The sequence below is a fragment of the Streptomyces sp. NPDC005492 genome (assembly GCF_040605995.1).
Taxonomy (GTDB): Bacteria; Actinomycetota; Actinomycetes; order Streptomycetales; family Streptomycetaceae; genus Streptomyces.
Map to the genome: position 1 here is coordinate 169,460 of NZ_JBEXDX010000006.1, position 56,740 is coordinate 226,199.

Genomic DNA, 56,740 nt, shown 5'->3' on the forward strand with positions numbered 1-56,740 from the left:
ATCGAATCCCAGACATCGCATCCCAGACATCGCATCCGGGTCGCCGCATGCGGGTCACCGAATCTCCCCGAGGGATCTTTCCTCCGAAACGGGCCGGACTATCCCACCGCAGGGGGCAGTTCCGGCCGATCTTCGGCGGGTCGAGCGCGCAGCAGAGCCCGTACGGCGGCGAAGGCCGCGTCGACCGTCGCCGGGTCGGCGCCCGGGCGGGCGAGGGCGCTCATGGGGATCGGGGTGACCGCGGGCAGGCCGTCGTACGGGGTCAGACCGTCGGGGGCGGTGCCGACGGCGGCGAGCAGGGCGACGCCCTGTCCGGTACGGGCGATGTCGAGGACACCGGCGAGATAGCCGGCGTCGCCGACGACCGCGGCGGGTACGCCGTGCGCGGCGAGGGTGGAGATGGCGCGGCGGCGGATCGCGCATGGGTCCTCGATGGCGACGAGCGGCACGGGCGCGGGCGCGGCCGGCGGCTGCCAGCCGGGCGTGGCGTGCCAGGTGAGCGGGAGGCCCCCGACCGGTGTGCCCTCGGTGGCGGCGGCCTCGGTGACGTACACCGCGATGTCGACGCTGCCGCGTTCCACGGCGTCGACGAGCCGGGCCGAGCGGTCGATGCGGAAGCGGACCCGGCAGCCGGGCCGCACCTCCTGGACGGCCGCGGTGAGCCGTGGCAGGAACTGGTCGGCCGCGTGTTCGGTGGAGCCGATGGTGATCGTGTCGCCATCCACGTCCAGCAGTGTGCGTACGGCTTCGTCGTGCACGGCGAGGATGCGGCGGGCCTGTTCGAGGAGCAGCCGCCCCTGAGGCGTGAAGCGGGTGCCGCGTCCCTCCCGCTCGACGATCGGCAGGCCCAGCGTCTTCTCCAGTCTGCGCACATGCTGGCTGACTGCGGACTGGCTCAGGGCGAGGGCCCGCGCGGCGCGATGGAAACCGCCGCAGTCCGCAATCGCGGTCAGGCTGCGCAGGGCCACGATGTCGAGGACAGGTTGGGGCATGCCGGTGACCGTAACTCGTTTCGGGTATCGATCGCGATCCCTGATCGGTTTCGATGCGGAATCATCGTTGGACGCGATCGGTCGCGCCCGGTCATGATGGCCGCATGCTGCACACGACCGCTTTCGCTGCCCTTCTGACGCAGCGCCGAGTCATCGACTTCGGCGTGGCGTGCAGCGCGCGCTGTCGTTGACCTGCCGCCGTTCTCCGGCACCCTTCCCCGGTTCTCGCTGATCACGTCCGCTCCGCGCACTGACACGTGACGGCGGCTCCGGCCTGCCTTCCTCCCCTCATTTCCTTTCCCTTCTACGGGAGTTGTCGCCCCATGCCCTCTTCCTCCGTCTCCTCCCGGGACGTCTCCTCCTGGGACGAACCCGAAGACCTCGCCGCGCGCGGCACGTTGATCGTGCTGTCCGGGCGGGGCGAACACGGCGGTGTCTACGAGCGGTTCGGCCGCCGCCTCGCCTACGACGCCTACCGCGTCCGCGCCCTCGGCGACCCGACCACCGACCCCGCCGTCCTGGAGCAGGCCGCCAAGCTCCTCGCCGACGAGTCGCTGCCCGGCCCGAAGGTGCTGGTCGGTTCCGACACGGGCGCGCTCCACGCCCTTCAGCTCGCGGCCGAGCAGACAGCGGGCGTCGACGCTCTGATCCTTGCCGGGCTGCCCACCGGTGCCTGGAGGGCGGGCAGTTGGGAGGAGGAGACCGCGGCGCGTACCGCCTGCCCCACCCATCAGGGCCGTCTCACCCTCGACCCCGCCTTCCGGCGCGGCGCGCTCGACGAGACCCCGGAGTCGCTGCCCACGCCGCGCCTGGACCTGGTGCGCGTCCCCGTCCTCGCCCTGCACGGCAAGGACGACCCGGTGAGCCCGCTCAACCGGGCGCTGGACGCCTACGACGGTCACCCTGGCGTGCACACCGTGGCCTTCCACGGCGGCCGGCACGACGTCCTCAACGACGCCCTCCACCGCACCGTCGCCGCCACGGTCGTCCTGTTCCTCGAACGACTCCGGCTCTCGACCGAAGCTCCCGAACTGCCCCTGATTGCCGAGGAGTTGGCATGAGCGGCCGCGTCACCACCACGGTTGCCGAGCTGACCGAGCTCCTCGCCTCCGAACGGCCGCCCGCGGTGCTCGACGTCCGCTGGGCCCTGGGTGACCCGCACGGTCGCGACCACTACGCGGACGGCCACATCCCGGGCGCGGTGTACGTCGACCTGGACACCGAACTGGCCGCACCGCCGAGCCCGGAGGGCGGCCGGCATCCGCTGCCGGACCTTGCGGACCTGCAGAAGTCCGTGCGCCGGTGGGGTGTCCGCGACGGTCAACCGGTCGTCGTCTACGACGACTTGGGCAACACGGCGGCAGCGCGCGCCTGGTGGCTGCTGCGGTACGCGGGGATCACCGAGGTCACCCTGCTGGACGGGGCGTTGGGCGCCTGGCGGACTGCGGGGCTGCCCCTGGAGTCCGGGATCCCCGCCGATCCGGCACCCGGTGACGTCGTACTCCGCGCGGGTGCGCTGCCGGTCCTCGACACCGACGGAGCCGCCGAACTCCCCGTGTCCGGGCTGCTCTTGGACGCCCGCGCCGGTGAGCGGTACCGGGGTGAAGTCGAGCCGGTGGACCCGCGTGCGGGGCACATTCCGGGGGCCGTGTCCGCACCGACCGGGGAGAACCTGGCGGCGGACGGGACCTTCCTGCCGCCCGAGGTACTGCGCAAGCGGTTCGAGGAGCTGGGAGCCGGGGCGGCGGCGCGCGTCGGCGTGTACTGCGGGTCCGGCGTCACCGCAGCCCATCAGATCGCGGCCCTGGAGATCGCCGGGTTCGAGGCGGCGCTCTTCCCCGGTTCCTGGTCCGCCTGGTCCGCCGATCCCGCTCGTCCGGCCGCGCAGGGAGGCCGGCCATGACGACGAAACCGCTGAACACGGCGGTGCTGCCCGCCCAGTCGGCACCCGCGGACCAAGCCCCACCGGCCGCCCGCGTCACCATCCGGGGCACGGCGAGGACTACTCGCCGCTTCACCGTCCCCCGCTCCGTGCGGCGGGCCGCCGGACCCGTCGGCCTCGTGCTGCTCTGGTTCCTGACCTCCGCCACCGGTGTGCTGCCCGAGTCCGTGCTGGCCTCCCCCGTCGACGTGCTGCGCCAGGCGGTGGACCTGACGAAGAACGGTGAACTCCCCAGCGCCATCGCCGCGTCGGGCCGCCGCGCCGCCATCGGGTTCCTCATCGGCGCGACCGTCGCCCTCACGCTGTCGCTGCTGGCCGGGCTGTTCCGGCTCGGCGAGGATGTGATCGACTCCTCGATGGGCATGTTCCGGACGATCCCGTGGGTGGGTCTGATCCCGCTGTTCATCGTCTGGTTCGGCATCGAGGAGACCCCGAAGATCGCCCTGGTGGCACTCGGTGTGACATATCCACTGTACTTCAACATCTACGGCGGCATCCGCTCGACCGACGCCCAACTCGTCGAGGCCGCACGGATGATGGGGCTCGGGCGGCTCGGTCTGATCAAGTACGTCATCCTGCCGAGCGCGCTGCCCGGGGCACTCGTGGGACTCCGGTACGCGCTGTCCACCGCGTGGCTGGCGCTGGTGTTCGCCGAGCAGATCAACGCGGACGCGGGCCTCGGCTATCTGATGAGCAACGCCCAGCAGTACTTCCGCACCGACGTCATCGTGCTCTGCCTCGTCGTGTACGCGCTGCTCGGCCTGGTCTGCGACTTCGCCGTACGGATCCTGTCGCGCCGGCTGCTGACCTGGCGGGCCAACTTCGAGGGTGAGGCGTAGACATGGCCAACTCCGTGGAGATACGGGGGCTTTCGCGGGCCTTCGACGGCAACACCGTGCTGCACGATCTCGATCTCGACATCCGTGAGGGCGAGTTCGTGGCCCTGCTCGGGCACAGCGGCTGCGGCAAGTCGACGCTGCTGCGGATCCTCGCGGGGCTCGACGACGAGATCGGCGGCGAGGTGACCGTGCCCGCGCGGCGCAGCGCGGCCTTCCAGTCGCCGCGCCTGCTGCCCTGGTTGAAGGTGTGGCGCAACGTGGTCCTCGGTCTGCCCGGGCGGCCCGACCGGGCGCTCGCTCTCAAGGCGCTCGACGAGGTCGGCATCGCCGAGCGCGCGACCGTATGGCCCAAGACGCTGTCCGGTGGTCAGGCCCAGCGGGTCTCGCTCGCCCGCGCCCTGGTCCGTGAGCCCGAACTCCTGCTGCTGGACGAGCCGTTCGGCGCCCTGGACGCGCTGACCCGGGGCAGGGTGCAGGCGCTCGTCGCCGAGCTGTGGCGGCTGCACGGATGCGCGATCCTCCTGGTCACCCATGACGTGGAGGAGGCGCTGCTGCTCGCCGACCGGGTCCTGGTGATGGACGAGGGCCGTATCGCCCACGAGTTGACCGTCGATCTGCCCCGCCCCCGTGATCTGACCGCCCCCGAGTTCGTCACCCTGCGCGCCCGCCTCCTGAACTGGCTCGGCGTGACCCGCACCCTGGAAGGAACCCCCTCGTGATCCGCAGAATCGCCGCCGCCGCCCTGAGCACGACCGCCCTGCTGGCGCTGACCGCCTGCGGCGCCGACTCCTCGGCGGACACCTCCGCAGGCGGTCAGGTCACCCTCACCATCGGCGACCAGGCCAAGACACTCCAGACGATCGTCGCCGCCTCGGACGCGCTCAAGGGCGCCAAGTACAAGGTGAAATGGGCCGAGTTCGAGGGTGCGGCTCCGCTGTACCAAGCCGTGCAGGCGAACGCCGCCGACACCGGGTTCTCCGCCGACCTGCCCGCGCTCCAGGCGCTCAGCGGTGGTGTGAAGGTCAAGAACGTGGCCGCCCTCAAGAACGACGGCACGCATGTCGGGATCGTCGTCCGCAAGGACTCCGGCATCGACAGCGTGAAGGATCTCAAGGGCCAGAAGGTCGTGGTGTCGTCCGCGAAGGGCAGCGTCTCCGAGTATCTGCTGGCCAACGTCCTCAAGCAGAACGGGCTCAGCTACAAGGACGTCAAGGTGCAGTACCTGCTGCCGACCGACGCGCAGGCCGCGTTCGCCTCCGGGAAGATCAAGATCTGGGCGACCTTCGGCGTCTACCAGGCCGTCGGTCTGGAGCAGGGCGGCAGGCTGCTCGTCGACGGCGCGGACGGCCGGGTCAGCGGCATCGGCTTCGTCAACGCCTCGGAGAAGGCGCTCTCGAACTCCGCGAAGAAGACGGCCCTGAGCGACTTCCTGCGGCGCCTCGGTACGGCGTTGAAGTGGACCAGCACCCATCAGGACGCGTACGCGAAGGCCATCGAGGAACGCAACGGCGCCGACGCCACCGTGGCGAAGACGCTTGCGTCGGCCGCCTACAGCCAGGTGCTGCCCGTCACCTCGGACGTGAACACGACCGTCCAGCAGGTCGCCGACCTCATGAACAGCATCGGGGTCCTCGACCCGAACGTGGACGTGACCAAGTCCACCGACACCTCTCTGCTCAAGTGACCTTCACGTTCTAGGAGTTCGCTCATGCCTGTCGAGTTCATCAGCGCCGTCCACACCGACTCCGGGGCCTCGGGTCCCGCCGCCGCGAGCCGTACCGGTTTCGACGTCGACCATCTGCGCAAATACGCCCGGGCGTTGGACGACGGCGGCTTCGACCACACCCTGGTCGCCTACCACTCGGCGTCGCCCGACGCCTTCCAGGTCGCCCAGTTCGTCGCCACCCACACCGAACGCGTCCGCCCGATCCTCGCCCACCGGCCCGGCGTCATCTTCCCCACCCACGCGGCCCGCGCCCTGGCCACCCTGGACCGGATCAGTGACGGCCGACTGACGCTGCACATCATCTCCGGTGGCAGCGACGAGGAGCAGCGCCGGGAGGGCGACTATCTCAACAAGGCGGAGCGGTACGAGCGTTCGGACGAATACATCCAGATCCTGCGGAAGGTGTGGCAGGCGGAGGGGCCTCTCTCGCACGAGGGGAAGTACTTCCGGTTCGAGGGCTACTACTCCGATGTGAAGCCGGTGCACGGGCTGGTCCCGATCTCGGTCGGCGGTTCCTCCGAGGACGCGTACCGGGTGGGCGGTCAGCAGGGCGACATCTTCGGGCTGTGGGGCGAGCCGTTGAAGGAGACGGCCGAACAGATCGCCGCCGTCAACGCGGTCGCGGACGCGGCGGGGCGCCCGCATCCCCGGATCTGGGTGTCGTTCCGCCCGATCATCGCGCCCACCGAGGAACTGGCCTGGGAGAAGGCTCATCGCACCCTCGGTGTTCTCAAGGACCAGGCGAAGAACACCGAGTTGCTCCGCCACTACCGCACCACCGGCCGGCCGGCGAACGTCGGCTCGCAGCGCCTCCTCGACATCGCCGAGCGAGGCGAGGTCCAGGACCGCTGCCTGTGGACCGCGCCCGCCGTCGCCACCAACGCGGCGGGCGCGTCGACGGCCCTGGTCGGCACACCCGAGACGGTCGCCCGGGCGCTGCTCGACTACGTCGACATCGGCTGCGACCTGCTCTCGATCCGGGGTTACGACCCGCTCAACGACGCGATCGACTACGCACGGCACGTCCTGCCCCTGGTCCGCCAGGAACTCGCCCACCGGGCGACGACCTCACAGGCCGCCTGAACCACCTCCCCTTCCTGATTGCGAACTCCCCTATGGAGACTCCGTGTTGTTCCGCCGTTCCCTGCGCGCGTCCGCCGCCGCCCTCGCCCTGCTGCTCCCCTTCGCCGCCGCCTGCGGAGGCAGCGCGAAGGCCGAGACCTCGTCCGACGTCTCCTCCGTGACCCTGCGGGTCGGCGACACCGGCTGGAAGGTCGGCGAGGCCGTCCTCAAGTACGCCCATCTCGACGACACCCCCTACAAGGTGAAGTGGAATCTCTTCCAGGGCGGCGACCTGCAACTCCAGGCCATGCGCGCCGGAGCGCTGGACCTGGCCTCCTCCAGCGAGATCCCGCCCATCTTCTCGGCCGCCGACGGCAAGCCCAACTTCAAGGTCGTCGCCGTCCAGCGCGGCACCACCCTCAACCAGGAAGTCGTCGTCCCCAAGGGCTCCAAGGTGACCGACATCGCCGGCCTCAAGGGCAAGAAGGTCGGCTACGTCCAGAACACCACCGCCCACTACTTCCTCTACGAGCTGCTGAAGCGGGCCGGCCTCACGTGGTCGGACATCGACGCCAAGCCGCTGCTCCCCAACGACGGCCTCGCGGCCCTGAACGGCGGCTCCATCGACGCCTTCGCCTCCTACGGCACGTCGGTCATCACCGCCCACCAGCAGGGCGCCCGCACGGTCGGCTCCGGCGCGGACATCCTGTCCGGCAACTTCCTCTGGTCCGCGCGCGACAGCGTCCTCAAGAGCCCTGCCCAGCGGGCCGCCGCCGCGGACCTGATCGCCCGGATCACCAAGGCGTACGCCTACGTCCGTAACGGTCACGAGGACGGCTTCGCGAAGGTCACCGCCGACGCCACCCACCAACCGGTGGCGCAGGCCAAGTCGGATCTGGTAGCCGCGCAGAAGCAGCGTCCGACCCAGGCCAGGACAGTCGGCGACGACACGATCGCCTCCCAGCAGAAGGTGGCCGACGCCTTCACCGAACTCGGCGCGCTCAAGAAGCACTTGGACGTGAAGTCGTTCTGGACCACCGCACTCAACTCCGACCTGAAGAAGGCCCTGTGACCGCGCGCATCGCCGAACTGGCCGCCGACTACGACCGGTCGGGCGCCTTCCCCGCCGACTCCCTGCGGATCGCGCACGAGGCAGGGCTGCTCACCGCGACCATCGGGGAGCAGTACGGCGGCCGGGGCGCCCGGGTCGAGGAGAGCGCGCGCATCCTCCACCGGATCGGGCAGGGCGACCCGTCCGTCGCCCTGATTGCGGCGATGACCCTCAACACGCACGCCCGCCAGGCCGTACAGCCGCATTGGCCGGGCGAGTTGTACGCGCGTGTCGTCAAGGAGTCCTTCGAACGGCCGGTGCTCGTCAACCACGCGCGCGTGGAACCGGAGTTGGGCTCCCCCGCACGCGGCGGGCTCCCCTCGACACTCGCCCGGCGAACCCCGGAGGGCTGGTCGCTGAGCGGCACCAAACGCTTCGTGACCGGCGCGGAGGGCCTGGACTGGTTCCTGGTGTGGGCCACCACCGACGAGCCGGAGCCGCGCGTCGGCACTTTCCTGGTGCCGGGCGGCTCCCCCGGTATCGAGATCGCCGGCCGCTGGGACCAGTTGGGGCTGCGGGCCAGCGGCAGCCACGACGTGACGTTCCAGGACGTGGAGATTCCTTACGAGCACGTCATCGGCATCGGCCCGTACGGCGCGTCGGCCGAGCAGGACAACCGGGCGGGCGCCGCGCTCCATCTCCCGCTCGCAGCTCTCTACTTGGGGGTGGCGCGGGCCGCGCAGTCCTTCTTCCACACGTTCGCCCACTCCCGGGTGCCCGCCAACCTCGGCCATCCGGTGGCCCGTACGGAGCGGTTCCGCAGGACCGCCGGGGAGATCGAGGTGCTGCTCGCCGCCGCCGAGCAGCTCGTGTTCGACGGGGCCGCCCGCGTCGATGCCGGCGACTCCTCGTACACCCCCGAACAGGCCCTGGGCGCACGGGTGTTGGCCGACCGGCACGGTGTGCGGGCGGTGGAGTTGGCGGTACGGCTGCTCGGCAATCCCGGGCTCGCCCGGGGCAACCCGTTGGAGCGGCACTTCCGGGACATCCAATGCGCGCCCGTGCACGCGCCCCAGGAGGACATCGCCCTGCTCGCGATCGGCACGAAGGCGTTGAACCCATGACGGCATGCTCAGTGAAGGTACAAAACCTGTGACCACAGCTCCCCCGACCACAACCGCCGCCCGGCTCCTCGGTCTGCTCGCCCGGGATCTGCCGACCGATCAACTGGCCACGGATCCACGTACGTTGGCTGCGCATGCCACAGACCGTTCGGGCACCCGGCCGGACGGTGTCCCGCTGGCCGTGGTCCGCGCCCGGCGCACGGAGGACGTGACCGTCACGCTCCGGCATGCGAACGCGCTGCGGGTGCCGGTAGTGCCGCGCGGTGCGGGCACCGGTCTGTCGGGCGGGGCGTCGGCCGGTGAGGGCATGCTCGTGCTCGACCTGTCCGGCATGAACCGCATCCTCGAACTGTCGGCCGACGACCAGCTCGCCGTGGTCGAACCGGGCGTGATCACCGCCGAGTTGGACCGGGCGGCGGCCGGGCACGGGCTGCGGTACGCGCCCGATCCGGCGAGTGCGGCGATCTCGACGATCGGCGGGAACATCGCGACCAACGCGGGCGGGCTGCGGTGCGCGAAGTACGGGGTGACGCGGGACAGCGTGCTCGGTCTTGAGGCCGTCCTCGCCGACGGGACGGTGGTCACGACCGGCCGCCGTACCGTCAAGGGCGTCACCGGCTACGACCTCACCGCGCTGCTCACCGGCTCCGAGGGCACCCTCGCCGTCATCACGTCGGCGACCCTGCGGCTGCGCCCGGTACCGGTGGCGACCGCCACCATCGCGGCCTGGTTCGACTCGTTCGAGGCGGCGGCCGAGGCGTCGTACGCGATCGGGCGTGCCGGGGTCGTACCGGCACTCGCGGAGTTGCTCGACGGGCCGGTGCTGCACGCCGTCGATCCGGCGCTGGCCGAGCGCGGGGCCGCCCTGCTTCTGGTGCAGTGCGACGGGGCGGGGGCGGTGGCCGAGGCGGAGCAGGTCTCGCGGGTGCTGGCGGCGACGGCCACGACCGTGGAGACCACGGCGGACCCGGTGGAGGCGGAGTCCCTGCTGGCGGCCCGCCGGCTCGCACTGCCCGCGTTGGAGCGGCTGGGCCGGCCGTTGATCGAGGACATCGCCGTGCCCCGCTCGCGGCTCGCGGAGGCGGTCCGCGAGATCCGCGCCGTCTCCGCCCGGCACGACGTGCCCATCTACACGCTTGCGCACGCCGCGGACGGCAACCTCCATCCGATCATCGTGGTCGATCCCGCCCTGGACCGGCTGCCGGACGCGGCCTGGGAGGCGGCCGGCGAGATCTTCGCGCTGGCGCTGCGGCTCGGCGGGACACTGACCGGTGAGCACGGTGTGGGCGTGCTCAAGCGGCAGTGGGTGGCGGACGAACTCGGGCCCACCGCCCACGCGTTGCAGCGGCGGCTGAAGGACGCGTTCGATCCCCACGGCATCCTCAATCCCGGCAAGACGCTGTGAGCGGCGCCGGATCGGATCCCCCGATCGGGGGGTGCCGGGTCAACTGGGGGGTCGTGCGGACTACAGCGCCCCAGGCGGCCCCCGCTGAGCGGGAACAGCAGCGCATCGGTACCGCCCCGGCACGCACCCTGGCGACCCTGCACAACTCCTAGTTGAGGAACGCGTCAAGTCGTGCCGCCTCCGGTGCGGTCGCCGGGCCCGGTGTGGTGACGGCCAGGGCGGCGCCCGCGTTGGCCCGGCGGGCGGCGGTCACCGGGGCCAGTCCCCGGGCCAGGGCGGCCATGAACACACCGGTGTGGGCGTCGCCCGCGCCGTTGAGGTCGACGGCCCGTACCTCGAAACCGGGGACCGCGACCAGGCGTTCGCCGTCGTGCACGAGGCAGCCGTCGGCGCCGGTGCGGACAAGCGGCGAGCCACGCTCCAGGCGGGAAGCGAGGGCTCGGGCGGCTTCGGACGGGTCGTCGATGCCGGTGAGCAGCGTGGCCTCGCGGGCGTTGCAGCTCCACCAGTCGGAGCGCGCGAGCAGCAACTCCAGTGCGGGCTCAGGGATTTCGGCCGCGAGCGGGCCCGGGTCGGTGACCAGCGTGACGGTCGGGTCCAGTCGGGGCAGAAGGTCGAGCAGGGCCGCCCGGTTGCTGTCGTACAGCAGGCCGTATCCGGTGATGTACACCAAGTCGTCTGTCTCGGGCCGGAGTTCGAGCAGGTCGGCGGCGGTCAGGGTGGCCTCGGCTCCGGGGCTGGTGACGAAGGTGCGCTCGCCTTCCGTGTCGATCAGGCAGACCACGAAGCCGGTGTCCGGTTGCGGGCGCGGGGCGAGCAGGACGTCGATGCCCTCGGCGTGCAGCGCGGCGCGGGCCCGGTCGCCGAAGGGGCCGGTGCCGTGGGCTCCGGCGTAGGTCACCGGGAGCCCCTGGCGGGCGGCGGCGGCCATGACGTTGAAGCCGCCGCCGGGGGTGTGTTCGGTGCGGGTGGCGAGGACATCGCCGCCCCGCTCCGGGAGGGCGGGGATCTCAAGGACCAGGTCGACGACGACGTTGCCGAGGTGCCAGAGCCTGCCGCTCATGACCGGTCCCGCAGGCCGAGCAGGGCGGCGGCCGTCGTGTCCAGGGCGAGCTTCGGGTTGACGCGTACGAGCCTCTCGCGCGCGTCGGCCGGGAAGGCGTCCACTCCGTGGCAGGCGCCGCCGACGGCCCCGGCGATCGCGGCGATGGTGTCGCAGTCGCCGCCGAGGGACGCGGTGAGCAGTGCGGCCCGCCAAGGGTCCTCGGGGCAGGCGGCCAGGACGGCGAAGGCGGCGGGCACGGACTCCTGCGTGGCGAGGCTCGTTCCGACCAACGCGTAGACCCGCTCGCAGACTTGGGCCTCCGTGAGGCCCCGCACCAACCCCGTCGCCCAGACGATCCGCTCGGCGACATCGGCGGCGGCCACCCAGTGTCCGCGCCCCGACGTCAACCGGGCCGCCGACACGGCCACTTCGACCGCCTCGGGAACCGACGCCCCGTCAAGTCCCGCGCTCACGGCGGCGGCCACGGCGGCGGCACCGGCCAGCGCGACCCCGGTGTTGTGGGTCAGGCGGCTCGCCTCCACCACCCGGTCCACCAGCACGACCGGGTCCGCGGCGGACACCGCGATGCCCACAGGGGCGATGCGCATCGCCGCGCCATTGGTGGTGCCGTAGCGCCCCACCTCGTCGACGGAGGTGCCCGCGAGGACCTGCTCCACCGCGCGCTTGGTGGACGGGCCGAGCAGGTCGAGCGAGCCGCGGGCCCGCATGTCGTCCTCCCAGGCGACCAGACGGCGGGCCAGTTCCGCCGGGTCGACGCGGCCTTTGCCGTCGAGCAGCAACTCAGCGAGGAGCAGGGCCTGTTCGGTGTCGTCGGTGACCACTCCGGCCGGCATTCCGGCGGCGAGCGGATGGTCGGCGTCGGCCGGATGGAAGCCGGTCAGGACCGGGCCGTAGCGTGCGGTGATCCGTGGGCGGGACAGCATCTGGGTGGGCATGCCGAGGGCGTCCCCGAGGGCGAGTCCGTAGAGGGCTCCGGTGGCACGGCTCTGGAGGGTCATGGGTGCTTTCCGGGGTGGTTCAGCCGAAGGCGAGGGTCAGTTGGAAGTGGTCGGGGTCCAGGAGACTCACCACATGTTCGACAAGGGAGCCGTCGGCCGCCCGGCTGGTCCGCCGTGTGTCGAGGAACCAGTCGCCCGGTTCGCGGCGCAGCAGCTCCGCCTCCCGCCGGTCGATCCGCCGCCCGCTCACCCGCTGTTCGCCGTGGTCGGGTCGCAGTCCGGCCCGCAGCATCACATCGGTGAGCGACTCCTGGTCCAGGCCGCGCGTCGGCAGCTCCCGCACTCCGGGCACGGGCGGCAGGAAGCTGCGTTCGTACGACACCACAACCGCGTCCGCGACCAGTTCCCGTATCCGCTCCACGCACACGAACTCGGCTGTGTTCAGGGTGAGTTGACGGGCGAGGTGTTCGTCGCGCCGGGTGTCGACCGTGAGGGTCCGGACCCGGGTGTCGATGCCCTGGGTGGCCAGCGCGTGGGCCCAGCCGAGGTGGTCGTCCAGGGGGCGGCCGTCGAAGAGGACGTAGGAGCCCTTGCCGGTGCGGGTGGCGATCAGTCCGGCCTCGCAGAGTTCGGCGAGGGCCGCGCGGACCGTCGTACGGCTGACGCCGAAGCGTTGGGCCAGGGTGTGTTCGCCGGGGAGCTGCTCACCGGCGGGTCGGTCTCCGCTGCGGATCTCCTTGGCGAGGACCTCGCTGATGCGCTCGTGTTTCAGCCGGACGCCGGTCACGAGGCCTCCCCGACCGCCTCGGCGACGGTGACCACCCGGATCAGGGGGCGGTAGAGGTCCATGATGTGCAGCGCCTTGGCGTGGGAGTCGTCGTCGACACCGGCGCACGCGTCGGCGACGACCAGGACCTCGGCTCCGGCGTCGGCGGCGGCAAGTGCCGTGGACAGGACGCAGCAGTCGGTGCTGACGCCGGCGAGCACGAGCCGGCCGGTGGGGGCGACGCGTTGGGCGAGTTCCGGGGTCCACTTGCCGAAGGTGGGCGCGTCCACCAAGTGCCGTGCCCGCACGGCGAATTCGTCGGTCAGCCGCCAGAGGGGGGCGTCTGGTGGCTGGAGGGCGAAGGGCCACTGGTCGTAGTAGGCCTGCCAGGTGCCCTCGGGTTTGTCGGGGGCCAGGAAGCGGGTGAAGGTGACGCGTTCCCCGAAGGCCGGCAGCAGCAGTCGTACGCCTGCCGCCGCCCGCTCGAAGCGGGGGGTGGCCCAGGGGCTGTCGGGTTCGGCGAAGACCCGCTGCATGTCGATGACGGCGAGGTGGCCGAACGCGGTGGTCATACGGCGGCCACCGCCTCCGGGCTCGCGGCCTGTTCCTCCTGGCGCCGGACGCGGGCACGGCCGAGGGCCAGGGTGCCGAGGAAGCCGAGGGCGAGGGCTGCCAGGACGCCGAGGTTGGCGTAGGCCCAGGCGCCGGACTTGCCGCCGAGGCCGAGCGGGTCGAGCAGATAGCCCTGCCAAGTCAGCCAGCTCGCGGCCGTGTTGGTGACCAGGCCCCAGCCGATCGCGGTGGCGGCGAGGGTGAGCAGGAGGGGTGTGGGCTGGATGTCGCCGTAGCGGCCGGCCGGGCGGAAGAGGTCGCCCTCGTCGTAGTCGCGGCGGCGCAGGGCGAGGTCGGCGAGCATGATGCCGCACCAGGCGGCGATGGGGACGCCGAGGGTGGTGAGGAAGCCCATGAACTGGCCGAGGAAGTTGTCGGCGAAGAACACGATGTAGACGGAGCCCGCGATCATCAGGACGCCGTCGACGAGCGCGGCGAGATAGCGCGGCACCCGCAGGCCGGCCGACAGAAGCGCCAGTCCCGAGGAGTAGATGTCGAGGACCGCGCCGCCGACCAGGCCGAGTACCGCGACGACGGCGAACGGCACCAGGAACCACGTGGGCAGGATCGTCGTCAGCGCGCCGATCGGGTCGGCGGCGACCGCCTTGTTGAGCGTGCTGGAGGAACCGGCGAGGAGCAGGCCGAAGACGAGCAGCAGCAGCGGGGCGACGGAGGCGCCGAAGGTGGTCCAGCCGATCACGCCTCTGCTCGACGAACTCCTGGGCAGGTAACGGGAGTAGTCGGCGGCCGCGTTGACCCAGCCGAGGCCGAAGCCGGTCATCATGAACACCAGCGCGCCGATGAACTCCTGGCCGGAGCCCGCCGGTACGGCGCTGACCGTGCTCCAGTGGATGTGGTCGGCGACGAGCACGATGTAGACGACGGTGAGCACGCCGGTGACCACGGTGATCACCGTCTGGAGCCGCATGATCAGGTCGAAGCCCATGACTCCGCCGATGACGGTCAGCGCGCCGACCAGGATCAGCGCGACCACCTTGGTGTCGGTGCCGCCGCCCCAACTGAGCCGGTCGAAGACGGTCGCGGTCGCCATGGTGGCCAGCGCGGTCAGGACGGTCTCCCAGCCGACGGTGAGGACCCAGGAGATCACCGACGGCAGGCGGTTGCCGCGCACGCCGTAGGCGGCGCGGCTGAGCACCATCGTCGGCGCGGAGCCGCGCTTGCCTGCGACCGCGATGAACCCGCAGAGCAGGAACGAGAAGACGATCCCGATCACGCCCGCGACCAGCGCCTGCCAGAAGGAGATCCCGAAGCCGAGCGCGAAGGCACCGTAACTCAGGCCCAGGATCGAGACGTTGGCTCCGAACCAGGGCCAGAACAGGGTGCGTGGGGTGCCTTTGCGCTCGGCGTCGCCGATCACGTCGAGGCCGTGTGTCTCGACCTGAAGCTGCCGGGACTGGGAAGTCTTGGGGTCCGCCATCGTCGACCTACCTGTCTAGACGTGTTCAGCCGAGGCTAGGTGGGGTGGTGACGGGCGTCAAGGGCGGAGAAAGGTGTCCGTCAGTGGCAGTCACCGTGCCGGCCCAGGGTCTCCACGGGGGTCGCGCCGGGGCGGGTCCACTGCGGGACGGGTCGGCTGGTCGGGCCCCAGGTGGCGACGCCGTCGGCGTCCGAGCGCCAGTACCAGCAGGCCGGGCGCTCCTCGGGCGGGTAGCTCTCGGGCTTGTCCTCCCACGCCTCGCCGCGGCCGTAGGGCGTCATGTCGAGCAGCGCGAGGGAGCCGTTGACCGGCTCGTTGCCGCGGCCCGTCGTGGAGTAGGTGAGGAACACACGGTCGCCGTCGCGCAGGAAGGAGACGATGTGCCCCATTTGGCCGCCGATCGGCGCCGCCACGCCCCGTACCGAGTACCAGGGCTCGGTGTAACCCATGAACTCGACATAGGGAGCCACCTCGTCCCACGCACCCGTGGTCACGACGGCGTAGGAGACGCCCCGGGCGTTGAGGTAGACGGCGTCCTTCATGTGCCAGGCCGTGGTGGTGCAGCCCTCGCACTGGCCCTGGTGGGGCGATCCGTCGTGCCACATGTGCTGGTACACCACTAGTTCGTCGCGCCCCTGGAACAGGTCGAGGAACGGGACCGGTCCGTCGGCGCCGGTGACCTCTACGGTCCCGTCGAGTTCGACCATCGGCAGCCGCCTCCGGGCCGCGGCGATCGCGTCGCCCTCATGGGTGTGCGCCTTCTCGCGGAGCAGCAGCTTCTCGCGCTCCGCCTCCCAGGTGGCCAGATCTACGATCGGCGGCTTGCTCGCGTCATGAGGGGTGGTCGTCATGGGGGCCTCCGTGGCCTCTCGTTGTCTCGCGTGGTCTCTCGTGGCGGGCAGCGTCGTACGACGTCCTATCGCGGTCCTACGACGGTCTCCGGGTACTGACTCGCGAGCCGCCCGAAACTCATCGCGGCGCCCGCGCCCTGTTCCGCTCAGCGGCACAGCGGGCGACAGATGGTCGTGCCGTCCGGAGGCTGTTCCCATCGGGCGGGGCGTCACGCGTACCGCGCCAGGTGTACCGCTGCCGCTGGTTCGGAGGAGGCACCATGGAGTCGTCCGTGACACGTGAGGGGAACGGCGTACCAGCCCGCGCTCCCCGCGGAATCCTCTCCCGCGTCCGCAACCCGTTGGCCCTGCTGAGCGCGGAGTTCGACGGTGTGCACGACGTGTGGCGCTCGGCCGCCGGCCTGGTCTGTGTGGCCGGCCCCGAGTCCGCCCGGGCCGTGCTCGGCAACCGGGATTCGGTGGTCGTCGAGGCGTCCGACTTCTACCGGACCCGGCACGGCGACCTCGGACCGCGTGCGACGCAGATCCGCATCGGGCGCGCGGCCCGGGCCCTGATCCGCCGTCATCTGGACCTACGACGACCGGAGTTGCCCGGCCTGGTCACCGAACTCCTCTCCCCCAGCAGTGTCTGGCCGGACGCCGGGAACCTGCTCGTGTTCCGGCATCTGCGGGACGTCCTGCTGCACCCGGACGCGCCGCCCCAACTGCACTCCGCCGTCGAGCAGATCGTCCATCGCGCGGTCCTGGCGGGCGCGCGACGCCGTCACTCGCCGGCGTCCCGGCTGCTCTTCCGGCGTCGAGCACTGAGCGTGCTGCACACCGAAATACGTTCCAGGCAGCGGCAGTTCGGCACCGCACGCGAGCCGCGCGACCTCCTCGACGTCGTCGTGGACGAGAGTGGGCCGGGTTCGGACCCGAAGGATCTCGCCGAGGTGTTTCTCTCCTTCCTGTTCGCCACCGTCGGCTCGGTCGGATTCGCGCTCGGCTGGTCGGTGTATCTGCTCGGCACACATCCCGACAGCCTTGCCGCGGAGCCGAGTTGGACGGTGCGTGAGGCGCTGCGGCTGTGGCCGGTGGCGTGGTTGTTCGCGCGGACCCCGAGCCAGGCGCAGGAACTCGGCGGGACAGAGGTGGCCCCGCGCGATCAACTCGCCGTCTGCACCTATCTCGTGCACCGGCATCCCGGGCACTGGGAGCGGCCGGACGAGTTCGTGCCGGAGCGCTGGGCGTCGGCCGTGCCGGACGGCGCGTATCTCCCGTTCGGGCACGGGCCCCACACCTGTGCCGGGGTGACCGTCACCATGCGGCTGCTCGAAGACCTCGTCGAACTCATCAGCCGTGACCGGCGGTTGTCGGTCACCCCCCATGACGGCGTCGGTCCTCAGGTAGGCCCGGCGCTCGCTCCACCGCGTTTCACCGCGGTGCTGAGCGACCCCACCGACTGTCCCGGAAGGAGGTGAACGCGCATGCACGCCCTGTATCTCAAGGCGAAGTCCGTCCTCAACATCCGAGGCTCGTACGGACAGTTCTGGTACCTGTACCACCACATCTGACCGGCCCGGCGCGGGGAACCACCGAGCGGCCGGCTCCCCGCGCCCCACGAGGGGAACGTTCACCATGACCACCCCGCAGCACCCCGAGGACTTCCTGCACTCCATACGGAGGCGCAGCGCGGCCGAGGACGGGATCTTCTGGGTCGACGACACCCGGCTCGGCGTGTTCGAGCCGGAGGCGGCGCGGCGGGTCAGCGCCACCAACTGGCACCGGTTCGTGATGCACGACCGGCTGATCGACATGGTGCGGCGGCGGCGCAGTCCCGAGGTGCCGTGGAGCCAGGTCCGTTCGGCCTGGCTGACCCAGTTGCACACGCTGGCCACGGCGGAGCAGCACGGCGCCCTGATCGACCGTATGGAGCGGATCATCGACGAACGGCTCGGTGACGACGTCGATCTGGTGATGCTCACCCAGGACGTGGCGTTGCGGTCCATGCTGCCCGTGGCGCTGTCGGGCCTCACCTCGGGCGAGGCGGATCTGGTCCGCCGGGACCTGGAGCTGAAGCTGCTGCGGCTCATCTCGCCCACTCCTGCCGGACTTTGGCACCATCTGCGGTTCGTCGCCGTGCAGGTGCGGTCCGGGCTCGTCGTGCGCAGGGTGCTGCGACAGCGCGCGAACGGCAGGCGGCAGCGGGAGCGCGATCTCGCCGACCCGTTCGTCGACCTGCTGCCCCGACTCGGCATGGACCGCGCGCTGGACGTGGTGACCACCGTCCTCACCGCCATCGGCGGACCGCCGGGCGCCGCCGCGGCGAGTCTGCTCTACGAGTTCGTCCGGCACCCCGAGTGGCAACAGCGGCTCACCGAGGAACTGGGCGCGGTCGATCCGGTGGAGTTCCGTACAGCGCCGACGCATGCCGCTCCCGTGACGCACCGCTTCGTGAAGGAGGTGCTGCGGCTGTGGAGCCCGCCGCTGCTGCTGGTCCGGCGCAGCAAGTTCCCCTTCGACTTCGGCAAGACCCGGCTGGAGCCCGGCGATTGGTATCTGCTGAGCCCGCATCTGATCCACCGTGACGAGCGGGTGTGGAAGCGGCCGGACGTCTTCGACCCGGACCGTTTCCTGCCGGGCGCGCCGCACGGGCCGACGGACCGTACCTGTTATGTGCCGTTCGGCTGGGCGCCCAAGAAGTGCGTCGGCGCGAACATCGGGACCGTCCAACTGATGGGCCTGTGCCACTTGTTGTGCACCCGCTACCGCCTGACCGTCGACCGTCCCGAGGAGCTCACGATGGCGTTGCGCTTCGCTCCGATCCCGGAGAACTTCCGCGGCCGGCTCGCGCTGCGCCGACCAACGTCAACTTCCGTCCCGGAACTCCCGCGAAATTGTCCGTGATCCGTAACAGAGGGATCCGTCCGCTCGTTTATCCCGTCCTGACGAATGCAAGCGACCGGACAACAGCACAGGGAACAGGGCGGACATGGCGCGGCATGGCGGGCGGGGATGGTACGGGCGGGTACTCGCGGCGGCGGTCGGAGTGACGGCGGTGGCGGCGGCCACCTCTGTGTGGACCGCGCAGGCCGGAATCGTCGACGGGCAGCGCAATGCCCGTGCCGGCGCCTCCAGTTCGGCCCCGGCGCGGATCGCGACCGTGTCGGAGGAGATCGTGCACGCCTCCGACAAGGGGGCGCGGGGCGTCAACATCACCATCGACGACGGCCCTGACCCGACCTGGACGCCCGAGGTGCTCCAAGTGCTGCGGGAGAACGGCGTGAAGGCCACCTTCTGCATGGTGGGCACCCAGGCCGAGGCCCACCCGGACCTGGTCAAGGCGGTCGTCGCGGCCGGGCACCGGCTGTGCGACCACACGGTCTCGCACGACACCACCATGGACAAGAAGTCCGAGTCCTACCAGTCGCAGGAGATCCTGAACGCCGCGACCATGATCACCAAGGCGTCCGGGGGTGTCCGCCCGCAGTACTACCGGGCGCCGGGCGGCGCCTTCACGCCGTACAGCCGCCACCTCGCCGCCTCGCAGGGGATGCGCCCGCTGGGCTGGAACGTCGACTCCAAGGACTTCGAACTCCCCGGTACCGACGCCATCATCGCCACCGTCAAGTCCGAACTGTCCAACGGGCCGACCCTCCTGTTCCACGACGCCGGCGGCGACCGCTCCCAGACCGTGGCCGCCCTGCGCGAGATCCTGCCGTGGCTGAAGCAGCAGGGTTATTCGTTCGGGTTCCCGGTGCGTTGAAAAGGGCGGTCACTGCTTTCGGGGTGACGAATATGTGTGAGAAATGTGGCAACGACCTGTGAGGTCGCGGCATTTAACCGTGTCAGTGCCCATTCGCGTTGCTGTCGGTTCGCCATGAAGGCTTGCGGCGATATCACCCGTGCAGTAACTACGTGAAGCATGAATCTGTTCACCCGTGCTGCGCCCCTCCGCCGCTCGGCACCCCCCGCAGCTCCGCAACGCCCCGCCGCCCCACCGGCGTCCTCCCCCTCCGGCCGGCCCGATCCCGCCCTGGCCGCGCTGACCGGAGAGTGGATGATCGACCCCGCGCACAGCCGGATCGGCTTCTCCGTCCGGCACGCCATGGTGACGACCGTGCGCGGGTCTTTCACCGAATACAAAAGCCGGCTCTACTTCGACGGCCGCGACCCGGCCCGTTCGCGGGCCGAGATAGTGGTGTCGACCGGCAGCGTCGACACCGGTGTGGAACAACGCGACGGACACTTGGTCGGCCGTGACTTCCTGGACTCCGCCAACTTCCCGCGTATGCGGTTCGCGAGCACCGCGGTGCAAATGGCGGGAAACGATGTCTACCGCATGCTCGGCGACCTCACCATCAAGGAGACGACCCGTCCCGTCGTCCTGGAACTCACCTACATCGGCCATGTCACCGATCCGTTCGGCGTCGAGCGCGTGGGCTTCGACGGGACCACCACCATCGACCGCTCCGACTGGGGGCTGACCTACAACTCCCGGCTGGCCGAAGGCGGTGCGATGGTGAGCGAGAAGGTGCGTCTCCAGTTTGACATCGCCGCGATCAGGACGCTGCCGACCGGCTGACGGAACGCTTTCCCCTACGGAGTGACGAGGCGGCCGCCGACGATCGTGCGGGTGGGATTCAGATCGCGCAGTTCGTCGTCGGAACAACGCGCGGGGTCCTGGTCCCACACGGTGAGGTCGGCGAGCCGGCCCGGTGCGAGGGTCCCGCGCAGCTCCTGATCACCGCTCAGGCGGGCGGCGTTGGCGGTGTGCAGGGTGACGGCCTCGTCGTAGGTGATGGCGTGCTCGGGGCCCTTGACGCCGATGACGGTCTGGCGGGTGGTCATGCCCCACACCGAGCGCATGGCGCCGAACTGGCCGACGGGGAAGTCCGATCCGGCGCTGACCTCGGCGCCCAGGTCGATCCAGCCTCGGGCGGGGAAGAGCCGGGCGACGCGCTCCGGACCCCAGAAGCCCTCCTCGACCTCGGCGGTGTCGTGCAGCAGGGGCTGCTGGATGGTGACGGGAATGCCCAACTCGACGGCGCGGGTGCGCTGTTCGGGGCCGGCTAGGCCGCCGTGCTCCATCACCAGCGAGCCGGCGGGCAGTCCGGGGTTGCGGGCGAGGACGCGCTCGTAGACGTCCAGGAGGGTGCGGACCGCACGGTCGCCGTAGGCGTGGGTGCCGACCCGCCAGCCGCGGCGGACCACGGCCTCGACGGCCTCCACCAGCGCGTCGGACTCCCAGATCAGAGTGCCTGAGAAGGCGTGGTCACAGGCGTACGGCTCCTCGGTGGCACCGGCCTCCAGACCGCCGTCGAGCCCGAATTTCACGCCCCACACCCGCAGCATGGGGTCGGAGTCGTATCGCCACTCCTCCATGACGTCGAGGAGGTCCTCCACCTGGGCGACGCCGGTCATGCCGAGCGCCGAGATCAGGGCCCGCACACGGACGCTGAGGGCACCCTCCTCGCGGGCGGCCCGGAGGAGGTCGTAGTCGGCCGGTGAGACCATGCAATCGCGCACGGTGCCGATGCCGGTGGCGGCGTACCGCGCACTGGCCAGCCGCAGTCCGTCGATGCGCCGTGCCCGGTCCTGGCTCGGGACCAGGCGCTCCACAAAGCCCATGGCGTTGTCGATCAGCCGCCCGTCGAGCCTGCCGTCGGCGTCGCGGCCGATGACACCGCCCGCCGGTACGGGGGTGTCCTCGGTGATGCCCGCCAGGCGCAGCGCGTAGCTGTTGACGACGTCGTTGTGGCCGCCGCGCTTGACGAGGACCGGGTGCCGGTCGGTGGCCCGGTCGAGTTCGGCCGCGGTGGGCATGCGGCGCTCGGCCAGGTTGAGTTCCTGCCAGTTGGTGGCGGTGCGGATCCACTCGCCCTCGGGGGTCACCTTCGCGCGTTCGCGGATCAGTTCCAGGAACTCGGGGATGTCGTGGGCCTGGTGGACGGGAACGTCGTGCGCGCCGTGCGCGGCGAGGATCAGGTGGGTGTGGGTGTCGTCGAAGGCCGGCAGCACCGTGGCGCCGGGCAGGTCGTGCACCGTGGTGTGCGCGCCCACCCAGTGGTCGAGACCGTAGGGGTCGGGTGAGAGGGCCACGATGCGGTCGCCCCGTACGGCGATCGCCCGCTGGGGTGCCTGGTCGGGCACCAGCGTGTGGATCGCTTCGGCCCGGATCACCAGATCGGCTGCATGATCAGTCATCGTTCTCTCCCACTTCCGCACGGCTTCCGCTGACAAGGCTTTTGTACGGCCCACCTGCTGATTCACGCGTTTACGGCGGCCCGTAGAGCAGGAAGTGCGTCACCGATGGCGGCCCAGATACAGATCATGCGCCAATCGTTGGATACGGCGGGTTGGGTCCGCAGATCACGGCCGCGGCCCTCCTCTCCCCCGCGCGCCTCCCGGCGATCCTCATTGACAAGGCGATTCCGCAACGGTTGTCATGAACACATGCCGAGATGCCTGGTGACACTGGACGCGCCGTGGAAGTACGGCCGTTGACCGGGCGTCGCGAGCTGCTCGACACCGCCCGCGCCGAGTTGACGGTCCGTCATGGAGTGCTTCTGTACGGCCCCGTGGGGATCGGCAAGTCCGTGGTCGTGGCCGACCTCGTCGCATCCTCCGGGGCTCAAGTCCAGCCGTCCGGAACGGTGTTGCGGTGCTCGCCCGCCGAGGAGGACGCCCGACTCCCGTACGCGGGCCTCGTCGATCTGTTCGCGCGGGTGCCGGACAGCTTGCTGGAGGCCCTGGCGCCCGAACCCCGGGCCGCGCTGCGGGCCGCCCTGGTGCGCGGCGAACAGCCGGACGGTGACCGGAGTCGGCTCTCGGTCCGCGTCGCCGTCCTCGATGTGCTGCGCGCCCTCGCCGCCACCGGTCCCGTGCTCCTTGTCCTGGACGGCCTCCAGTGGCTCGACGGGCCGACCGCCGAGGTGCTCGCCTTCGCCGTACGCCGGATCGAGGGCCTCGACGTACGAGTGGTGGCCGCCGAGCGGGTGGCCGAGGGAGAGCAGCCCGAGCGGGCGCGCTGCTGCCCGCCCGGCACCGCCGAAGTGCCCGTGCCGCCCCTGACGGACGACGAGGTGGCACACCTCCTGCACGCCTCCCTCGGCGCCGAGCTGCCGCCGGCGGTCCTGCGGGCCGTCCAGCACATCGCCGCCGGAAACCCTTGGTACGCACTGGAGTTGGGGCGGGCGGCCCCGCGTGACGGAGCGCCGATCGGCTTCGGCCGGACGCTGCCCGTACCCCCAAGACTGTGCACCCCGCTGCTGGACGAGGTGCGGAGGCTGCCGGAGTCCGCGCGCCGTGCCCTCCTCGTCGCGAGCGTCGCCGCCCGCCCCAGTCTCACCGTGCTGCGCGCCGCCGGGTTCCACGACGCCGCCTCGGACCTCGCGGCGGCCGAACGGCTCGGGGTCGCGGCGGCCGACGCCGACGGGACCGTACGTTTCCGGCATCCGCTGATCCGGGCCGCCGTTCACGCCGACGCTCCGGAGTACCGCCGCCGCCAGGCGCACGCCCTGCTCGCCCGTGCGGTCACCGAGCCGGTGGAGCGGGCGCGGCACCTGGCTCTCGCCCGCCCGTACGAGGACGAGACCACGGCCCGCACCTTGATGTCCGCGGCCGAGTCCGCCCGGCGCGACGGCTCGCCCGACGCCGCCTTCGAACTGGCCGGACTCGCGGCCCGGCACACTCCCGGCGACCATCGCGCCGAACATGCCGACCGGCTGCTCGCGGCGGCCGAATACGCCTGTGACGCAGGCCAGTTGGAGGAGGCCGGGCAGGCGGCCGAGACAGTGCTCGCCGGGGCGGGCTCCGCCCGGCAGCGGGTGCGGGCCCGGTTGGTCCTGCTGCGCAACGCCGGGCAGGCGTTGCAGGGAGCGCAGGCCCTGATCGACGAAGGGCTGCGGGACGCGGCCGGAGACCCGGAGGCCGAGGCCTGGCTGCATCACTGGGCGGCTGTACGCGGCCTGCTGTGCGGGGAGTTGGCGGAGGCGGCCCGGCATGCCCGGCGCGCCGCCCGGCAGGCGGCCGTGGCCGGTGACACCGACACCCGTGTCGGGGCGCTCGCCACCCTCGCCCGGGTGCGCTCGCTGGGCGGCGAACCGGTCGCCGCCGACGTCGCGTTGGAGGAGGCCCTCGCTCTGGCCGGTGGCGCGGGCGCCGGGCCGGAGAGCTGGGGACTGATCCGGATGCGGGCCATCCTCGCCCTGGACTCCGACAAGGTCACCGAGGCGCGGGAGCGCGTATCCGAACTCCTCACGGAGATAGGGGAGTTCGCCGGGGTCGAGGAGGTGATGGCGACCCTGGTCGCGCTGACCCGTATCCAGGTGCGCGCCGGGCACTGCCAGGAGGCGCTGCGCACCGCCGCCCGCTGCTCGCGTGCCGTGGCCGAGACCGGCGTACAGGCCGCTCCGGCGCTGTACGCGGCGGCGCTCGCCGCGACCGTCGGCGGCACCGCCGACGAGGCCCGGCGGCTTGCCGGGCAGGCGGTGCGGGCCTCGGAGGCGGACGGCGACCGGCTGTTCCTGCTGCGCGCGCTGGCGGTGCTGGGCCAGGCCGAGTTGCTGGTCGGTGACCCGCGTGGGGCCGCGGCGGCGGCCGAGGCGCTGCTCCGCGTGAAGGAACTCGGCGCGGCCATGTCCGCCGCCGACCCTCCCCTGCTGCACTGGTACAGCGATCTGGCCGAGGCCCTGGTCGTGCTGGGCGAGACGGACGCGGCCGGGGCGGTGATCGACGAGGCCCGCGCCCTGCTGTCCGACGAGGCGCCCGGCAGCGTGCTGGCCGCTCTGGAACGGGCGGAGGGGCTGCGCGAGGCGGGTCTCGGCCGGGCAAAGGAGGGAGCGCTACGGCTACGGGTCGCCGTGGACCGGCTGCGTCAACTCCCTTTGCCCGTCGACCTGGTGCGCACCCTGATCGCCCTCGGCGCGGTCGAACGCCGGGCCCGGCACCGCAACGCGGCACGGACCGCTCTCGGCGAGGCGCTGGAGACGGCGACGCGCATCGGCGCCCTGCCACTGGCGGCGCGGGCCGGCGACGAGCTGGCCCGGCTGGAGGCAGGCGACCGGGACGGCGAGGGACGGCCCGAACTCACCCCCACCGAGGCGCGGATCGCCGAGCTGGTCGGCGGCGGCGCCACCAACAGGGAAGTCGCGGCAGAGCTGTTCATCAGCGTCAAGACGGTCGAGGGCACCCTCTCACGGGTCTACCGCAAGGTCGGCGTCCGCTCGCGCACCGCGCTCGCCCACGCGATGGCGGTCGCCGTCATCGCGTCCGGCACGGCGTCCGTGAGCCCCACCGACGACGACCAACAGCGGCCTGCGGCGCAGACGGTGACGGTCGGTCAGCCCGGCCGACGCTTCACCTGACACGTCCCGTTAACACGTGATGCAAGGGTTCCCCCGCTTACGGGGGTGGGGCTGATGTTCCTACGGTGAAGCAGTTCCACTTCCGGGACAGCAACCCCCCACTCCTCGGAGGACCCCAGTGACGTCACGCCTGAAACTGGTCGGCCTGGTCGCCGTACCGGCCCTGCTCGCCGCCGCCGTCCCCAGCGCCTACGCCGCCGCCCAGCCGCACACAACTCGCGCCGCCATCACGGGAGATGTCCTCAAGGGCCTGACCCACGACGCCGCCCGCACCGGCGCGGTCTCCGCGAGCAAGCGGATATCGGTGGCCATCAGCCTGACACCCAGAGACGACAAGGCGCTCGACACCTTCGTGGCCAACGTCAGTAACCCGCGGTCGAGTTCGTACGGCCACTATCTGACGAAGGCACAGTTCGCGGCCCGGTTCGGCCGGACCGACGCGGAGGTCAAGCAGGTCAAGGAGTACCTGCGCGCCCAGGGGCTCACCGTCGGCACCGTCCACTCCGGGAACCTGCTGGTCGACGCCAGCGGCACCGCCGCCCAGTTGGAGAAGGCCTTCGGCACCAAGCTGTCGACCTGGAAGGACGCCAAGTCGGGCCGGGCGTTCTACGCCAACGAGACCGCGCCGACCCTGCCGACCGGCATCGCCGGCCTCGTCAGCGACGTCACCGGCCTCAACAACCGCGCCCAGCTGCACCATCAGGGGTCCGCCAAGGTCAACCCGCACAACGGGCCCGGCGGCGGCTACACCCCGGCCCAGATCAAGGGCGGCTACAACGTGTCCGGGACGTACACCGGCAGCGGGCAGAAGATCGCGCTGCTGGAGTTCGACGGCTTCCAGCAGTCCAACATCACGAAGTACGACACCAATTACAGCCTGGGTTCGCCCACTCCGACCGTGTCGAAGGTGGACGGCGGTTCCGGCGCGCTCGGTGACGGTCAGGTCGAGGTGGAGCTGGACATCGAGGTCCTGCACGCGATCGCCCCCAAGGCGAACGTCACCGTCTTCGAGGGTCCCAACTCCGACGCGGGTGAGGTCGACACCTACCAGGCCATCGTCGACAGCGGCATCCCGACCACCTCGATCAGCTGGGGTGCCTCCGAGAGCCAGCGCACCACCTCCAACATCAACGCCGTGGACGCCGTGTTCAAGGCGGGCGCGGCCGAGGGCCTCGGCTTCTACGCGGCCTCCGGCGACGACGGCTCGGACGACGCGGCCGACGGCACCACCACCGTCGACTACCCGGCCGCCGACCCGTACGTCACCGGCGTCGGCGGCACCACGCTGACCGTGACCTCCGCCAACGCGTGGAGCAAGGAGACGGCCTGGTCGGGCGGTGGCGGCGGCAAGTCCTCCGTCTTCAAGATCCCGAGCTGGCAGACCGCGGTGCAGAAGAGCGCGGGCGGCGGCTACCGGCAGGTCCCGGACGTGTCGGCGCTCGCGAACCCGAGCCCCGGCGTCTCGATCTACTCGCAGGGTTCCTGGGGGACGGTCGGCGGCACCAGCGCCGCCGCGCCCGAGTGGGCGGCCTTCGGCGCGCTCTACAACCAGCAGGCCGCGGCGGCCGGCAAGGCCAACCTCGGCTTCGCCAACCCCGCGCTCTACACGGCGAAGGGCACCGGCTTCCACGACATCACCAGCGGCAGCAACGGCGCCTACTCCGCCGCCAGCGGCTGGGACTTCACCACCGGCTGGGGCTCGTACAACGCGGCGACCCTGGCGACCAAGCTGCTCGGCTGACCGCCGACAGCTGACGAATGGAGCGCGGGCCGGGAGTGTTCCCGGCCCGCGCTCCGCGTCACACGAACTTGGCCTTGCCGGGGCCCTCTTCGACGAAGCTCCGCATCCCGCGCTCCCGGTCCTCGGTCGCGAACAGCCCCGCGAACCACGTCCGTTCGACCGCCAACCCGGTCTCGATGTCCGTCTCCAGCCCCGTGTCGATCGCCTCCTTCGCGGCACGCAACGCGATCGCCGGACCCTTCGCCAGCCGCGCCGCCCACGCATGCGCCTCCGCGTACACCGCACCGGCCGGCACCAACCGGTCCACCAGACCCAGCGCCAACGCCTCCTCCGCCTTCACCATCCGACCCGTGAAGATCAGATCCTTCGCCTTGGACGGACCGATCAGCCGCGCCAGCCGCTGCGTACCACCCGCACCCGGAATCAGCCCCAGCAGAATCTCCGGCTGCCCGAGCTTCGCGTCGTCCGCCGCGATCCGGAAGTCCGCGCACAACGCCAACTCACAACCCCCGCCCAGCGCATAGCCCGTCACCGCCACCACCACCGGCTTCGGAATCCGGGCCACCGCCGTGAACGACTCCTGCAACGCACGCGACCGCACGACCATCGCCGCATGATCCATACCCTGCATCTCCTTGATGTCCGCCCCCGCCGCGAACACCTTCTCCCCGCCATAGACGACAACCGCCCGCACATCCTCGCGCCGCGTCACCTCCTCGGCCAGCACCTTCAACCGGTCCTGGACAGCGGTGTCCAACGCGTTCATCGGCGGGCGGTCCAGACGGATGGTGCCCACGCCCTCGGCGACTTCGAGACTCACGGTCATGGCCGGCCTCAACTGTCGTAGTCGACGGCGAGTGTGTCGGACACGGGGAAGGTCTGGCAGGTGAGGACGTATCCGGCGTCGACCTCGGCGGGTTCGAGGGCGTAGTTGCGCCGCATGTCCGCCGTGCCGTCGGTGACCAGCGCGCGGCAGGTGCCGCAGACGCCGCCCTTGCAGGCGAAGGGTAGGTCGGGCCGGGTCTTCTGGGCGCCGTCGAGGATCGAACTGTCCTTGGGCAGCGCGGAGTTGGTGGTGCGGCCGTCGAGGGTAACGCTGACCTGGCTGACGGGGCCGGCGTAGACGGTGTCGATGTGTTTGTTGGTGCGTACGGGCTCGTCGTCGGCGTAGAACAGCTCCTGATGGACGCGGTCGGAGGGGACGCCGAGTCCGGTGAGGATCTGTTGGGCGTCGCGGACCATGCCGTGCGGGCCGCACAGCCACCAGTGGTCGGCGGTGTCCACGTCGACCAGGGCGTCGACGAGCGCGGCGAGCCGGTCGGCGTCGAGGCGGCCGGAGAGGATCTCCGCCTCGCGCGGTTCGCGGGAGAGGACGTGCGCGAGCTGGAACCGGCCGGGGTGGAGGTCCTTCAGGTCGGCGAGGTCGTCGGCGAACATCACGGTGTCGGTGCGCCGGTTGCCGTAGAAGAGCGTGACGCGGGAGCGGGTGTCGGCGGCGAGGACGGATTCCGCGATGGACAGCATCGGGGTGATTCCGGAGCCGGCGGCGATCAGGACGTGGTGGCCGGGGCGGGTCAGGTCGGGGGTGAAGGCGCCGGTGGGGGCCATCACCTCGACGGTGTCTCCGGGGCGTACGTCGTTGACCAGCCAGGAGGAGAACAGGCCGCCGGGGACGACGCGTACGCCGATCCTGGGGCGCGCTCCGGCCGGGGAGCAGATGGAGTACGAGCGGCGTTCGTCGCGTCCCTCGACCTCGCGGCGGAGGGTGAGCGACTGGCCGGGCCGGTACGCGAACTCCTCGGCGAGGTGGTCGGGGATGTCGAAGCTGATGGCGGCGGCGTCCTCGCACAGCGGTTCCACGGCACCGACCCGCAGGGCGTGGAAGGCCGGACGGCGGCGCGCCGGGCGGGCGGGGGTGGTCGGGGCCGGGGCGGTCACTGGTCCACCGTCCTTTCCGGGAGCGGGAGTTGGGGGCTCGCCACGGCTGGGAGCCGGGGACTGGCCACGGCTGGGAGCTGGGGGCTCGCCATCAGATCTCCTTGACGTACTCGAACGGCTCGCGGCAGGCGCGGCACCGCCACAGGGCTTTGCAGGAGGTCGCGGCGAAGCGCGAGGTCTCCTCGGTGTCCGCCGATCCGCAGCGGGGGCAGGCCACCGTACGGCGGGTCGGCGAGAGGCTGAGCGTGACCGGGCCGCGGGGGGCGGCACCGGGGGGCGCGATGCCGTGTTCGGCGAGCTTGGCGCGGCCGGCCGGGGTGATCCAGTCGCTGCTCCACGACGGGCTCAGGACCGTGCGGATCTCCACGCGCGCGTACCCGGCGTCCCGCAGCCGCGCGGCCACCTCGGCGCGCATCTCGGCCATCGCCGGGCAGCCCGAGTACGTCGGCGTGAGGCTCGCGACGACCGTGCCGTCCTCGCTCACCTCGATGTCGCGCAGCACGCCGAGGTCGGCCAGCGTGAGCATGGGCATCTCGGGGTCGGGCACCTGCGCGGCGATGTGCCGGGCGCGCCGCGCGTCGAGCAGGGTGGTCACCATGTCGCCTCCGGGTGGGCTCGGGCCACGCTCTGGAGTTCGGTCAGGAGGGGGGCGAGGTGTTCGGTGTGGTCGCCGTCGCGGCCATGGCCGGGGACCGGTGCCGCCTCGGGCAGGACGAGCCCGGCGGCGTCGGTGACCTGCCGGAGCACGGCCAGCACCTCCTCCTTCAACTCCCCTTCTCCTGCGAAGAGTTCGTCCACGTACGGGGTGATGCCCGCCAGCGCGTCGCGCATCCGCCGCTGCGACTCCTCGGTGCCGTCGCCGAGTCTGACGACCCACTCGGCGGCGTACTGGCGGTGGTACGCCAGTTCCTTGACGCCCTTGGCGGCGATGGCGGCCAGCACCGGGTCCGGCGTGCTGACGGCGAGCCGCTCGAAGATCGCAAGCCGCCAGGAAGACAGCACCAGCAGCCGGGTGATGGAGAACGCGAAGTCGCCGTTGGGCAGTTCGGCCAGTCGTACGTTGCGGAAGGCGTCGGCGTCGCGGAAGTAGGCGTACGCGTCCTCGCCGCGTCCGGTGCCGTCCACCTGGCCGGCGCGCGCGTACAGCAGGCGGGTCTGGCCGAGCAGATCGAGGCCGATGTTGGCGAGTGCGACCTCCTCCTCCAACTCGGGGGCGGCAGTGCACCATTGGGCCAGTCGTTGGGCGCTGATCAACGTGTCGTCGCCAAGTGCCAGGCAATCCGCGGCCAGTTGGGCGGTGTCCGTCCCCTCGGGCACGGTCTGGTCCACGCCGTGCAGCGGGTCCTCGAAGCCGGTGCCGAAGGCCCAGCGGGCGTCGCTGTCGTCGTGCCCCTCGGCCAGGGACAGATAGACGTGGTCGTCACTCATTCCCTGCTCCTAGATGTGGGGGACGTCGTCGGGGATGTCGTAGAACGTGGGGTGGCGGTAGACCTTGTCGGCGCTCGGCGCGAAGAACGGGTCCTTCTCGTCGCGGGTCGAGGCCGCGATGTGTTCCGAGCGCACGACCCAGATGGACACGCCCTCGTTGCGCCGCGTGTAGAGGTCGCGGGCGTGGGTGAGCGCCATGGCGTCGTCGGCGGCGTGCAGCGAGCCGACGTGGACGTGGTTCAGTCCGCGCTTGCCGCGTACGAACACCTCGTACAGGGGCCAGTCCTGCTTCATGCCGCCGCTCCTTCGTTCCGCTGCGTACGGGCGGCCTGCTTGGCCGCGTGGGCGGTGGCCGCCTCCCGGACCCAGGCGCCCTCCTCGTGGGCGGCCCGGCGTCGCGAGATCCGCTCGGCGTTCCGCGGTCCGTCGCCACGGATCACGCGCTGCAACTCGGACCAGTCGGGGGTGCCGAAGTCGTGGTGGCCGCGCTCCTCGTTCCACCCCAACTCCGGGTCGGGCAGGGCGACTCCGAGCTTCTCCGCCTGCGGGACCGTCATGTCCACGAAGCGCTGACGCAGTTCGTCGTTGCTGTGCCGCTTGATCTTCCAGGCCATGGAGCGGGCCGAGTTGGGCGAGTCGTCGTCGGGCGGACCGAACATCATCAGCGACGGCCACCACCAGCGGTCCACGGCGTCCTGGACCATGGCCCGCTGGGCGTCCGTGCCGCGCATCATCGTGAGCAGCAGCTCGAAGCCCTGGCGCTGGTGGAAGGACTCCTCCTTGCACACCCGCACCATGGCCCGCGCATACGGCCCGTACGAGCAGCGGCACAGCGGCACCTGGTTGCAGATCGCGGCGCCGTCCACGAACCAGCCGATCACGCCGACGTCGGCGAAGGTCGGCGTCGGGTAGTTGAAGATCGACGAGTACTTCTGCCGGCCCTCGATCAGCGCCTCGGTCAGCTCGGCGCGGTCCGCGCCCAGGGTCTCGGCGGCCGAGTACAGATACAGTCCGTGGCCCGCCTCGTCCTGCACCTTCGCGAAGAGGATCGCCTTGCGGCGCAGGGAGGGCGCGCGGGTGATCCAGTCGCCCTCCGGCTGCATCCCGATGATCTCCGAGTGGGCGTGCTGCGCGATCTGCCGGATCAAAGTCCTGCGATAGCCGTCGGGCATCCAGTCGCGGGGCTCGATCCGCTGATCCTTGGCGATCGTGGCGTCGAACTCCGCCTCGAACCGCGCACCGTCCCAGTCGGCGCCCGCCGCCTCCGTGCCTGTACCGCTCATCGACACACCAACTTCCCTACCGACCATTCGTTCGGTACCTAGTCTGATGGGTTTCTTCCGGAGAGGCAAGACCCGCCGGGTGAGTGGCTGGTCAGCGGTCCTGGAACGAGGGCTCCGTGCGGGCTGGGGATGCCTCCGCGGCGGCACGGCGGTGCCGTCTCGCGCCGACCGGCTCCTGCGCCGCGGCCCGCGCTCCAGCACGGTGGCGAGGCTCGCGCCGGGCACGGTCCCCGCAGCAGCGCCCTGACCTCCGCGTAGGCCGCAGTGGGCCCGGCGGCGAGCCGCCGGGCCAAGTCACGTCCGCCCTCCGGTACGACCCCAGTCCCCACCGCAGCGCGCCCTCGGCATCGGGACAATCGCCGAGCAGCATCGGGGCGGCGGCCCGCGACGGACGGACCGCCTGCTCTGGCGTACCGCTAGGCCCGATCCCGGTGGACGCGGTCGCGAACCGGGCACCCTCGGCCGCGACCCGCACGACCAACGGCTGGGGCAGCGCGTGCGCCACCTCCACCAGGGGGTTGCACTCGTTCCACAGACCGGCGATGGCCTGCAATGGTCCCGGGTTCCAGCACGGGGACGCTCCTTGAGGTCCTGTCCCACGCAGCCAGCGCCTGCCCCGCACGCCAGCACGGCGCAGACCTGTCCCCCGTCGGCCGGCAACCCGCCGCGCAGCGAGCCGTCGAGCGCAGCCCCGGCAGCTCGATGGCGGCGACCCCGCTGTCGAGGCCATAGCCGACGCCGTCCGCCCGCCCGCTCACCGGTCACTTCACTCCCACGTGTAGAACCCCCGCCCCGCCTTACGCCCCAACTCCCCCCGCGCAACCTTCTCCCGCAGCAGCCTCGGCGGAGCGAACCGCTCGCCCAGGGTGCTGTGCAGGTATTCGGCGATGGCCAGGCGTACGTCGAGGCCGACCAGGTCGGTGAGGCGCAGTGGCCCCATGGGGTGTTTGTAGCCCAGGCTCATGGCGTCGTCGATCGCCTCCGGCTCGGCGACGCCCTCCTCGACCATGCGGATCGCCTCCAGGCCGAGCGCGAGCCCGAGGCGGCTGCTGGCGAAGCCCGGCGAGTCCTTGACGGTGACATCCTTCTTGCCGAGGGCGTGCGTCCAGTCCAGGGCGGCACTGACCACGGCCGCCTCGGTGTGCGGCGCGACGACGATCTCGACCAGTGCCGAGGCGGGCACGGGATTGAAGAAGTGCATGCCCAGGAAGCGGCCGGGGCGGGTGAGCACGGAGGCGAGTTCGGTGACGGACAGGGAGCTGGTGTTGGTGGCCAGCACGGTCGTCGTGGACACCGCCCGCTCGGCCGCCGCGAGCACGCGGGCCTTGAGCCCGGGGTCCTCGGGGACGGCCTCGACGACCAGATCGGCGTCGGCGGGCAGGTCGTCGACGGAGTCGACCAAGGTGACGCGGGCGAGGACCCGCTCGGTGGGTTCGCCGAGCAGGCCGCGCTCGGCGGCCCGCTTCAGACCCGTGGCGACCCGGTCCTGCGCGGCGGCCGAGGCCTGCTCGCCGCTCTCCACGACGGTCACGGCCGATCCGGCGGCGGCGAAGGACTGAGCGATACCGGCGCCCATCCGGCCGCCGCCGATCACACCGACAACTGCCGGGCGGAAAGGGGGTGTTGGGCTCATGCTCGACTCCTCTTCTCCTGGCCGCTCCGGCCCAGGAAGCGCGTCATCCGGTCCTTCTTGTCCTGGCCCTCGAAGAGCACGGCCTGTGCGAGGTCGTCGGCGACCGGGTGGGCGCCGGGCGAGTCGACCACCAACTTGGTGAGCCGCAGCGCGATGGCCGAGGACCGGGCCATGCGGTCCAGCAGCGCGTGCGCCTCGTCCAGCAGCTTCTCCGCCGATACGACGTCGATGACCAGCCCGGCGGCCAGGGCCGCCGCTGCGTCGAGGTTCCGTCCGGCGAGCAGCACCTGCTTGGCGAGGGACTCGCCGATCAGCTCGGGCAGCCGTCGGCAGGCACCGGCCGCCGCGAGGATGCCGAGCCCGGGCTCCGGGTTGCCGAAGACGGCGTCCGGACCGGCGATCCGTAGGTCGCAGGCGTAGGAGAGTTCCGCACCGCCGCCCAGCGCCCAGCCGTCCACTGCCGCGAGGGTCGGCATCGGCAGCCGTCGCACCCGCTCGAAGAGCCGGCTGTTGATGCCCTGGAGCGCCTCGTCCCGCCCGCGTGCCAGCAGCTCCGCGATGTCGGCGCCGCCCGCGAAGACCCCGCCGTGACCGGTGAGCAGCAGGAACTTCGGGTCCTGCTCCAACTGCTCGCAGACGGCGTGCAGTTCGCGGATCATCAGCCCGCTGATGGCGTTGCGGGCGTCGGGCCGGTTCAGGGTGACGACCACCCGGTCCGCGCGCTCCTCGACAAGGAGGGTCTCGTACGGCCCGGTGCCGGTGCGGGCGCTCATATCCGCTCCACGAGCATCGCGACACCCTGGCCCACTCCGACGCACAGCGTGGCCAGACCCCGTCGGGCCTCCTCGCGCTCCAGTCGGCCGAGCAGCGTGAGCAGGATGCGGGCGCCGGAGCACCCGAGGGGGTGGCCCAGCGCGATGGCTCCGCCGTCGGCGTTGACCTTCTCCTCGTCGAACTTGAGGCGACGGGAGACGGCGAGCGCCTGCGCGGCGAAGGCCTCGTTCAGTTCTACGGCGCCCAGGTCACCGGCCTGCCATCCGGCGCGGGCGAGGGCCTTCTCGGTGGCGGGGACCGGGCCGAGGCCCATGAGGTGGGGCCGTACTCCGGCCGAGGCGGAGGTGACGATCCGGGCCCTCGGGGTGAGTCCGTGGCGCCGAACGGCCGCCCCGCTCGCGACGACGAGCGCGGCGGCGCCGTCGGACAGCGGCGAGGCGGAGCCGCCGTCGGCGCGGAAGATGGTCCGCAGCGAGCCCAGCTTCTCCAGCGTGGTGCCCGGGCGCGGACCCTCGTCGCGGGTCACCTCGCCGTCCTTCACCGGGACCTGCACGATCTCCTGGTCGAAGTGTCCCGCCTCCTGCGCGGCGACGGCCCGCCGATGGCTGCGCAGCGCGAACGCATCGGACTCGGCCCGGGTGATGCCGTCGAGCGCGGCGACCTCCTCGGCCGTCTCCCCCATCGACAGGGTGTCCTGCGCGGCGAAGCGCGGGTTCGTGAAGCGCCAGCCGAGCGAGGTGTCGTGCACCTCCCCCGGCTTGGCCCACGGCGTGCCGGGTTTGGCCATCACCCAGGGCGCGCGGGTCATCGACTCCACGCCGCCCGCGACGACCAGGTCCGCCTCGCCGGCGCGGATCGCCTGGGCGGCCGAGGCCACGGCGGTGAGTCCCGAGGCGCACAGCCGGTTGACGGTGTAGCCGGGCACGGTGTGCGGGAGCCCGGCGAGCAGTACGGCCATGCGGGCCACGTCCCGGTTGTCCTCGCCGGCCTGGTTGGCGGCGCCGAGGATCACCTCGTCCACCTCCTCGGCCGGGATCCCGGCGCGGCGGACGGCCTCGCCGACGACCAGTGCCGCGAGGTCGTCGGGACGTACTGAGGCCAGGGCGCCGCCGTAGCGGCCCTGCGGGGTGCGGGCCCCGTCGATCAGATAGACCTCGTCGGACGGCAACTCAGACATGGGTGGGCTCCTCGGCGGGGGCGGGCCGGCGTGACGGCGGGGTCGCGAAGCGGCCGGTGGCGAACGCGGGCTCGGGCAGCTCGGAGCTGGTCCGGGGCATGCGTTCCACCTCTTGACAGGCAGTGGCGTTGCTGGATTACATGGCCGTGCCGCACGCTAACCGAATGTTCGGTCGGTCCACAAGATGGTGAAAAAGACGGTGGAAAAGGTGGTGGAGGATGACGCGGGCCCCTGACACGGCTTCGAGCCCGACGGAGCGGATGTTCGCCGCGGACGAGGCGTCCCGGGCTCTCGGCATCGAGTTGGTCGAACACGGCACGGGGACCGCGGTGCTGCGGATGACCGTGACCCCGGCCATGGTCAACGGACACGGGATCGCCCACGGCGGCTATGTGTTCCTGCTCGCCGACTCCGCCTTCGCCTGTGCCTGCAACAGCCACGGCCCGGTGACCGTGGCCGCGGCGGCCGACATCGACTTCGTCGCCCCGGCGCACCAGGGCGACGTCCTGGTGGCGAACGCCACGGAGCGCACCCGGTTCGGCCGCAGCGGTATCTACGACGTGAGGGTGGAGCGCGGCGACCAGGTGATCGCGGAGTTCCGCGGCCGCAGCCGCAGTATCAGCAGCGCGAGGACGAAGGAGTCTCCATGAGCAGCGACCCGACACCCCCGGCGGCCCCACCGGCTTCGGCGCCCGTGAGCCCGCGTCGGGGGGAGCCGCTCCCCGACGGGTTGCTGGACGCCGCCGAGCGCCTCACCCGCGAGGAGCTGCGCGAGCACCAACTCGGCCTGCTCCAGGCCACGTTGCGACACGCCTACGACAACGTGGAGCTGTATCACCGCAAGTTCGACGAGGCCGGGGTCAAGCCCGGCGACTGTCACACCCTGGAGGACCTGGCCCGGTTCCCCTTCACCACCAAGGCCGACCTGCGGGACACCTACCCCTTCGGCATGTTCGCCGTCCCCATGGACCAGGTCCGCCGTATCCACGCCTCAAGCGGCACCACCGGCCGCCCCACAGTCGTCGGATACACAGAAAACGACCTTTCCATGTGGGCCGACGTGGTGGCCCGTTCGATTCGCGCGGCCGGCGGCCGGCCCGGCCACAAGATCCATGTGTCGTACGGCTACGGGTTGTTCACCGGTGGTCTGGGCGCCCACTATGGTGCCGAGCGCGCGGGCTGCACCGTGATCCCCGCCTCCGGCGGCATGACCGCCCGCCAGGTGCAGATCATCCAGGACTTCAAGCCCGAGATCATCATGGTCACCCCGTCCTACATGCTCACCCTCCTCGACGAGTTCGAGCGCCAGGGCATCGACCCGCGCACCAGCTCCCTCAAGGTGGGCATCTTCGGCGCCGAGCCGTGGACGGAGGAGATGCGCCGCGAGATCGAGGAGCGCATGGACATCCACGCGGTCGACATCTACGGCCTGTCGGAGGTGATCGGCCCCGGTGTGGCACAGGAGTGCGTGGAGACCAAGGACGGCCTCCATGTGTGGGAGGACCACTTCTACCCGGAGGTCGTCGACCCGTTCACCGACGAGGTGCTCCCCGACGGCGACAGCGGCGAACTGGTCTTCACCTCCCTCACCAAGGAGGCCCTGCCGATCATCCGCTACCGCACCCGCGATCTGACCCGGCTGCTGCCCGGCACCGCCCGCCCGGCCTTCCGGCGCATCGAGAAGATCACCGGCCGCTGCGACGACATGATCATCCTGCGCGGGGTGAACGTCTTCCCCAGCCAGATCGAGGAGATCATCCTGCGCGCCCCCGCCGTCGCCCCGCACTTCACGATCGAGCTCAGCCGACGCGGCCGGATGGATCACATGACGGTCCGTGCCGAGGCCCGCCCCGGCACCGGCCCCGAGCAGCGCGCGACCGCCGCCGCGGCGATCGGCAAGGGCATCAAGGACGGCGTGGGGGTCACGGTGGACGTGGAGATCGTCGACCCCGAGACCCTGGAGCGCTCGGTGGGGAAGATCCGCCGGGTCAAGGATCTGCGGGAGCAGTGAGATCCGTGGGCGCGGTAGCCGTCATAGCCCTGGTCGCCGGCCTTGTCACAATGACCGGGTGACCAGGACACCTGTGCAGAGCCCGGCCGGCCGCCAAGGCCGGACCGCCTACGACCGTGACTCGCTGCTGGAGATCGCGGTCGTGGTCTTCAACGAACGCGGCTACGACGGCACCGGCATGGAGGAGCTGGCCAGGCGCCTGGGCCTGAGCAAGTCGAGCATCTACCACCATGTCTCCGGCAAGGAGGAACTCCTCGAACTCGCGGTCAACCGCGCTCTGGACGCGCTGTTCGCCGTACTCGACGAGGACTGCGCCGCGCACGGGGACCTCACGGCCACCGCCCGGATGAAGCGCGTCGTCCACCGCAGCGTCGAGGTGCTCGCCGCCGAACTCCCGTACGTCACGCTGCTGTTGCGGCTGCACGGCAACAGCGAGGTCGAGCAGCGGGCGCTCGCCAGACGCCGTGAATTCGACCACCGGGTCGCCGAGTTGATGACCCGGGCAGCGGCCGAGGGAGGCATACGCGCGGACCTCGACCCGCACCTCGCCAGCCGGCTGCTGTTCGGCACCGTCAACTCCCTTGCGGAGTGGTACCGCCCCGACCGCGGCCTCACCGTGCAGACACTGGCCGACGCCCTGACGACCATTCTCTTCGAGGGCCTGCGCGGGCCCAACTCCCCTGCCCCGCACGCCTCGTGACCGACACCCGAGTACGATGATCGAGAGCTCGGCCCGATCCCCGTTCACCCGGCGCGATGGAGTTGCCATGTCGACCGACCCCCAGCCGTCACCGCAGATCGACACCGGCAAGGCCCATCCCGCGCGGGTCTACGACTGGCTGCTGGGCGGCAAGGACAACTACCCGGTCGACGAGGCCGTGGGAGAGAAACTGCCGCCCGAGGCCAAGGACGCGGCCCGGCAGAACCGCGAGTTCATGCACCGGGCGGCGACCTGGCTCGCCGGCCAGGGCATCGACCAGTTCCTGGACATCGGCACCGGCATCCCCACCGCGCCCAACCTGCACCAGATCGTCCAGCAGTCGGTGCCGACGGCGAAGGTCGTCTACACCGACTACGACCCGATCGTGCTGCGTCACGCCGAGGCGCTGCTGGTCAGCCACCCCGACGGGGTCACCGACTACATCCAGGCCGACGTACGGCAGCCCGAGGCCATCGTCGAACACGCCCGCCACGTCCTGGACTTCACGCGCCCGATCGCCCTCTCGCTGATCGCGCTGATGCACTTCATTCCCGACGAGCAGGACGCCCACGGCATCGTCCGCAATCTCGTCGCCACCCTGCCGCCCGGCAGCTATCTGGTGCTGTCGCACGCCTCGTCCGACCTCTACCCCGAACTCACCGAGCGGGTCATCGCCGAATACGCCAAGGGCGGCATCGAACTCGGCCTCCGCACCCGCCCGGAGGTCGAGCGCTTCTTCGACGGACTCGATCTGGTACCGCCCGGCGTGGTGACCACGACTGAGTGGAACCCCCCGGCGTCGGACGGGACCCCGGAAGGCAGCGGGATCTACTCGGCGGTCGCACGGGTCCGCTGAGGCGGCCCGGAGGACGGCCCCGACCCGCGTCCCCGGGGCATTGTCAGTGGTGGCAGGCAGGATGAGAGTCATGACAACTCCTGCTGCTGTGATCGTGGACGCCGCCGCCTACGCGCAGGCGGTCGAGGACGCGGTGAAGGCGTCGGCCGCCTACTACGCCGCCGGCACCTCCGCCCTGGACGACGACTCCTACGACCGGCTGGTGCGCGGCATCGCCGCATGGGAGGCCGACCATCCCGACGAGGTGCTGCCCGACTCCCCCAGCGGGAAGGTCGCCGGCGGCGCGGTCGAGGGCGATGTCCCGCACACGGTCGCGATGCTGAGCCTGGACAACGTGTTCTCGCCCGAGGAGTTCACCGCCTGGACCGCCTCGCTGGCCCGAAGAATCGACCGCGAGGTCGTCCGCTTCAGTGTCGAGCCGAAGCTGGACGGCCTGGCCATCGCGGCCCGCTACACCCGCGGTCGGCTCACCCGCCTCATCACCCGCGGCGACGGGACGGCCGGGGAGGACGTCACCCACGCGATCGGCACCATCGAGGGCCTGCCCCAGGAGTTGGCCGAGCCGGTCACCGTCGAGGTGCGCGGCGAAGTCCTCATGACCACCGCCCAGTTCGAGCACGGCAACGAGGTGCGAACGGCGCACGGCGGGCAGCCCTTCGCCAACCCGCGCGGCGCCGCCGCGGGCACGCTGCGCGCCAAGGAACGCGCCTATACGGTGCCGATGACGTTCTTCGGCTACGGCCTGCTCCCCCTCGCCGACACCGAGGCCGGGCTCGCGGCCCAACTGGCCGAGAGCGCGCACAGCGACCTCATGAGACAGACCGCCGCCTACGGGGTCAACACCACGGCCACCACTCCCGTGCCCGGCATCACCGCCGACACGGTCGAGCAGGTGCTGGCCCGGGTGCGGGAGATCGGCGCGCTTCGGGCAAGCCTCCCGTTCGGGATCGACGGGATCGTCATCAAGGCCGATCTGGCCGCCGACCAGCGGGCCGCCGGTTCGGGCTCGCGGGCCCCGCGCTGGGCGATCGCCTACAAGCTGCCCGCCGTGGAGAAGATCACCCGGCTGCTGGAGGTGGAGTGGAACGTGGGCCGCACCGGCATCATCGCCCCGCGCGCCGTCCTGGAACCGGTGGAGATCGACGGGGCCACCATCACCTACGCCACCCTCCACAACCCGGGCGACATCACCCGCCGCGATCTGCGCCTGGGCGACCACGTCATGGTCCACCGGGCCGGTGACGTCATCCCCCGCATCGAGGCGCCGGTCGCGCATCTGCGCACCGGCGAGGAACAGCCCATCGAGTTCCCCGAGGTGTGCCCGCGCTGCGGCTCCGGCATCGACACCAGCGAACTGCGGTGGCGCTGCGAACAGGGCCGCAACTGCCATCTGGTCGCCGCCCTGTCCTACGCCGCCGGCCGCGACCAGCTCGACATCGAGGGCCTGGGCCACACCCGCGTCGTACAGCTCGTCGACGCCGGGCTGGTCGCCGATCTCGCCGACCTGTTCGCCCTCACCCGCGACCAGCTCCTGGGCCTGGAGCGGATGGGCGAGACCAGCACCGACAACCTCCTCGCCGCGATCGGCGCGGCCAAGGACCAGCCGCTGTCCCGGGTGCTGTGCGCGCTCGGGGTGCGGGGCACCGGCCGCTCCATGTCCCGCCGTATCGCCCGCTATTTCGCCACGATGGACAACATCCGTGCCGCCGACGCGGAGGCGATGCAGCGGGTCGAGGGCATCGGCACGGAGAAGGCCCCCTCGATCGTCGCCGAGCTCGTCGACCTGGCCCCGCTCATCGACAAGCTCGCGGCGGCCGGGGTCAACATGACCGAGCCCGGCGCGACCCCGCCCGCCCCCACGACCGACGACGCCACCGCCGACGGCGCGGAGGCCGCGGACACGGTCGCCGGGCCGCTGGCCGGGATGACCGTGGTCGTCACCGGCGCGATGACCGGCGCCCTGGAGAAGCTCAGCCGCAACCAGATGAACGAACTCGTCGAGCGCGCGGGAGGGCGTTCCTCCTCCAGTGTCTCCAAGAAGACCACCCTGGTCGTCGCCGGCGACAACGCGGGCTCCAAGCGCGCCAAGGCCGAGTCCCTCGGTATCCGACTCGCCACGCCCGACGAGTTCGCGACCCTGATCGCCGACTACCTCAACTGAGCGCTGCCGTAGGGGTGTTCCGCAGGTCACAGTCATCGGCGGGGCGTGGGCGGGAACAACTCACGCCGGCCGCCCGTTCCTCTACATGTGGCCGCGTGCCACCACCGACGGCCCCGGCTGGTCTCCCCCGTCCAGCCGGGGCTCTTTCGTTCCATGGCGGCTTCGAGCGCTCCGGGACGAGGGCAGAATGGGCGGCACACAGCCGCTGCGGATGGGGAGTTCATGGACACGCGTACGTTCGACGCGCTGACGGAGTCGATGAAAAGCGCGTACGTCGCGGGTCTCGGTGAAGGTGCCGTGCCGCGCCCGGTCATCATGCCGCTCGTGGGCGGCCAGTTGGTCGGAGTGATCTGGCTGCGCCCGGTCAAGACCGGCGAGGACGCGCTCACCGCCATCGCGTCGCTCTCGAACATCGCCGCGGCGGCCGGTGCCGACGAGGTCGTCCTCGCCTGGGAGACCCAGGACGTCGCCACCGCCTGCGAGTTGCCCGTCGTCGGCCCGGTGCCCTGTCTCAACATGGTGCACGCCACGAAGGACGGCCATACGCTCCACCAGTTCCCGTACACCGAGGGCTCCGCGTCGACCGGGCCCCAGTGGGAACCGGCCCCGGCTCCCCAGCCCGGCGGCGAACTGGTGCCACCCGTCCGGGCCGCGGTCGACTACGCCTTCACCCCCATCGAACTGGACCACCCGTCCCCGTTCGGCGTCACGGTCGTCCTGATGGAAGAGGACGGCTACGTCCTGCGCCTGACGGAGGCGTTCGCCTTCTGAACGGCGATCGACAATAGAGGTCTGATCTCCCTCTGCCGTCAAAAATATGACCCACTTCGCGAGCCGGAGGCACCGCTTCTCCGTCCCGGGCCTACGCTGTGGCGGTGACCAGTGTCGATGTCGCCGCAGGACCCGCCGCCGAGAGCGGCCCCGAGCCGCGCACCCAGTCCCTGATGCTGACGTTCTTCGGCGCACATGTGCTGGGGCGGCCCATCGCCGTGTCGTCGGGCAGCGTGATCGCCGCCCTCGGACGGGCGGGCAGCAGCGAGGAGGCCGTGCGGACCACCTTGAACCGGATGGTCAAACGCGACCTGCTGGAGCGCCGCCGCCAGGGCCGGAAGACCTACTTCGGGCTGACAGCGCACGCCGTCCAGGTGCTGACGGACGGCAGGGACCGCATCTGGAGCACGGGTGCGGTGAACCGTGACTGGGACGGCCGGTGGACGATGGTGGGGTTCTCACTGCCCGAGGCATGGAGCCGCGAACGGCACGATCTGCGCTCCCGCCTGATCTGGGCGGGCTTCGGCCCCCTGCAGAACGGCCTGTGGGTGGCCCCGGCGCGTGTCGACGTCCGCGAGATGGTGGCCGGCCTCGGCCTGGAACCGTATCTGCGGGTGTTCCGCGCCGAGGTGGAGTCGCCCACCGACGTCCGTGAGGTGCTGGAGCAGGCCTTCGACGTGCCGGCCATCGGCGCACGGTACCGATCGTTCCTGGAGCGCTGGGACCGCACCGACCCCCTGCCCGCCGCGGCCTCCGGCGACGAACTCGCGGGTCAACTCCTGGTGCACACCGACTGGTTGGATCTGGTACGACGAGATCCGCATCTGCCCGCCGAGCATCTGCCCAGGGACTGGCCGGCCGCCCAGGCGGAGACCGTCTTCCGCGGTCTGGCCGGCCGCTGGGAGCGCCCGGCGGCGCGCGCGGCCGCACGGCTGCTGGACACCCTGACGCTGGACTGAGCCCCACCCGAGCACGTCCCCATGGGGACCCGTCCGCCTCATTATTGGTCAGTGTATTGACGGCAGTGAAAAAAGAGCCCTACATTCGCAGCGCTCTTCCAGCTCGCTCCCCCACCCGGTCCCCACACGACCCGCGGAGCCGCCGCCATGCCCCGACCCCGTCTCTCCACCCTCGCCGCCGCCTGCGCCACGGCCCTCGCCACCGCGCTGATCGGTCCCGCGACCGGCGCCCACGCCACCGCCGCCGGGCAGTACTCCGGCACGCTGGCCGACGGTGCCACCTGGATCGCGGACCAACCCGAGCAGTGGAACGGCACCCTGCTGCTGTTCAGCCACGGCTTCGGACCGGCCACCGCCGCAGACTCCCCCTCGCCCGCGGTCCGCCAGACCCTGCTGGACGCCGGTTACGCCCTCGTCGGCTCCTCCTACGACCCCAGCGGTTCGATGTGGGCGCTCGACTCGGCCGAGCGGGACCAGTTCGCCGCGCTCACCGCGTTCCGCCGACAGGTCGGCACACCGACCCGGGTCATCGCGGTGGGCCAGTCCATGGGCGGCCTGGTCAACGCGCAGATCGCCCGCGACGGAGCGGGGCGCGTCGACGGCGCGCTCGGCCTGTGCGGGCTGGTCGCGGGCGGCGTCGACCTGGACAACTACCAGCTCGACGCCGAGTACACCCTCGCCACGTTCTTCGACCCCGCCGACGCCGACGCCCTGGTGAACCTGGACAACCAGACCGACGCCGCGGCCTTGGCCGACCGGCTGACGCAAGCCGTGGAAGCCGCGCAGCAGACCCCGGCGGGACGCGCCCGGATCGCCCTGGCGGCCGCCTACCTCAACCTGGCCGACTGGGCACCCGGCCAACAGCCGCCCGCACACGGCGACTTCGCGGGCCAGGAGCAGCAGCAGTACACGTGGCTGGCTCAGGGCCTGCTTTCGTTCATCATCCCGGCGCGCTGGTCGGTGGAACAGTCCGCGGGCGGCAACACCTCCTGGAACAAGGGCGTCGACTACGCGAAGCTGCTGCGCAAGTCCGCCCACGCCAAGCAGGTCGAGGCCCTCTATCGGGATGCCGGACTCAACCTGCCGAACGACCTGAACCGGCTCACCAGCGGCGCGGACATCACCGCCGACCCGGCCGCCGTGGCCCGTCTGCGGCGGACCTCGACCGCCGGACAGAGCCTGGCCGTGCCGTTGCTGGACATCCACACCACCGCAGACCAACTGGTGCCCGTGGAACAGGAGTCGGCCCTCGCCGGGCGGGTGCGCGAGGCCGGCGACTCCGCGCTGCTGCGCCAGGCCTATGTGGCACGTCAGAGCCACTGCAACTTCACCACCGCCGAAGTCGTCGCCGCTCTGCACGCCGTGGAACACCGGCTGGACACCCGGCACTGGGACGACGCCGCCACCGCCGCCCAACTCCAGCGCGGCGCCGACGCGTTGGGCCTCGACGGCGCCGCCTTCACCGACTACCGGCCGAGCCGGCTGACCGGTACCCGCTGATACCCGAGCGCCTCCTCCCCGTCTCCGTTCCACGCACCTCAGGAGCCACCGTGTCCATGACGACCGAACCCTCCGTCAGAACCGCCACCGGTCCCGGTCTGACCACCGGCACCCTGGTCGCCGGTCTGCTCGCCGTCTGCCTCGCCCAGATCGGCCTCGCGATACCGGCCACCCTCAACGGGCTGTTCCAGTCCGACCTGAATCCGGTCGGCTCCCAACTCACCTGGATCTCCGACGCGTTCCTGCTCCCGGTCGCCGTACTGGAGCTGACCTTCGGCCTGCTCGGCGACCTCTTCGGCCGCAAGCGGCTGCTGGTCGGCGGCGCCGCGCTGCTGGCGGTGGGCGAGGTGGTCAGCGCCACCTCGTCCGGCGTCCACCAACTCTGGACCGGGCAGGCCCTGGCGGGCCTGGGCGCCGCCGCGCTGTTCCCGACCTCGCTGGCCATCCTGGCCGCCGGCACCACCTCACCCGCACAACGCGCCCGTGTCATCGCGATGTGGGCGGCGCTGCTCTCCACCGGCGGGTTCATCGCCCCGCTCCTGGGCGGCGTCACCGCCACCTACGGCTCATGGCGATGGTCCTTCGTCGTGGTCACCGCCATCGCCGTGGCCAGCGCCGCGGTCAGCGCGCTCTTCGCCGTCAACTCCAGTGCTCCGGAAGGTCGTTCACTCGACATCGCGGGCCAGGTCACCATCGGACTCGGCCTGTTCGCCCTCCTCTACGCCATCATCCAGGGCCCGACGGACGGCTGGGCCTCGCCCTCGATCGTGATCGCCTTCGTCCTGGCGGCCGTGTTCCTCGCTGCCTTCGTGCTGGCGGAGAAGCACGCCAAGTCGCCACTCCTCCGCCTGGACCTGTTCCGCAACCGAGCCTTCGCCGTCGCATCGGTGGTGGCCGTGGTGGGCATGTTCGCCTTCCTCGGCACCGCCTACTCCGTCAGCATCCGGCTGGGAGCGGTGCAGGACCAGGCCCCGATGCGCACCGGCCTGGCCTTCGTCCTGCTCAACGGCATCACCCTGGCGATGCTGCCGCTCACGGAACGGCTGTTGAGGAATGTCGCACCGGGGCTGCTCCTGGGCGCCGGGCTGTTGCTGATCGCGGCCGGTGACTACTGGGCAGCCACGCTGCCGATCACCGACAGCGCCTTCACCTCGCTGATCGTGCCGCTCGGTCTCGTCGGGCTGGGCTTCGCGATCACCGTCTCGTCGATCACGGCCACGGCCGTCAACACCGTGACGACGCACCTGGCCGGCATGGCGAGCGCCACCACCAACCTGCTGCGGGACTTCGGCTTCACCCTCGGCCCCGCCATCATCGGCGCCGTCGCCCTGAGCCGCGCGGCGACCAGCTTTTCCGCCTCCCTGCACGGCTCCGCCCTGCCGCCGGCGCTGAAGGGCGCTGGCACGGCCGTACTGGAAGAGGGCGGCCCCCTCGCGGTCAACGGCGCCTCGGCCGCCTCCCCGAAACTGGCCGACCTGCACCCACTCGCCCTGGACGCACTCGGCCACGGCTACTCGATCGGCTTCGTCGTCTGCGGCAGTGCCGCACTGTTCTCCGCACTGCTGGCCCTCGCCACACTCCGCGGCAGCAAGGCTTCCGCCGAGGACTGATCGCAGAGCGTTCCGAACCACCGTCCGCCCACGGTTCCCCCTCGCCGACCTTTCTCCGCGTGGTCCTGGAGAAGATCCGCTTTTCCAGGACCAGGACCGGATCCGGCACGCCCCGCAAGACGCCCCACCCAGCTTGAACTGGGTGCCGTCCGCCCGCTGGCCGGCTGTGACGATCAAGGACAGCAGGGGGCTCAGCGGCCCCAGCGCAGCGCGGCCGTCTGCACGGGTGCGTCCCACAGCCGCAGCATCTCCTCGTCGGCCCGGCAGAGTGTCACCGAGCAGCCCGCCATGTCCAGCGACGTCACGTAGTTGCCCACGAGCGCCCGCGCCACCGGCACGCCCCGGGCCTCCAGCAGCCGGACCACCTCGGCGTGGAACCCGTACAGCTCCAGCAGCGGCGTCGCTCCCATCCCGTTGACCAGGGCCAGTACCGGCCCATCGGCCGGAGGCACCTCCCCCAGCTCCTCGAGTACGGCGCCCACCGCGACCTCCGCGATCTCTCGGGCAGGCATCATCGCGCGCCGCTCTCGGCCCGGCTCGCCGTGGATCCCGACCCCGAGCTCCATTTCCCCGTCCGGCAGGTCGAAGGTCGGGCCTTCTTTCGCGGGAGTGCTGCACGCGCTGAGCGCCACGCCGAAGCTGCGCGAGAACTCGTTGACGCGCCGCGCGATCGCGGCCACCTGCTCCAGCGGTGCGCCCTCCTCGGCGGCCGCCCCGGCGATCTTCTCCACGAACAGGGTCGCCCCGGTGCCCCGCCGCCCGGCCGTGTACAGGCTGTCAGTGACGGCGACGTCGTCGTTGACCAGGACCTGCTCGACCCGGACGCCGTCCTCCTCGGCGAGCTCGGCGGCCATCTGGAAGTTCAGCACGTCCCCGGTGTAGTTCTTGACGACGAACAGCACGCCCTGCCCGGCCTCGACGGCGCTCGCCGCGCGCAGCATCTGGTCCGGGACCGGCGAGGTGAACACCTCCCCGGGACACGCGGCCGACAGCATCCCGTACCCGACGAACCCGGCGTGCAGCGGCTCGTGCCCGGAACCGCCGCCGGACACCAGCCCGACCCGCCCGCCCTCCCGCGCGTCTCGCCGTACGACCACCCGCCGCTCCACGTCCACGTTCAGCTCCGGGTGGGCGGCAGCCAGCCCCCACAGGGCATCGGCGACCACGGTCTCCGGACTGTTGATCAGCATTTTCATGGGACCTCCCGGGTGGAACCGGCGGCCGAGCCTCTGCCCACTGTCCTCACGGAGCTCAGGCATCGCCGGTGACAGGCGGGCGCATTCGCGATCGCACGCCCCATAAACAGTGTGCCGTCACGCCGTGGACATCCGCGATACGTGCTCGCCGCCGCCCGCCCCAGGGCAGGGGTTCGGCCAACGGTCCGGGCGGCCAGGGCGCCGCCGTCGGCGCAGACCATGCCGCAGGTGGCGGTGTACTCCGCGGCGGGTGCGGCGGCGGAGCTGGTGGTGACAACAACCGCCACGTCGGCCTCGTCGACGGCGAAGCAGGTGCCGCCGAAACGCCGCAGGTCCTGGGAGCCCACCCGGTTGCCGTCGGCGCAGTGCCTACCCGGGACGACGACGAGGAACCCGTCCGCGTTCGTCGCGACCACATCGGCGCCCAAGTCGGCTGCACCGCCGAACGCGGATACCGGTATGCATCCGCCCCGCGCGCACAGCGCGGCGACGTGTCCTCGAAGGCGTCGGCCGCGGGGCTGCGGACCCCAGGTCAGCGTGACCACGGACGCCGGCATCCCCTGACGCCTGGTCAACGGCCCTAGGGCGACAACCGGTTCGAGCGCCCGAGGCGCTCTCGCAGCCACTTGTCGGCCGGTGCTCTTGAGCTGGTGCAGAAGCGGCGGTCGCCATCGCAGCGGAACATGCATGACAGGCCCGAGCGTCTCCTGTCGGCGGGCGGACTCCCGTCTCCTCCATGGCCGGGCAGGGGGCAGTATCGCCCCGCACGCGTATGGCTCTCGCTGGTCCTACAATGATTTCTGGAGGACTCGGGGCAGTCGACTTGCCGACCTTCGGGCCGGCGGGAAGCGGGCACCCATGGCTGAGCGACTCAAGAGATCAGGACTGGTCGGCGAGCTTTCAGCGGAATTCGCCGGCACGTTGATCCTCATCCTCTTCGGTTGTGGCGTGGTGGCTCAGGTAGTCGCCGGCGGAGCTCTCACGAATCCGGCGGGCGGCCTGGGAAGCCACGACAGCATCGCCTGGGCCTGGGGCCTCGGCGTCACCCTGGGTGTGTACGTCGCGGCGAGGCTGAGCGGTGCGCACCTCAATCCCGCGGTGACCCTCGCGCTGGCGGCGTTCAAGGGGTTCCCGTGGAGCAAAGTGGCTCCCTACGCGCTGGCCCAGACAGCCGGCGCCTTCGTGGCAGCCCTGCTCGTCCGGTGGAACTACACCGAGGCGCTGGCGAAGGCGGATCCCACTCACACGATCAAGACGCAGGGCGTCTTCTCCACGCTGCCCGCCAACGGCAACCCGAACCTGCCGGTCCACGAATGGGGCGCATTCCGCGACCAGGTCATCGGCACCGCGATCCTGCTGCTGCTGATCCTGGCGGTCACGGACCTGCTCAACACGCCCCCCGGCGCCAACCTGGCACCGTTCATCGTCGGCCTGATCGTCGTGGCCATCGGCATGGCCTGGGGCACCAACGCGGGTTACGCGATCAACCCGGCCCGCGACTTCGGTCCCCGGCTGGCCAGCTTCCTCACCGGGTACGGCGGAGCGTGGCGAGATCAGTACGGGAACTTCTACTTCTGGGTGCCGATCGTCGGTCCGCTGATCGGAGGCCTGCTGGGAGCGGGCCTGTACAAGGTCTTCATCGGCCGGTTCCTGCCGACCGCTGAGCCGGAGCCCCCCGGACGGATCCCGGCCCCGGACGAGAACTGACCGGCTCCCGGGGTTGCCGTGATGAGCGGCTGCCCCGGGAGAGCCCAAGGAGAGGCGGCATCCCATGGCGGACTTCGTCGGCGCGGTGGACCAAGGGACCACCAGCACCCGTTTCATGATCTTCGACCATGCCGGCAACGAGGTGGCGAGGCACCAGCTGGAGCACTCACAGATCCTCCCGCGCTCGGGGTGGGTCGAACACGACCCGGTGGAGATCTGGGAGCGCACCAACTCGGTGATCCAGAACGCGCTCCGGCACGGAAACCTCTCACCGGAGGACCTGGCGGCCATCGGCATCACCAACCAAAGGGAGACGACCGTCGTCTGGGACCCGCGCAACGGCCGCCCCTACTACAACGCCATCGTCTGGCAGGACACCCGTACCGACTCCATCGCGGCAGCGCTGGACCGCTCGGGCCAGGGCGACGTCATCCGCCGCAAGGCAGGGCTGCCGCCGGCCACGTACTTCTCCGGCGGCAAGATCCAGTGGATCCTGGAGAACGTCGACGGAGTCCGCGAGGCGGCCGAGCAGGGCCATGCCCTCTTCGGCAACACCGACGCCTGGGTGCTGTGGAACCTCACCGGCGGCCCCGACGGTGGCGTCCATGCCACCGACGTGACCAATGCCAGCCGCACCATGCTGATGGACCTGGAGACCCTCGACTGGGACGACGAGCTGCTGGGCTTCTTCGGCGTGCCCCGGGCGATGCTGCCGACCATCAGCCCGTCCTCCCACCGGGAGGCGTTCGGACAGACCCGTACGTCCCGGCCGCTGCGGGCGGCCATCCCCATCACCGGCGTGCTCGGCGACCAGCAGGCAGCCACCGTCGGGCAGGTCTGCTACGCGCCCGGCGAAGCCAAGAACACCTACGGCACCGGCAACTTCCTGGTGCTCAACACCGGCACGGAACTGGTGCGGTCTCAGCACGGCCTGCTGACGACCGTGGCATACCAGTTCGGCGACAGCCCGGCGATCTACGCACTCGAAGGCTCCATCGCCGTCACAGGCTCCGCGGTGCAGTGGCTGCGTGACCAGCTGAAGATCATCAACGATGCCGCGGAGAGCGAACGCCTGGCGCGTACCGTCGAGGACAATGGCGGGATCTACTTCGTCCCCGCCTTCTCAGGCCTGTTCGCCCCGTACTGGCGTTCCGACGCCCGCGGCGCGATCGTCGGCCTCGCCCGGTACAACGACGGCGGCCACCTGGCGAGGGCCGCCCTGGAAGCCATCTGCTACCAGAGCCGCGACGTGGTGGAAGCCATGGAGCAGGACTCCGGCGTCCACCTCGACGTGCTCAAGGTCGACGGCGGCGTGACGGCCAACGACCTGTGCATGCAGATCCAGGCCGACGTCCTCGGCGTCCCGGTCAGCCGCCCGGTCGTCGCCGAGACCACCGCGCTCGGCGCCGCCTACGCCGCCGGTCTGGCCACCGGTTTCTGGCAGGACACGGACGAACTGCGCACCCACTGGCAGGAGTCCAAGCGCTGGGAACCCCAGTGGTCCGAGGAACAGCGCGAGGAAGGATACGCGGGCTGGAAGAAGGCGGTGGAGCGCACGCTCGACTGGGCCAAGGTCGAATAGGTTCCGCCGGGAGCGACCGAACGGGCCCGCCCGAGCCGCGTGCGCCGCCCGCACCCGCACCCGCTGCACGAGGAGGAGACCATGGCGAACTCGGTGGCTCTCTCGCCCGGCGCACGCGCGGAGGCCCTCGCCCGACTGGGAGAGGGCGAGCTTGACGTCCTCGTCGTCGGGGGCGGCGTCGTCGGCGCCGGCGCGGCCCTGGACGCCGCCACTCGGGGCCTGAGAGTCGGCCTCGTCGAAGCCCGGGACTGGGCCTCGGGCACTTCCAGCCGCTCCAGCAAGCTCATCCACGGCGGCCTGCGCTACCTGGAGATGCTGGACTTCCGGCTCGTCGCCGAAGCCCTGAAGGAACGCGGACTCCTGCTTCAGTTCCTGGCCCCTCATCTGGTGCGTCCGGTCCCGTTCCTCTACCCCCTGCGACACCGGATCCGGGAGCGTCCTTACGTCGGCGCCGGCGTGCTGCTGTACGACACCATGGCTGCCGCCTCCGGCACCTCCAGAGGTCTGCCCCACCACCGCCACCTGCTCAAGCGCCGAGCCCTGCTCGAGGCGCCCGCGCTGCGCTCCGACGCCCTGGTCGGCGCGATCCAGTACTGGGACGCCCAGGTCGACGACGCCCGGCACACCATGTTCCTCGCCCGCACGGCCGTCGCCTACGGAGCGCTGGCCGCCAACCGCACCCGTGTCAGCCGCTTCCTGCGGCAGGGCGAGCGGGTGGTGGGAGCCGCTGTCACGGATCTGGAGACCGGCGACGAGACAGAAGTGCGAGCCAAGCAGGTCATCAACGCGACCGGCGTGTGGACGGACGACACCCAGGCCCTCGCCGGTACGCGCGGCCAGTTCCACGTCCGCGCCTCCAAGGGCGTACACCTGCTGGTCCCCCGTGACCGGATCAATTCCCGCACCGGGCTCATCCTCCGCACCGAGAAGAGCGTGCTGTTCGTCATCCCGTGGGGACGACACTGGATCATCGGGACCACAGACACCGACTGGACACTCGACAAGGCCCATCCCGCCCTCAGCTCCAAGGACGTCACCTACCTGTTGGAACACGTCAACAGCGTCCTGGCCACGCCTTTGGTTCCGGAGGATGTCGAAGGCGTCTACGCCGGTCTGCGTCCCCTCCTGTCCGGCGAGGCCGCAGAAACCAGCAAACTGTCACGGGAGCACCTGGTCGCCCACCCGGTACCCGGTCTCGTCGTGGTGGCGGGCGGCAAGTACACGACCTATCGGGTGATGGCCAAGGACGCAGTCGACGAGGCGGCCCGCGGCCTGGACGAGAAAGTGCCCGACTGCGTCACGCAACGCGTTCCACTGCTCGGCGCCGACGGCTATCCGGCCCTCTGGAACTCCCGCCACAACCTCGCCGAGTCCTCCGGGCTGCATGTCGCCCGCATCGAGCACCTGTTGAACCGCTACGGCTCCCTGGTGCACGAGCTGCTCGCCATGGTCGAAGCCGACTCCTCGCTCGGCGAACCGTTGCCGAGCTCCGACGATTATCTGCGGGTCGAGGCCGTGTACGCGGTGACCCATGAGGGTGCCCGCCACCTGGAGGACGTGCTCGCCCGACGTACTCGGATCTCCATCGAGTCCTGGGACCGTGGTGTGGACGCGGCGCAGACCGTCGTGGAACTGATGGCGCCTCACCTGGGATGGGACCAAGCGCACCGGGACCGTGAGGTCAACCACTACCTGAATCGGGTGGCCGCCGAACGCGAGGCCCAGCAGCAGCCGGACGACCAGACCGCCGACGCGGTACGGCTCGGAGCCCCCGACATCATCCCGGTGCACTGAGTAAGGTCGGGGACTGAAAACGAGCGGGCCCTGAGCCCCTCCTGCCGCGCCCGGACGCAGCGCCCAATCACCCTGAACTGCGCGTCCCGGACGGCACTCGCTTCGACACCATCGATCCCCTGAACCGCCTTTCCATGAGCCGGCATGGCGGCCACACGCATAGCCAACCCCCGAACTATGTTGCCCCGCCACATGTGCGCCTGACCTGTGGATTCCTACGGTGTGGCTACACGCAAACGTCCCGTCACACCCCAGGAAGTGGTGCCGATGTCGTCGCCCTCAACCGCTCCACCGGCCCCGAACAACCTCAAACGCATCGTCGCCGCCAGCCTCATCGGCACCACCATCGAGTGGTACGACTTCTTCCTCTACGGCTCCGCGGCCGCGCTCGTCTTCAACAAGCTGTTCTTCCCGGACTCCGACGCGCTCGTCGGGACCCTGCTCTCCTTCCTGACCTACGCAGTTGGTTTCGCGGCCCGCCCGCTGGGCGCCCTCGTCTTCGGGCACTACGGCGACCGGCTCGGCCGGAAGAAGCTGCTGGTGCTGAGCCTGCTGCTGATGGGCGGGGCGACCTTCGCGATCGGTCTGCTGCCGACCCACGCGACCGTGGGAGCCGCGGCGCCGGTCCTGCTCACCGCGCTGCGTCTGGTGCAGGGTTTCGCGCTGGGCGGCGAATGGGGCGGGGCCGTACTGCTCGTGTCGGAGCACGGAGACGCGCGGCGGCGCGGATTCTGGGCGTCGTGGCCGCAGACCGGGGCACCCGCGGGCCAGTTGCTCGCGACCGGAGTGCTGTCCCTGCTGACGGCCGTCCTGTCGGACGAGGCGTTCGGCAGTTGGGGCTGGCGCATCCCCTTCCTGCTCTCCGGTGTCCTGGTCGCCGTCGGTTTGTGGATTCGTCTGTCTGTCGATGAATCCCCGGTGTTCCAGGAGGCGTTGGCACAGGCGGAGGCCCGCAAGGCCGCCGCGGCGGCTCACAGCACCGACACCGAGCAGCTCCCGCTCGTCTCCGTGCTGCGCCACCACTGGCGCGACATCCTGGTCGCGATGGGCGCGCGCATGGCGGAGAACATCAGCTACTACGTGATCACCGCGTTCATCCTCGTCTACGCCACCACCTCGGCCGGAGTCTCCCGGCAGACGGCGCTGAACTCCGTGCTCATCGCCTCCGCCGTCCACTTCGCCGTCATCCCGGCCTGGGGCGCGCTGTCGGACCGGATCGGACGGCGGCCCGTGTATCTGCTGGGTGCGGTGGGCATCGGGCTGTGGATGTTCCCGTTCTTCTCGCTGATCGACACCGGCGACTTCGGCGACCTGGTCCTCGCGGTGACCGTCGGACTGGTGCTGCACGGCGCGATGTACGCGCCCCAAGCCGCCTTCTTCTCCGAGATGTTCGCGACCCGGATGCGCTACTCCGGCGCTTCGATCGGCGCCCAGTTCGCCTCGGTCGCGGCGGGCGCCCCCGCCCCGCTGATCGCCACCGCCCTGCTCGCCGACTACGACAGCTCGACCCCGATCGCCCTGTACGTGATCGCGGCGGTCGTCCTGACGCTGATCGCGGTGGGCGCCGCCAAGGAGACCCGCCACCGCGACCTGACCGATGTCGAGGCCACCACCGGCGACCGGCCCGCGACCGCGGCCTCTCCCGCGGAGGGCACCGCGGACGCACGCACCACCTGATCACCCCGCGCCGCACCGGCCCTCGTATGCCTCGCGCACACGAGGGTCACCGCCGCACCGGATCAGCCAATACCCGCAATCTCAGGGCAAGTTGAATCTCCAGCGCGCGGCCCGGGTCCTGCCAGTCCGCGCCGAGGAGCCGGCCCACGCGCTCCAGCCGCTGGGCCACCGTGTTGACGTGAACGTGCAGGTCGTCCTTCGTCCGGGCGGGGCTCATGCCGCAGGCGAAGTACGCGTCGAGCGTGCGCAGCAGATCCGTACCGCGCCGCTCGTCGTAGCGCACGACCTGGCCGATGGTGCGCTCGACGAAGCCTCCGACGTCCCGGTCCCCGGCGAGGAGCAGTCCGAGGAAGCCGAAGTCCTCGGCGGCCGCGCCGTCTCCGGAACGGCCCAGCAGACGCAGGGCGTCGAGGCAGCGGCGCCCCTCCTCGTAGGCGGCGGCCACGGCATCGGGGTCGGCGGCGAGTTTCCCGACCGGTGCGGAGGCGCCGACGGTGACCGCTTCGTGGACGGCCGCTCCCAGGTGGGCCGCGGTTCGTCGGGCCAGGTCCGTGGCGGTGTCGCCGGAACCGAGGGGCAGCAGCAGGACGGTGCCGCCGTCACGGGAGGCGGCCAAGCCGTGCCGGGTCCCGGCGAGATGGGAAGCGGCGGACCACAACCGTCTGCGAGCGGCGGCCTCCTGATCGGCGTCGGCAGCCGTGCTGTCGAGGCGGGCGGCGAGTACGACGTGGACGGCGTCCAAGTCTGCGTGCAGCCGGGCTGCGCGCTCCCGCAGCAGGCGCGGGTCGCGGTCGCGGGCGTCGAGCAGGTCGTCCAACAGCTCGCCGCGGACGCGCTGTTCGGCCTCGGCGGCCGACCGCCGGGCGAGCAGCAGCAGGGAGGTGACCATGGCGGCGCGTTCCAGGGTGCGTTGGTCGACGGGGTCGAGGCCGGGGTGTCCGCGCAGGACGAGCGCGCCGAGCAGTTCGCCGCCCGCGGCGACGGCCGCGATCCAGTCGTCCCGGTGCCGCACCGCGTGCCCCTCGGCGCGGGACGTCTCCAGGGCTTGCGTCGGCGTGGCGTCGGTCTCGGTGAACTCGACCACTCCGTCGAGGACTTGGGAGACGGCGGCGGCCACGTCGTGGACCCCGCCGCCGCGCAGGACGAGTTCGGCGAGCCGGTCGTGGATGTCCGAGGCGCGCTCGATGACCCCGCTGCGGTCCTGGATGATCTCGTTGGCGCGCTCCAGCCCGGCCAGGGCCGCACGGGTCTCGGTCAGCAGGTTCGCGGTGTCGATGGCGGCCGCGGCGAGCGCGGCGAAGGAACCGAGCAGCGCGATCTGCTCCCGCTCGAAGACCCGCGCCCGCCGGTCGGCGGCGAACAGCACCCCGATGACACGGTGCCCGAGCATCAGCGGCACACCGAGAATCGCCACCAGCCCCTCGTCCCGTACCCCCGCGTCGATGGTGAGGGTGTGCTGGAAGCGGTCGTCCTTGAAGTAGTCGTCGGTGACATACGGCCGTGCCGTCTGGGCCACGAGTCCGCCGAGGCCCTCGCCCATGCCCAGGCGCAGTTGCTGGAAGCGGGCCGCGACCGAGCCCTCGGTCACCCGCATATAGGTGTCACCCCTGGCCGGGTCGTTGAGACTGAGGTAGGCGACGTCGGTGCCGAGCAGGGACCGGGCACGCTGGACGATCGCCTGCAGTACGGCGTCCAGGTCGCGCAGGCCGGCGAGATCATGGGCCGTCTCGAAGAGCGCGGACAGCTCGGCCTCACGCCGTCGGCGTCCCTCCAGCTCCGAACGCACGCGCAGCGCGAGCGACTTGGTGTGTTCGAGTCCGGCGATCAGCTCGGCCGGTCTTCCCTCAGCACGGGCGAGCAGCACCGGCTGCTCGTACGCGTCGGCGGAGGCACCCCGGGCCAACAGCTCCAGGAACGGCGCCTCGGCACTGCTCGACCGCGCTCCGGCACCGGTGACGGTGGCGGAACGCTCGGCGGACTGCACGTGATCGCTGGACATGCTCACAGGATTCCCCATCGCCGGGCCGGCCGGTCAGGCCTGTGGACAACTCGAGATCGCCTGCGCACAGGCGGTTCAGTGGGCAGTCCACCCGCCGTCCAGCACCAGTGAGGTGCCGGTCACGAAGGACGCCTGCGGGCCGCACAGATAGGCGACGGCCTCGGCGACCTCCTCCGGTTCGATGAGCCGTTTGACCGCGCTGTCCTTCAGGAGCACCTCGGTCAGTACGCGCTCCTCGGGGATGTCGTGTGCCTGTGCCTGGTCGGTGAGTTGTCGCTCGACGAGTGGGGTGCGCACATAGGCGGGGTTCACACAGTTCGAGGTGACGCCATGGGGTGCGCCTTCGAGGGCGGCGGTCTTGGAAAGTCCCTCCAGACCATGTTTGGCGGCCACATAGGCGGACTTGAAGGCGGAGGCGCGCAGCCCATGGACAGAGGACACATTGACGATCCGACCCCAGCCCTGCGCGTACATATGAGGGAGGGCACCACGGATGAGCCGGAAGGGCGCCTCCAGCATCACGGTGAGCACCGTGTGGAAGACGTCGGGCGGGAACTCCTCGATGGGGCGCACCAGTTGCAGCCCCGCGTTGTTCACCAGGACATCCGTGCCGGCGGCGGCGTGCTCGGCCGCGTCCAGGTCCGTGAGGTCGAGGACGTGCGGCTGGACGGTGCCCGCGAGGTCCCGCGCCTGCTCGGCGAGTGTCTCCAGTCCCGGGGCGTCCACGTCGACCGCTCTGACCTCGGCCCCGGCGGCCGCCAGCCGCAGCGTGCAGGCACGGCCGATGCCTCCGGCGGCACCGGTGACCAGGGCCGTGCGGCCACCTAGGTCAAGGAAAGGAGTGGCGTGGGAGCCCTCAAGGGCGCTGGGCGCGGTCATAGGCCGAGCCTAGACAGCGCCCCCGTCCCTCCACATATGGGCCAAGCACATACTTCAGTCGGAACCCATGGTGTCAAACCATGTGGGTGCATTCGCCAGGGCCTGCTTGATCCGGAACAGTTGGCTATCACTGATTTCGGGCAGCGCGTCCAGCTCGAACCAGCCGACCTCCAACGACTCGTCGTCGTTCACGGTCGCCTCGCCA

At 71.2% G+C, this 56,740-nt stretch carries 51 protein-coding genes and 2 pseudogenes (2 of these 53 cut by a window edge); 29 read left to right on the plus strand and 24 right to left on the minus strand.

Features of this window, described 5'->3' with window-relative positions; all coding sequences use genetic code 11:
* Together pqqB and ABZT04_RS11295 are read right to left on the minus strand one after the other, a co-directional pair.
* A protein-coding gene (gene pqqB, locus ABZT04_RS11290) for a pyrroloquinoline quinone biosynthesis protein PqqB (RefSeq protein ID WP_356055453.1) crosses the window boundary here: on the minus strand, positions 1–2 show a 2-nt sliver of it. The gene continues 880 nt to the left of window position 1, outside the view; just 2 of its 882 coding nucleotides fall inside the window; the start codon is cut by the window's left edge — 2 of its three bases fall inside, at positions 1–2; its stop codon lies beyond the left edge, outside the window.
* A gap of 96 nt (positions 3–98) precedes the next feature.
* Positions 99–992: a LysR family transcriptional regulator gene (locus ABZT04_RS11295; protein WP_356055455.1), complete on the minus strand. Its 894-nt coding sequence runs from the start codon at positions 990–992 to the stop codon at positions 99–101.
* 323 nt (positions 993–1,315) lie between these two features.
* On the opposite strand from ABZT04_RS11295, the gene ABZT04_RS11300 reads away from it, so the two are divergent.
* Genes ABZT04_RS11300 through ABZT04_RS11340 form a run of 9 tightly spaced genes read left to right on the plus strand, consistent with a single transcriptional unit; the run spans position 1,316 to position 10,141 of the window.
* Positions 1,316–2,053: a lysophospholipase gene (locus ABZT04_RS11300; RefSeq protein WP_356055457.1), complete on the plus strand. Its 738-nt coding sequence runs from the start codon at positions 1,316–1,318 to the stop codon at positions 2,051–2,053.
* Complete coding sequence (locus ABZT04_RS11305) at positions 2,050–2,895, plus strand: sulfurtransferase (RefSeq protein ID WP_356055459.1); 846 nt, start codon at positions 2,050–2,052, stop codon at positions 2,893–2,895. The genes ABZT04_RS11300 and ABZT04_RS11305 overlap by 4 nt, the downstream gene beginning before the upstream one ends.
* Positions 2,892–3,773, plus strand: coding sequence for an ABC transporter permease (locus ABZT04_RS11310; protein ID WP_356055460.1), 882 nt, complete (start codon positions 2,892–2,894; stop codon positions 3,771–3,773). Before ABZT04_RS11305 ends, ABZT04_RS11310 begins: the two co-directional genes overlap by 4 nt.
* Before the next feature lie 2 nt (positions 3,774–3,775).
* On the plus strand, positions 3,776–4,492 hold the full coding sequence (locus ABZT04_RS11315; protein ID WP_356055462.1) for an ABC transporter ATP-binding protein: 717 nt from the start codon (positions 3,776–3,778) through the stop codon (positions 4,490–4,492).
* Entirely contained in the window at positions 4,489–5,457 is a 969-nt protein-coding gene (locus ABZT04_RS11320; RefSeq protein ID WP_356055464.1) for an ABC transporter substrate-binding protein, read from the plus strand. Before ABZT04_RS11315 ends, ABZT04_RS11320 begins: the two co-directional genes overlap by 4 nt.
* Positions 5,458–5,481: 24 nt before the next feature.
* Positions 5,482–6,582, plus strand: a complete 1,101-nt coding sequence (locus ABZT04_RS11325; protein WP_356055466.1) for an LLM class flavin-dependent oxidoreductase — start codon at positions 5,482–5,484, stop codon at positions 6,580–6,582.
* A gap of 43 nt (positions 6,583–6,625) precedes the next feature.
* A complete protein-coding gene (locus ABZT04_RS11330; RefSeq protein ID WP_356055468.1) occupies positions 6,626–7,633 on the plus strand; it encodes an ABC transporter substrate-binding protein in 1,008 nt (335 codons plus the stop codon).
* On the plus strand, positions 7,630–8,736 hold the full coding sequence (locus tag ABZT04_RS11335) for an acyl-CoA dehydrogenase family protein (RefSeq protein WP_356055470.1): 1,107 nt from the start codon (positions 7,630–7,632) through the stop codon (positions 8,734–8,736). Before ABZT04_RS11330 ends, ABZT04_RS11335 begins: the two co-directional genes overlap by 4 nt.
* A gap of 28 nt (positions 8,737–8,764) precedes the next feature.
* Positions 8,765–10,141 carry an FAD-linked oxidase C-terminal domain-containing protein gene (locus ABZT04_RS11340; RefSeq protein WP_356055472.1) on the plus strand — a complete coding sequence of 459 codons (1,377 nt, stop codon included), beginning with the start codon at positions 8,765–8,767 and terminating at the stop codon, positions 10,139–10,141.
* A gap of 148 nt (positions 10,142–10,289) precedes the next feature.
* Here ABZT04_RS11340 and ABZT04_RS11345 read toward each other — a convergent pair whose 3' ends face one another.
* From ABZT04_RS11345 to ABZT04_RS11370, 6 genes are all read right to left on the minus strand, one after another.
* The gene (locus ABZT04_RS11345; RefSeq protein WP_356055474.1) at positions 10,290–11,204 is read right to left on the minus strand and encodes a PfkB family carbohydrate kinase; all 915 of its coding nucleotides are present in this window, start codon (positions 11,202–11,204) and stop codon (positions 10,290–10,292) included.
* Positions 11,201–12,205: an ADP-ribosylglycohydrolase family protein gene (locus ABZT04_RS11350; protein ID WP_356055476.1), complete on the minus strand. Its 1,005-nt coding sequence runs from the start codon at positions 12,203–12,205 to the stop codon at positions 11,201–11,203. The genes ABZT04_RS11345 and ABZT04_RS11350 overlap by 4 nt, the downstream gene beginning before the upstream one ends.
* A 19-nt stretch (positions 12,206–12,224) precedes the next feature.
* Complete coding sequence (locus ABZT04_RS11355; RefSeq protein WP_356055478.1) at positions 12,225–12,932, minus strand: GntR family transcriptional regulator; 708 nt, start codon at positions 12,930–12,932, stop codon at positions 12,225–12,227.
* On the minus strand, positions 12,929–13,483 hold the full coding sequence (locus ABZT04_RS11360) for an isochorismatase family protein (protein ID WP_356055480.1): 555 nt from the start codon (positions 13,481–13,483) through the stop codon (positions 12,929–12,931). The genes ABZT04_RS11355 and ABZT04_RS11360 overlap by 4 nt, the downstream gene beginning before the upstream one ends.
* Complete coding sequence (locus ABZT04_RS11365) at positions 13,480–14,961, minus strand: cytosine permease (protein WP_356055483.1); 1,482 nt, start codon at positions 14,959–14,961, stop codon at positions 13,480–13,482. The genes ABZT04_RS11360 and ABZT04_RS11365 overlap by 4 nt, the downstream gene beginning before the upstream one ends.
* Before the next feature lie 80 nt (positions 14,962–15,041).
* Positions 15,042–15,812: a DUF899 family protein gene (locus ABZT04_RS11370; RefSeq protein ID WP_356055485.1), complete on the minus strand. Its 771-nt coding sequence runs from the start codon at positions 15,810–15,812 to the stop codon at positions 15,042–15,044.
* A gap of 272 nt (positions 15,813–16,084) precedes the next feature.
* Here ABZT04_RS11370 and ABZT04_RS11375 point away from each other — a divergent pair, with 272 nt between their 5' ends.
* The 4 genes from ABZT04_RS11375 to ABZT04_RS11390 all read left to right on the plus strand — a co-directional run bounded on the left by ABZT04_RS11375 (position 16,085) and on the right by ABZT04_RS11390 (position 20,376).
* The gene (locus ABZT04_RS11375) at positions 16,085–17,272 is read left to right on the plus strand and encodes a cytochrome P450 (protein ID WP_356055487.1); all 1,188 of its coding nucleotides are present in this window, start codon (positions 16,085–16,087) and stop codon (positions 17,270–17,272) included.
* A gap of 157 nt (positions 17,273–17,429) precedes the next feature.
* A complete protein-coding gene (locus ABZT04_RS11380; protein WP_356055489.1) occupies positions 17,430–18,698 on the plus strand; it encodes a cytochrome P450 in 1,269 nt (422 codons plus the stop codon).
* Positions 18,699–18,783: 85 nt separating this feature from the next.
* On the plus strand, positions 18,784–19,557 hold the full coding sequence (locus ABZT04_RS11385; protein ID WP_356055491.1) for a polysaccharide deacetylase family protein: 774 nt from the start codon (positions 18,784–18,786) through the stop codon (positions 19,555–19,557).
* A gap of 159 nt (positions 19,558–19,716) precedes the next feature.
* Positions 19,717–20,376 (plus strand): YceI family protein, encoded by a 660-nt coding sequence (locus ABZT04_RS11390; RefSeq protein WP_356055493.1) that lies wholly within the window; start codon positions 19,717–19,719, stop codon positions 20,374–20,376.
* Positions 20,377–20,390: 14 nt separating this feature from the next.
* Here ABZT04_RS11390 and ABZT04_RS11395 read toward each other — a convergent pair whose 3' ends face one another.
* A complete protein-coding gene (locus ABZT04_RS11395; RefSeq protein WP_356055495.1) occupies positions 20,391–21,998 on the minus strand; it encodes an amidohydrolase in 1,608 nt (535 codons plus the stop codon).
* A gap of 257 nt (positions 21,999–22,255) precedes the next feature.
* Here ABZT04_RS11395 and ABZT04_RS11400 point away from each other — a divergent pair.
* Positions 22,256–22,696 (plus strand): annotated as a pseudogene (locus tag ABZT04_RS11400) (ATP-binding protein); the annotation flags it as partial.
* Positions 22,697–23,804: 1,108 nt separating this feature from the next.
* Here the strand turns inward: ABZT04_RS11400 and ABZT04_RS11405 are convergent.
* Positions 23,805–23,897 (minus strand): annotated as a pseudogene (locus ABZT04_RS11405) (IS5/IS1182 family transposase); the annotation flags it as partial.
* A gap of 533 nt (positions 23,898–24,430) precedes the next feature.
* Here ABZT04_RS11405 and ABZT04_RS11410 point away from each other — a divergent pair.
* Positions 24,431–25,159 carry a helix-turn-helix transcriptional regulator gene (locus ABZT04_RS11410; protein ID WP_356055709.1) on the plus strand — a complete coding sequence of 243 codons (729 nt, stop codon included), beginning with the start codon at positions 24,431–24,433 and terminating at the stop codon, positions 25,157–25,159.
* A gap of 118 nt (positions 25,160–25,277) precedes the next feature.
* Positions 25,278–26,900, plus strand: a complete 1,623-nt coding sequence (locus tag ABZT04_RS11415) for a S53 family peptidase (protein ID WP_356055497.1) — start codon at positions 25,278–25,280, stop codon at positions 26,898–26,900.
* Positions 26,901–26,958: 58 nt separating this feature from the next.
* On the opposite strand, the gene ABZT04_RS11420 is transcribed toward ABZT04_RS11415, so the two are convergent.
* The 9 genes from ABZT04_RS11420 to ABZT04_RS11460 all read right to left on the minus strand — a co-directional run bounded on the left by ABZT04_RS11420 (position 26,959) and on the right by ABZT04_RS11460 (position 35,124).
* On the minus strand, positions 26,959–27,726 hold the full coding sequence (locus tag ABZT04_RS11420; protein WP_356055499.1) for an enoyl-CoA hydratase-related protein: 768 nt from the start codon (positions 27,724–27,726) through the stop codon (positions 26,959–26,961).
* A gap of 8 nt (positions 27,727–27,734) precedes the next feature.
* On the minus strand, positions 27,735–28,838 hold the full coding sequence (gene paaE, locus ABZT04_RS11425; RefSeq protein WP_356055501.1) for a 1,2-phenylacetyl-CoA epoxidase subunit PaaE: 1,104 nt from the start codon (positions 28,836–28,838) through the stop codon (positions 27,735–27,737).
* 91 nt (positions 28,839–28,929) lie between these two features.
* Positions 28,930–29,436 carry a 1,2-phenylacetyl-CoA epoxidase subunit PaaD gene (paaD, locus tag ABZT04_RS11430; RefSeq protein WP_356055504.1) on the minus strand — a complete coding sequence of 169 codons (507 nt, stop codon included), beginning with the start codon at positions 29,434–29,436 and terminating at the stop codon, positions 28,930–28,932.
* Positions 29,430–30,266: a 1,2-phenylacetyl-CoA epoxidase subunit PaaC gene (gene paaC / locus ABZT04_RS11435; protein ID WP_356055506.1), complete on the minus strand. Its 837-nt coding sequence runs from the start codon at positions 30,264–30,266 to the stop codon at positions 29,430–29,432. Before paaC ends, paaD begins: the two co-directional genes overlap by 7 nt.
* Before the next feature lie 9 nt (positions 30,267–30,275).
* The gene (gene paaB / locus ABZT04_RS11440) at positions 30,276–30,560 is read right to left on the minus strand and encodes a 1,2-phenylacetyl-CoA epoxidase subunit PaaB (RefSeq protein ID WP_355924471.1); all 285 of its coding nucleotides are present in this window, start codon (positions 30,558–30,560) and stop codon (positions 30,276–30,278) included.
* On the minus strand, positions 30,557–31,549 hold the full coding sequence (gene paaA / locus ABZT04_RS11445) for a 1,2-phenylacetyl-CoA epoxidase subunit PaaA (RefSeq protein ID WP_356055508.1): 993 nt from the start codon (positions 31,547–31,549) through the stop codon (positions 30,557–30,559). The genes paaB and paaA overlap by 4 nt, the downstream gene beginning before the upstream one ends.
* 766 nt (positions 31,550–32,315) lie before the next feature.
* Positions 32,316–33,182, minus strand: a complete 867-nt coding sequence (locus tag ABZT04_RS11450) for a 3-hydroxyacyl-CoA dehydrogenase family protein (RefSeq protein ID WP_356055510.1) — start codon at positions 33,180–33,182, stop codon at positions 32,316–32,318.
* Positions 33,179–33,955 carry an enoyl-CoA hydratase/isomerase family protein gene (locus tag ABZT04_RS11455; protein ID WP_356055512.1) on the minus strand — a complete coding sequence of 259 codons (777 nt, stop codon included), beginning with the start codon at positions 33,953–33,955 and terminating at the stop codon, positions 33,179–33,181. The genes ABZT04_RS11450 and ABZT04_RS11455 overlap by 4 nt, the downstream gene beginning before the upstream one ends.
* Positions 33,952–35,124 carry a thiolase family protein gene (locus tag ABZT04_RS11460; protein ID WP_356055711.1) on the minus strand — a complete coding sequence of 391 codons (1,173 nt, stop codon included), beginning with the start codon at positions 35,122–35,124 and terminating at the stop codon, positions 33,952–33,954. Before ABZT04_RS11460 ends, ABZT04_RS11455 begins: the two co-directional genes overlap by 4 nt.
* Before the next feature lie 227 nt (positions 35,125–35,351).
* Here ABZT04_RS11460 and paaI point away from each other — a divergent pair, with 227 nt between their 5' ends.
* The 9 genes from paaI to ABZT04_RS11505 all read left to right on the plus strand — a co-directional run bounded on the left by paaI (position 35,352) and on the right by ABZT04_RS11505 (position 45,701).
* The gene (paaI, locus tag ABZT04_RS11465; RefSeq protein ID WP_356055514.1) at positions 35,352–35,783 is read left to right on the plus strand and encodes a hydroxyphenylacetyl-CoA thioesterase PaaI; all 432 of its coding nucleotides are present in this window, start codon (positions 35,352–35,354) and stop codon (positions 35,781–35,783) included.
* Complete coding sequence (gene paaK / locus ABZT04_RS11470; RefSeq protein ID WP_356055517.1) at positions 35,780–37,144, plus strand: phenylacetate--CoA ligase PaaK; 1,365 nt, start codon at positions 35,780–35,782, stop codon at positions 37,142–37,144. The genes paaI and paaK overlap by 4 nt, the downstream gene beginning before the upstream one ends.
* Positions 37,145–37,202: 58 nt before the next feature.
* A complete protein-coding gene (locus ABZT04_RS11475; RefSeq protein ID WP_356055519.1) occupies positions 37,203–37,844 on the plus strand; it encodes a TetR/AcrR family transcriptional regulator in 642 nt (213 codons plus the stop codon).
* Between the two features lie 67 nt (positions 37,845–37,911).
* The gene (locus ABZT04_RS11480) at positions 37,912–38,700 is read left to right on the plus strand and encodes an SAM-dependent methyltransferase (RefSeq protein ID WP_356055521.1); all 789 of its coding nucleotides are present in this window, start codon (positions 37,912–37,914) and stop codon (positions 38,698–38,700) included.
* A 61-nt stretch (positions 38,701–38,761) separates the two neighbouring features.
* Positions 38,762–40,861 carry an NAD-dependent DNA ligase LigA gene (ligA, locus tag ABZT04_RS11485; protein WP_356055523.1) on the plus strand — a complete coding sequence of 700 codons (2,100 nt, stop codon included), beginning with the start codon at positions 38,762–38,764 and terminating at the stop codon, positions 40,859–40,861.
* A 222-nt stretch (positions 40,862–41,083) separates the two neighbouring features.
* On the plus strand, positions 41,084–41,632 hold the full coding sequence (locus ABZT04_RS11490; RefSeq protein WP_356055525.1) for a hypothetical protein: 549 nt from the start codon (positions 41,084–41,086) through the stop codon (positions 41,630–41,632).
* A gap of 98 nt (positions 41,633–41,730) precedes the next feature.
* On the plus strand, positions 41,731–42,591 hold the full coding sequence (locus ABZT04_RS11495) for a PaaX family transcriptional regulator C-terminal domain-containing protein (RefSeq protein ID WP_356055526.1): 861 nt from the start codon (positions 41,731–41,733) through the stop codon (positions 42,589–42,591).
* A 147-nt stretch (positions 42,592–42,738) separates the two neighbouring features.
* Complete coding sequence (locus ABZT04_RS11500; RefSeq protein WP_356055529.1) at positions 42,739–44,091, plus strand: alpha/beta hydrolase; 1,353 nt, start codon at positions 42,739–42,741, stop codon at positions 44,089–44,091.
* Between the two features lie 56 nt (positions 44,092–44,147).
* Positions 44,148–45,701, plus strand: a complete 1,554-nt coding sequence (locus ABZT04_RS11505; protein WP_356055531.1) for an MFS transporter — start codon at positions 44,148–44,150, stop codon at positions 45,699–45,701.
* A gap of 191 nt (positions 45,702–45,892) precedes the next feature.
* On the opposite strand, the gene dhaK is transcribed toward ABZT04_RS11505, so the two are convergent.
* The gene (gene dhaK, locus ABZT04_RS11510; RefSeq protein ID WP_356055533.1) at positions 45,893–46,897 is read right to left on the minus strand and encodes a dihydroxyacetone kinase subunit DhaK; all 1,005 of its coding nucleotides are present in this window, start codon (positions 46,895–46,897) and stop codon (positions 45,893–45,895) included.
* A complete protein-coding gene (locus ABZT04_RS11515; protein WP_356055535.1) occupies positions 46,894–47,586 on the minus strand; it encodes a restriction endonuclease in 693 nt (230 codons plus the stop codon). Before ABZT04_RS11515 ends, dhaK begins: the two co-directional genes overlap by 4 nt.
* 169 nt (positions 47,587–47,755) lie before the next feature.
* Here ABZT04_RS11515 and ABZT04_RS11520 point away from each other — a divergent pair, with 169 nt between their 5' ends.
* The 4 genes from ABZT04_RS11520 to ABZT04_RS11535 all read left to right on the plus strand — a co-directional run bounded on the left by ABZT04_RS11520 (position 47,756) and on the right by ABZT04_RS11535 (position 53,657).
* Positions 47,756–48,604, plus strand: coding sequence for an MIP/aquaporin family protein (locus tag ABZT04_RS11520; RefSeq protein ID WP_356055537.1), 849 nt, complete (start codon positions 47,756–47,758; stop codon positions 48,602–48,604).
* A gap of 64 nt (positions 48,605–48,668) precedes the next feature.
* Positions 48,669–50,186, plus strand: coding sequence for a glycerol kinase GlpK (gene glpK, locus ABZT04_RS11525; protein ID WP_356055539.1), 1,518 nt, complete (start codon positions 48,669–48,671; stop codon positions 50,184–50,186).
* Positions 50,187–50,267: 81 nt separating this feature from the next.
* Positions 50,268–51,980, plus strand: coding sequence for a glycerol-3-phosphate dehydrogenase/oxidase (locus tag ABZT04_RS11530; protein ID WP_356055541.1), 1,713 nt, complete (start codon positions 50,268–50,270; stop codon positions 51,978–51,980).
* 267 nt (positions 51,981–52,247) lie between these two features.
* Entirely contained in the window at positions 52,248–53,657 is a 1,410-nt protein-coding gene (locus tag ABZT04_RS11535; protein WP_356055543.1) for an MFS transporter, read from the plus strand.
* Between the two features lie 46 nt (positions 53,658–53,703).
* Here the strand turns inward: ABZT04_RS11535 and ABZT04_RS11540 are convergent, their stop codons facing one another.
* From ABZT04_RS11540 to ABZT04_RS11550, 3 genes are all read right to left on the minus strand, one after another.
* Complete coding sequence (locus ABZT04_RS11540; RefSeq protein ID WP_356055545.1) at positions 53,704–55,656, minus strand: GAF domain-containing protein; 1,953 nt, start codon at positions 55,654–55,656, stop codon at positions 53,704–53,706.
* Positions 55,657–55,731: 75 nt separating this feature from the next.
* Positions 55,732–56,535 (minus strand): 3-hydroxybutyrate dehydrogenase, encoded by an 804-nt coding sequence (locus ABZT04_RS11545; protein WP_356055547.1) that lies wholly within the window; start codon positions 56,533–56,535, stop codon positions 55,732–55,734.
* 54 nt (positions 56,536–56,589) lie between these two features.
* Positions 56,590–56,740, minus strand: the 3' portion of a protein-coding gene (locus tag ABZT04_RS11550; protein ID WP_356055549.1) for an NUDIX domain-containing protein. It continues 329 nt past the right edge of the window; the window shows 151 of its 480 coding nt (coding positions 330–480); the start codon falls outside the window, past its right edge; it ends in the stop codon at positions 56,590–56,592.

Coding starts and splice junctions, on each gene's coding strand:
- ABZT04_RS11545 (WP_356055547.1), bottom strand. CDS start 56,535: ATGACCGCGCCCAGCGCCCTTGAGGGCTCCCACGCCACTCCTTTCCTT.
- ABZT04_RS11480 (WP_356055521.1), top strand. CDS start 37,912: ATGTCGACCGACCCCCAGCCGTCACCGCAGATCGACACCGGCAAGGCC.
- ABZT04_RS11420 (WP_356055499.1), bottom strand. CDS start 27,726: ATGACCGTGAGTCTCGAAGTCGCCGAGGGCGTGGGCACCATCCGTCTG.
- ABZT04_RS11295 (WP_356055455.1), bottom strand. CDS start 992: ATGCCCCAACCTGTCCTCGACATCGTGGCCCTGCGCAGCCTGACCGCG.
- ABZT04_RS11410 (WP_356055709.1), top strand. CDS start 24,431: ATGTCCGCCGCCGACCCTCCCCTGCTGCACTGGTACAGCGATCTGGCC.
- ABZT04_RS11540 (WP_356055545.1), bottom strand. CDS start 55,656: ATGTCCAGCGATCACGTGCAGTCCGCCGAGCGTTCCGCCACCGTCACC.
- ABZT04_RS11505 (WP_356055531.1), top strand. CDS start 44,148: ATGACGACCGAACCCTCCGTCAGAACCGCCACCGGTCCCGGTCTGACC.
- ligA (WP_356055523.1), top strand. CDS start 38,762: ATGAGAGTCATGACAACTCCTGCTGCTGTGATCGTGGACGCCGCCGCC.
- ABZT04_RS11315 (WP_356055462.1), top strand. CDS start 3,776: ATGGCCAACTCCGTGGAGATACGGGGGCTTTCGCGGGCCTTCGACGGC.
- ABZT04_RS11305 (WP_356055459.1), top strand. CDS start 2,050: ATGAGCGGCCGCGTCACCACCACGGTTGCCGAGCTGACCGAGCTCCTC.
- paaC (WP_356055506.1), bottom strand. CDS start 30,266: ATGAGTGACGACCACGTCTATCTGTCCCTGGCCGAGGGGCACGACGAC.
- ABZT04_RS11500 (WP_356055529.1), top strand. CDS start 42,739: ATGCCCCGACCCCGTCTCTCCACCCTCGCCGCCGCCTGCGCCACGGCC.
- ABZT04_RS11450 (WP_356055510.1), bottom strand. CDS start 33,182: ATGAGCCCAACACCCCCTTTCCGCCCGGCAGTTGTCGGTGTGATCGGC.
- ABZT04_RS11455 (WP_356055512.1), bottom strand. CDS start 33,955: ATGAGCGCCCGCACCGGCACCGGGCCGTACGAGACCCTCCTTGTCGAG.
- ABZT04_RS11385 (WP_356055491.1), top strand. CDS start 18,784: ATGGCGCGGCATGGCGGGCGGGGATGGTACGGGCGGGTACTCGCGGCG.
- glpK (WP_356055539.1), top strand. CDS start 48,669: ATGGCGGACTTCGTCGGCGCGGTGGACCAAGGGACCACCAGCACCCGT.
- paaB (WP_355924471.1), bottom strand. CDS start 30,560: ATGAAGCAGGACTGGCCCCTGTACGAGGTGTTCGTACGCGGCAAGCGC.
- paaI (WP_356055514.1), top strand. CDS start 35,352: ATGACGCGGGCCCCTGACACGGCTTCGAGCCCGACGGAGCGGATGTTC.
- ABZT04_RS11390 (WP_356055493.1), top strand. CDS start 19,717: ATGAATCTGTTCACCCGTGCTGCGCCCCTCCGCCGCTCGGCACCCCCC.
- ABZT04_RS11345 (WP_356055474.1), bottom strand. CDS start 11,204: ATGAGCGGCAGGCTCTGGCACCTCGGCAACGTCGTCGTCGACCTGGTC.
- ABZT04_RS11515 (WP_356055535.1), bottom strand. CDS start 47,586: ATGCATGTTCCGCTGCGATGGCGACCGCCGCTTCTGCACCAGCTCAAG.
- paaA (WP_356055508.1), bottom strand. CDS start 31,549: ATGAGCGGTACAGGCACGGAGGCGGCGGGCGCCGACTGGGACGGTGCG.
- ABZT04_RS11370 (WP_356055485.1), bottom strand. CDS start 15,812: ATGACGACCACCCCTCATGACGCGAGCAAGCCGCCGATCGTAGATCTG.
- ABZT04_RS11300 (WP_356055457.1), top strand. CDS start 1,316: ATGCCCTCTTCCTCCGTCTCCTCCCGGGACGTCTCCTCCTGGGACGAA.
- ABZT04_RS11380 (WP_356055489.1), top strand. CDS start 17,430: ATGACCACCCCGCAGCACCCCGAGGACTTCCTGCACTCCATACGGAGG.
- ABZT04_RS11310 (WP_356055460.1), top strand. CDS start 2,892: ATGACGACGAAACCGCTGAACACGGCGGTGCTGCCCGCCCAGTCGGCA.
- ABZT04_RS11360 (WP_356055480.1), bottom strand. CDS start 13,483: ATGACCACCGCGTTCGGCCACCTCGCCGTCATCGACATGCAGCGGGTC.
- ABZT04_RS11395 (WP_356055495.1), bottom strand. CDS start 21,998: ATGACTGATCATGCAGCCGATCTGGTGATCCGGGCCGAAGCGATCCAC.
- ABZT04_RS11490 (WP_356055525.1), top strand. CDS start 41,084: ATGGACACGCGTACGTTCGACGCGCTGACGGAGTCGATGAAAAGCGCG.
- ABZT04_RS11520 (WP_356055537.1), top strand. CDS start 47,756: ATGGCTGAGCGACTCAAGAGATCAGGACTGGTCGGCGAGCTTTCAGCG.
- ABZT04_RS11365 (WP_356055483.1), bottom strand. CDS start 14,961: ATGGCGGACCCCAAGACTTCCCAGTCCCGGCAGCTTCAGGTCGAGACA.
- ABZT04_RS11535 (WP_356055543.1), top strand. CDS start 52,248: ATGTCGTCGCCCTCAACCGCTCCACCGGCCCCGAACAACCTCAAACGC.
- ABZT04_RS11325 (WP_356055466.1), top strand. CDS start 5,482: ATGCCTGTCGAGTTCATCAGCGCCGTCCACACCGACTCCGGGGCCTCG.
- paaK (WP_356055517.1), top strand. CDS start 35,780: ATGAGCAGCGACCCGACACCCCCGGCGGCCCCACCGGCTTCGGCGCCC.
- dhaK (WP_356055533.1), bottom strand. CDS start 46,897: ATGAAAATGCTGATCAACAGTCCGGAGACCGTGGTCGCCGATGCCCTG.
- paaD (WP_356055504.1), bottom strand. CDS start 29,436: ATGGTGACCACCCTGCTCGACGCGCGGCGCGCCCGGCACATCGCCGCG.
- ABZT04_RS11530 (WP_356055541.1), top strand. CDS start 50,268: ATGGCGAACTCGGTGGCTCTCTCGCCCGGCGCACGCGCGGAGGCCCTC.
- ABZT04_RS11350 (WP_356055476.1), bottom strand. CDS start 12,205: ATGACCCTCCAGAGCCGTGCCACCGGAGCCCTCTACGGACTCGCCCTC.